This is a genomic window from Streptomyces sp. NPDC002092, from assembly GCF_053593775.1.
Window position 1 is genome coordinate 1 of the sequence record NZ_JBSFDG010000025.1, and the last position, 57,671, is coordinate 57,671.

The 57,671-nt window shown below is 68.6% G+C and carries 49 protein-coding genes and 1 pseudogene (1 of these 50 running past the window's edge); 21 read left to right on the plus strand and 29 right to left on the minus strand.

Annotated features, from left to right (window positions below; translation table 11 throughout):
• Positions 1-94: 94 nt before the first annotated feature.
• A complete protein-coding gene (locus ACWCRD_RS39455; RefSeq protein ID WP_450970504.1) occupies positions 95-478 on the minus strand; it encodes a hypothetical protein in 384 nt (127 codons plus the stop codon).
• A 120-nt stretch (positions 479-598) separates the two neighbouring features.
• On the opposite strand from ACWCRD_RS39455, the gene ACWCRD_RS39460 reads away from it, so the two are divergent.
• Complete coding sequence (locus ACWCRD_RS39460; protein ID WP_450970574.1) at positions 599-997, plus strand: PLD nuclease N-terminal domain-containing protein; 399 nt, start codon at positions 599-601, stop codon at positions 995-997.
• Complete coding sequence (locus tag ACWCRD_RS39465; RefSeq protein WP_450970505.1) at positions 997-1,890, plus strand: LysR family transcriptional regulator; 894 nt, start codon at positions 997-999, stop codon at positions 1,888-1,890. Before ACWCRD_RS39460 ends, ACWCRD_RS39465 begins: the two co-directional genes overlap by 1 nt.
• Here the strand turns inward: ACWCRD_RS39465 and ACWCRD_RS39470 are convergent.
• Positions 1,778-2,749, minus strand: coding sequence for a DMT family transporter (locus tag ACWCRD_RS39470; RefSeq protein ID WP_450970506.1), 972 nt, complete (start codon positions 2,747-2,749; stop codon positions 1,778-1,780). The two genes, ACWCRD_RS39465 and ACWCRD_RS39470, sit on opposite strands and share 113 nt — an antisense overlap.
• Before the next feature lie 169 nt (positions 2,750-2,918).
• Here ACWCRD_RS39470 and ACWCRD_RS39475 point away from each other — a divergent pair, with 169 nt between their 5' ends.
• A complete protein-coding gene (locus tag ACWCRD_RS39475) occupies positions 2,919-4,331 on the plus strand; it encodes a purine-cytosine permease family protein (protein WP_450970507.1) in 1,413 nt (470 codons plus the stop codon).
• Here ACWCRD_RS39475 and ACWCRD_RS39480 read toward each other — a convergent pair.
• Positions 4,304-4,933, minus strand: a complete 630-nt coding sequence (locus ACWCRD_RS39480; RefSeq protein WP_450970508.1) for a hypothetical protein — start codon at positions 4,931-4,933, stop codon at positions 4,304-4,306. The two genes, ACWCRD_RS39475 and ACWCRD_RS39480, sit on opposite strands and share 28 nt — an antisense overlap.
• A 60-nt stretch (positions 4,934-4,993) precedes the next feature.
• Positions 4,994-5,329 carry an ArsR/SmtB family transcription factor gene (locus ACWCRD_RS39485; RefSeq protein WP_450970509.1) on the minus strand — a complete coding sequence of 112 codons (336 nt, stop codon included), beginning with the start codon at positions 5,327-5,329 and terminating at the stop codon, positions 4,994-4,996.
• Between the two features lie 135 nt (positions 5,330-5,464).
• On the opposite strand from ACWCRD_RS39485, the gene ACWCRD_RS39490 reads away from it, so the two are divergent.
• Positions 5,465-6,439 (plus strand): quinone oxidoreductase family protein, encoded by a 975-nt coding sequence (locus ACWCRD_RS39490; protein ID WP_450970510.1) that lies wholly within the window; start codon positions 5,465-5,467, stop codon positions 6,437-6,439.
• A gap of 115 nt (positions 6,440-6,554) precedes the next feature.
• A pseudogene (locus tag ACWCRD_RS39495) lies at positions 6,555-7,453 on the plus strand (transglutaminase-like domain-containing protein).
• On the opposite strand, the gene ACWCRD_RS39500 reads toward ACWCRD_RS39495, so the two are convergent.
• Positions 7,440-8,894 carry a PucR family transcriptional regulator gene (locus ACWCRD_RS39500; RefSeq protein ID WP_450970511.1) on the minus strand — a complete coding sequence of 485 codons (1,455 nt, stop codon included), beginning with the start codon at positions 8,892-8,894 and terminating at the stop codon, positions 7,440-7,442. The pseudogene ACWCRD_RS39495 and the gene ACWCRD_RS39500 overlap by 14 nt on opposite strands.
• A 105-nt stretch (positions 8,895-8,999) precedes the next feature.
• On the opposite strand from ACWCRD_RS39500, the gene ACWCRD_RS39505 reads away from it, so the two are divergent.
• A complete protein-coding gene (locus tag ACWCRD_RS39505; protein WP_450970512.1) occupies positions 9,000-9,467 on the plus strand; it encodes a nucleoside deaminase in 468 nt (155 codons plus the stop codon).
• On the plus strand, positions 9,448-10,446 hold the full coding sequence (locus tag ACWCRD_RS39510) for an isopenicillin N synthase family dioxygenase (RefSeq protein ID WP_450970513.1): 999 nt from the start codon (positions 9,448-9,450) through the stop codon (positions 10,444-10,446). Before ACWCRD_RS39505 ends, ACWCRD_RS39510 begins: the two co-directional genes overlap by 20 nt.
• Here the strand turns inward: ACWCRD_RS39510 and ACWCRD_RS39515 are convergent.
• From ACWCRD_RS39515 to hemL, 8 genes are all read right to left on the minus strand, one after another.
• The gene (locus ACWCRD_RS39515) at positions 10,433-10,825 is read right to left on the minus strand and encodes an SRPBCC domain-containing protein (protein ID WP_450970514.1); all 393 of its coding nucleotides are present in this window, start codon (positions 10,823-10,825) and stop codon (positions 10,433-10,435) included. The two genes, ACWCRD_RS39510 and ACWCRD_RS39515, sit on opposite strands and share 14 nt — an antisense overlap.
• A gap of 25 nt (positions 10,826-10,850) precedes the next feature.
• Complete coding sequence (gene ccsB, locus ACWCRD_RS39520; protein WP_344403544.1) at positions 10,851-11,948, minus strand: c-type cytochrome biogenesis protein CcsB; 1,098 nt, start codon at positions 11,946-11,948, stop codon at positions 10,851-10,853.
• A complete protein-coding gene (gene resB, locus ACWCRD_RS39525; protein ID WP_450970515.1) occupies positions 11,945-13,711 on the minus strand; it encodes a cytochrome c biogenesis protein ResB in 1,767 nt (588 codons plus the stop codon). Before resB ends, ccsB begins: the two co-directional genes overlap by 4 nt.
• 3 nt (positions 13,712-13,714) lie before the next feature.
• Positions 13,715-14,485 (minus strand): cytochrome c biogenesis CcdA family protein, encoded by a 771-nt coding sequence (locus tag ACWCRD_RS39530; protein ID WP_450970516.1) that lies wholly within the window; start codon positions 14,483-14,485, stop codon positions 13,715-13,717.
• Position 14,486: 1 nt separating this feature from the next.
• On the minus strand, positions 14,487-15,110 hold the full coding sequence (locus ACWCRD_RS39535; protein WP_450970517.1) for a TlpA family protein disulfide reductase: 624 nt from the start codon (positions 15,108-15,110) through the stop codon (positions 14,487-14,489).
• A gap of 66 nt (positions 15,111-15,176) precedes the next feature.
• Positions 15,177-16,460 carry a hypothetical protein gene (locus ACWCRD_RS39540; RefSeq protein WP_450970518.1) on the minus strand — a complete coding sequence of 428 codons (1,284 nt, stop codon included), beginning with the start codon at positions 16,458-16,460 and terminating at the stop codon, positions 15,177-15,179.
• Between the two features lie 172 nt (positions 16,461-16,632).
• A complete protein-coding gene (locus ACWCRD_RS39545; RefSeq protein ID WP_450970575.1) occupies positions 16,633-17,280 on the minus strand; it encodes a histidine phosphatase family protein in 648 nt (215 codons plus the stop codon).
• A 38-nt stretch (positions 17,281-17,318) separates the two neighbouring features.
• Entirely contained in the window at positions 17,319-18,647 is a 1,329-nt protein-coding gene (gene hemL, locus ACWCRD_RS39550; RefSeq protein WP_450970519.1) for a glutamate-1-semialdehyde 2,1-aminomutase, read from the minus strand.
• 399 nt (positions 18,648-19,046) lie between these two features.
• Here hemL and ACWCRD_RS39555 point away from each other — a divergent pair, with 399 nt between their 5' ends.
• A complete protein-coding gene (locus ACWCRD_RS39555; RefSeq protein WP_365833696.1) occupies positions 19,047-19,685 on the plus strand; it encodes a hypothetical protein in 639 nt (212 codons plus the stop codon).
• A gap of 87 nt (positions 19,686-19,772) precedes the next feature.
• Here ACWCRD_RS39555 and ACWCRD_RS39560 read toward each other — a convergent pair whose 3' ends face one another.
• Positions 19,773-21,110, minus strand: coding sequence for a tyrosine-type recombinase/integrase (locus ACWCRD_RS39560; protein ID WP_450970576.1), 1,338 nt, complete (start codon positions 21,108-21,110; stop codon positions 19,773-19,775).
• A gap of 1 nt (position 21,111) precedes the next feature.
• The gene (locus ACWCRD_RS39565) at positions 21,112-21,429 is read right to left on the minus strand and encodes a helix-turn-helix domain-containing protein (protein WP_450970520.1); all 318 of its coding nucleotides are present in this window, start codon (positions 21,427-21,429) and stop codon (positions 21,112-21,114) included.
• Positions 21,430-21,896: 467 nt separating this feature from the next.
• Here ACWCRD_RS39565 and ACWCRD_RS39570 point away from each other — a divergent pair, with 467 nt between their 5' ends.
• The 4 genes from ACWCRD_RS39570 (at position 21,897) to ACWCRD_RS39585 (ending at position 26,456) form a co-directional block, all read left to right on the plus strand.
• Complete coding sequence (locus ACWCRD_RS39570; RefSeq protein WP_189783312.1) at positions 21,897-22,139, plus strand: helix-turn-helix transcriptional regulator; 243 nt, start codon at positions 21,897-21,899, stop codon at positions 22,137-22,139.
• Between the two features lie 679 nt (positions 22,140-22,818).
• The gene (locus ACWCRD_RS39575) at positions 22,819-23,985 is read left to right on the plus strand and encodes a DUF3631 domain-containing protein (protein ID WP_450970577.1); all 1,167 of its coding nucleotides are present in this window, start codon (positions 22,819-22,821) and stop codon (positions 23,983-23,985) included.
• A gap of 358 nt (positions 23,986-24,343) precedes the next feature.
• A complete protein-coding gene (locus ACWCRD_RS39580; RefSeq protein WP_450970521.1) occupies positions 24,344-24,775 on the plus strand; it encodes a MobC family plasmid mobilization relaxosome protein in 432 nt (143 codons plus the stop codon).
• A gap of 4 nt (positions 24,776-24,779) precedes the next feature.
• Positions 24,780-26,456 (plus strand): mobilization protein, encoded by a 1,677-nt coding sequence (locus tag ACWCRD_RS39585; RefSeq protein ID WP_450970522.1) that lies wholly within the window; start codon positions 24,780-24,782, stop codon positions 26,454-26,456.
• A 6-nt stretch (positions 26,457-26,462) separates the two neighbouring features.
• Here the strand turns inward: ACWCRD_RS39585 and ACWCRD_RS39590 are convergent, their stop codons facing one another.
• Both ACWCRD_RS39590 and ACWCRD_RS39595 read right to left on the minus strand, forming a co-directional pair.
• The gene (locus tag ACWCRD_RS39590) at positions 26,463-27,011 is read right to left on the minus strand and encodes a flavoprotein (protein WP_120051340.1); all 549 of its coding nucleotides are present in this window, start codon (positions 27,009-27,011) and stop codon (positions 26,463-26,465) included.
• Positions 27,008-28,282 carry a helix-turn-helix domain-containing protein gene (locus ACWCRD_RS39595; RefSeq protein WP_361285147.1) on the minus strand — a complete coding sequence of 425 codons (1,275 nt, stop codon included), beginning with the start codon at positions 28,280-28,282 and terminating at the stop codon, positions 27,008-27,010. The genes ACWCRD_RS39590 and ACWCRD_RS39595 overlap by 4 nt, the downstream gene beginning before the upstream one ends.
• 175 nt (positions 28,283-28,457) lie before the next feature.
• On the opposite strand from ACWCRD_RS39595, the gene ACWCRD_RS39600 reads away from it, so the two are divergent.
• The 9 genes from ACWCRD_RS39600 (at position 28,458) to ACWCRD_RS39640 (ending at position 39,279) form a co-directional block, all read left to right on the plus strand.
• Positions 28,458-28,895 (plus strand): ATP-binding protein, encoded by a 438-nt coding sequence (locus tag ACWCRD_RS39600; RefSeq protein ID WP_450970523.1) that lies wholly within the window; start codon positions 28,458-28,460, stop codon positions 28,893-28,895.
• Between the two features lie 35 nt (positions 28,896-28,930).
• The gene (locus ACWCRD_RS39605; RefSeq protein WP_450970578.1) at positions 28,931-30,214 is read left to right on the plus strand and encodes a UDP-N-acetylglucosamine 1-carboxyvinyltransferase; all 1,284 of its coding nucleotides are present in this window, start codon (positions 28,931-28,933) and stop codon (positions 30,212-30,214) included.
• Positions 30,211-31,440, plus strand: coding sequence for a metallophosphoesterase (locus ACWCRD_RS39610; RefSeq protein WP_450970524.1), 1,230 nt, complete (start codon positions 30,211-30,213; stop codon positions 31,438-31,440). The genes ACWCRD_RS39605 and ACWCRD_RS39610 overlap by 4 nt, the downstream gene beginning before the upstream one ends.
• Positions 31,437-31,976: a dCTP deaminase gene (dcd, locus tag ACWCRD_RS39615; protein ID WP_120051344.1), complete on the plus strand. Its 540-nt coding sequence runs from the start codon at positions 31,437-31,439 to the stop codon at positions 31,974-31,976. The genes ACWCRD_RS39610 and dcd overlap by 4 nt, the downstream gene beginning before the upstream one ends.
• Complete coding sequence (locus ACWCRD_RS39620) at positions 31,973-32,509, plus strand: dCTP deaminase (RefSeq protein ID WP_120051345.1); 537 nt, start codon at positions 31,973-31,975, stop codon at positions 32,507-32,509. The genes dcd and ACWCRD_RS39620 overlap by 4 nt, the downstream gene beginning before the upstream one ends.
• Positions 32,506-33,603: a glycosyltransferase family 4 protein gene (locus tag ACWCRD_RS39625; protein ID WP_450970525.1), complete on the plus strand. Its 1,098-nt coding sequence runs from the start codon at positions 32,506-32,508 to the stop codon at positions 33,601-33,603. The genes ACWCRD_RS39620 and ACWCRD_RS39625 overlap by 4 nt, the downstream gene beginning before the upstream one ends.
• Before the next feature lie 88 nt (positions 33,604-33,691).
• Positions 33,692-34,744 carry a serine hydrolase domain-containing protein gene (locus tag ACWCRD_RS39630; RefSeq protein ID WP_450970526.1) on the plus strand — a complete coding sequence of 351 codons (1,053 nt, stop codon included), beginning with the start codon at positions 33,692-33,694 and terminating at the stop codon, positions 34,742-34,744.
• A gap of 178 nt (positions 34,745-34,922) precedes the next feature.
• Positions 34,923-37,751 carry a TrlF family AAA-like ATPase gene (locus ACWCRD_RS39635; protein WP_450970527.1) on the plus strand — a complete coding sequence of 943 codons (2,829 nt, stop codon included), beginning with the start codon at positions 34,923-34,925 and terminating at the stop codon, positions 37,749-37,751.
• Between the two features lie 163 nt (positions 37,752-37,914).
• Positions 37,915-39,279 (plus strand): hypothetical protein, encoded by a 1,365-nt coding sequence (locus tag ACWCRD_RS39640; protein WP_450970528.1) that lies wholly within the window; start codon positions 37,915-37,917, stop codon positions 39,277-39,279.
• Between the two features lie 101 nt (positions 39,280-39,380).
• Here ACWCRD_RS39640 and ACWCRD_RS39645 read toward each other — a convergent pair whose 3' ends face one another.
• The 12 genes from ACWCRD_RS39645 to ACWCRD_RS39700 form a co-directional block, all read right to left on the minus strand.
• Positions 39,381-40,343: a hypothetical protein gene (locus ACWCRD_RS39645; RefSeq protein WP_120051350.1), complete on the minus strand. Its 963-nt coding sequence runs from the start codon at positions 40,341-40,343 to the stop codon at positions 39,381-39,383.
• A 1-nt stretch (position 40,344) separates the two neighbouring features.
• On the minus strand, positions 40,345-44,928 hold the full coding sequence (locus ACWCRD_RS39650; protein WP_450970529.1) for an AAA domain-containing protein: 4,584 nt from the start codon (positions 44,926-44,928) through the stop codon (positions 40,345-40,347).
• Between the two features lie 133 nt (positions 44,929-45,061).
• Positions 45,062-45,826, minus strand: coding sequence for a nuclease-related domain-containing protein (locus ACWCRD_RS39655; RefSeq protein WP_120051352.1), 765 nt, complete (start codon positions 45,824-45,826; stop codon positions 45,062-45,064).
• A gap of 474 nt (positions 45,827-46,300) precedes the next feature.
• Positions 46,301-46,684: a VOC family protein gene (locus tag ACWCRD_RS39660; protein ID WP_450970579.1), complete on the minus strand. Its 384-nt coding sequence runs from the start codon at positions 46,682-46,684 to the stop codon at positions 46,301-46,303.
• Between the two features lie 2 nt (positions 46,685-46,686).
• Positions 46,687-47,412 (minus strand): L-ribulose-5-phosphate 4-epimerase AraD, encoded by a 726-nt coding sequence (gene araD / locus ACWCRD_RS39665; RefSeq protein WP_450970530.1) that lies wholly within the window; start codon positions 47,410-47,412, stop codon positions 46,687-46,689.
• Positions 47,413-47,426: 14 nt separating this feature from the next.
• On the minus strand, positions 47,427-48,941 hold the full coding sequence (gene araA, locus ACWCRD_RS39670; RefSeq protein ID WP_450970580.1) for an L-arabinose isomerase: 1,515 nt from the start codon (positions 48,939-48,941) through the stop codon (positions 47,427-47,429).
• Between the two features lie 14 nt (positions 48,942-48,955).
• On the minus strand, positions 48,956-50,620 hold the full coding sequence (araB, locus tag ACWCRD_RS39675) for a ribulokinase (protein ID WP_450970531.1): 1,665 nt from the start codon (positions 50,618-50,620) through the stop codon (positions 48,956-48,958).
• A 93-nt stretch (positions 50,621-50,713) separates the two neighbouring features.
• On the minus strand, positions 50,714-52,753 hold the full coding sequence (locus ACWCRD_RS39680; RefSeq protein WP_450970532.1) for an RICIN domain-containing protein: 2,040 nt from the start codon (positions 52,751-52,753) through the stop codon (positions 50,714-50,716).
• Positions 52,754-52,847: 94 nt separating this feature from the next.
• Complete coding sequence (gene arfA / locus ACWCRD_RS39685; protein ID WP_450970533.1) at positions 52,848-54,368, minus strand: arabinosylfuranosidase ArfA; 1,521 nt, start codon at positions 54,366-54,368, stop codon at positions 52,848-52,850.
• A gap of 56 nt (positions 54,369-54,424) precedes the next feature.
• A complete protein-coding gene (locus ACWCRD_RS39690; RefSeq protein ID WP_450970534.1) occupies positions 54,425-55,327 on the minus strand; it encodes a carbohydrate ABC transporter permease in 903 nt (300 codons plus the stop codon).
• Positions 55,324-56,307, minus strand: a complete 984-nt coding sequence (locus tag ACWCRD_RS39695; protein ID WP_450970535.1) for a carbohydrate ABC transporter permease — start codon at positions 56,305-56,307, stop codon at positions 55,324-55,326. Before ACWCRD_RS39695 ends, ACWCRD_RS39690 begins: the two co-directional genes overlap by 4 nt.
• 97 nt (positions 56,308-56,404) lie before the next feature.
• On the minus strand, positions 56,405-57,671 hold the 3' portion of the coding sequence (locus ACWCRD_RS39700) for an ABC transporter substrate-binding protein (protein ID WP_450970536.1). The gene runs 86 nt beyond the window's last position; only the last 1,267 of its 1,353 coding nucleotides appear in the window; its start codon lies off the right edge, out of view — the gene reads right to left on this strand; the stop codon is at positions 56,405-56,407.

The following is a 57,671-nucleotide window of genomic DNA, read 5'->3' on the forward strand; positions in this document are numbered from 1 at the left end:
AGGATCAGACGAAGGCCACCCACATGTCCGGCGAATGCCCAGGTGAGTGACCTCGTTCGGGACACCGTTCGAGGCCAGAAGAAAAAGAACAAGCTCAGCCGCGGGCCCGGTCCAGGTCGGCCTCGTGCTTCCGCAGCCGGCCGCTCACCGAGCCGCTCGCGAGGAGTACCCCGCCGACGGTGGCGAGCGGGGTGGCCAGGACGAGGGCGGCCACGGGCTTTGGCCAGTCGCGGGCGGCGGCGCAGTGCCGCTCGTCCGAGTAGCCGTGGTCACCGGCGTACACGTCCTCCCGGTCGGCGAAGGCCGGGGCGGTGCAGTCCGTAGTGTCGCCGTTCGGGTAGTGCAGCTCGTACGGCGTCAGCAGCTGCCAGGCGGCGTAGCCCCACAGGAGGGCAGCCAGGGCGAACAGGCCGACGCCCCAGCCCCTGAGCCGCTCCGTGCCGGCGCGGAATCGGTCTTCGACGACTGCCGGATGCATGGCCTCTCCCCGTTTCGGCGCACTGTCGGGTGCCATTTTTCCCACCCGCTACCCTGACCCCGTCACCGGGGCGGTCGAGCGCCTCGTCACCGGAAGTTCACGATGGGGGTTCGCACCACCATGATCAGGTATCTGCCGTTCCTGCTGGTCCTGGCGCTGTGGATCTATGCCTTCATCGACTGTCTCAACACCCCTGAGGAGCAGGTGTGCGCGCTGCCCAAGGTGGTCTGGGTGATCATCATCCTGCTGTTCGGGGAGGTGCTGGTCGGGCCGATCGCCTGGCTGGTCGCGGGCAAGTACCGCGGGCCCGTCCCGGCCGGTGGGTCCACGCCCGCCGAGTGGCACCGCAACCACCGCGCCCAGTTCGTCGCGCCCGACGACAATCCCGAGTTCCTGAAGTCCCTCAAGGAGGACAACAAGAAGGACGAGGCCCTGCTCAAGGACTGGGAGGCCGATCTGCGCCGCCGCGAGGAGGAGCTGCGGCGGCGAGAGCGCGGCGAGGACCCCAAGGCGGACTGATGGAGCTGCGGCTGCTCGTCACCTTCGAGAAGGTCGCGACCGTGCTGAGCTTCACACAGGCCGCGGCCGAGCTGAAGTACGCGCAGTCCAGCGTGACCAGCCAGGTGCGGGCCCTGGAGTCCTCCCTCGGCACGGAGCTGTTCGACCGGCTCGGCAGCAGGATCCGGCTCACGGAGGCGGGTGAGCGGCTGCTCCCCTACGCCCGGCAGATCATCGAACTCACCGAGGAGGCGCGGGCCGCGGTCGCCGGTACCGAGGAGCCCGCCGGTTCGCTGGTGGTCGGGACGATGGAGTCGCTGACCTCGTACCGGCTGCCGCCGCTGCTGGAGTTCTTCCACCACCGCTACCCCCGGGTGCGGCTCTCCCTGCGCACCACCATCGGCGACGAGACCCGGCAGGCGCTGCGACACGGCACGTACGATCTCGGCTTCCTGATGGAGGAGGCGACCGAGCACCCGGGGCTGGAGAGCGTGGTGCTGTGCGAGGAGCCGCTCGCGCTGGTCGCCGCGCCCCGACACGCCCTCGCCGACCGGGAGTTCGCCGTCGCCGATCTCGTACGGCAGTCCCTCCTCGCCACAGAGCCGGGCTGCGCCTACCGGGACTTGTTCGAGCGGGAACTCAAGTCCGCAGGTGAGCCGGTCGACTTCATGGAGTTCGGGACGATCGAGGCCACCAAACGCGCGGCGGCGGCCGGCCTCGGGGTCTCGTTGCTGCCCGAGGTGACGGTCGCCGCCGAACTCGCCGAGGGGTCTCTCGTACGGCTGCCGTGGCAGCCGCCGTTCACGCTTCGGACGCAACTGGCGTGGCGGGCCGGGAAGCGGCTTCCGGCGCACGTACGGCTGTTTCTGGAGCAGGCGCGGAAGATCGTGTCCGAAGAGGCCGGGCAAGCGTGACCTTCAGGCTGGCCAGCACGATCAGCGGAACGCCCAGCGCCTGGACGAGGCCGATGTGGTGGCCGTACACCGCCCAGTCCATGACCATCGCGACCGCCGGGTAGACGAAGGCGAGGACGGCGATCTTCGAGGTCGGCAGCTTGGCGTAGGCGGCGTACATGAGGACGTACATCACGCCGGTGTGGATGAGGCCGAGGCCGACCAGCCAGCCCCAGTCCCAGCCGGTGCCGGCCATCGCGCCGAAGTCGGCGAAGGGGAGCAGCAGCGGGATCCCGACGACGACCTGGACCAGGGCGATGAGGTGCGGGCGGACGCCGGTGATGCGCTTGGTGACCAGGGTGGACAGGCCGTAGAGCAGCGCGGCGAGGAGGGCCTGGCCGACGCCCTTCAGGTAGGTGCCGCCGCTGGTGAAGTCGGACGGTGTCACACCCGAGACCAGGATCAGGCCCGCGAAGGCCAGCGCGATCCAGCCGACCTTGGCGGCCGTGAGGCGCTCGCGGAAGAGGAGGGCGCCGAGCAGGACCACGTAGAACGGCTGGGTGTGGTAGACGACCGTGGCGACCGAGATCGAGGTGTTCCGGTACGACTCGAAGAGGAACACCCAGTTGAAGACGATGAACACGCCGCCCAGGACGGCGAGTCCGAAGGTGCGCGGGGTGAAGCCGTGGTCGCGGAGCCAGCCGCGGGCGAGGACGTAGGAGCCGAGCGCGAGGGCTCCGAAGACGACCCGGAAGAAGACGACGTTGAAAGGCGAGGTGCCCGACTCGACGACGAAGACGCCGAGGGTGCCGGACAGCACCATCGCGCTCATCAGCTGGGCGATGCCCCTGCTCTCTGCGGACTTGCTCTGCGTGGTCATGTCCTGGACGCTACGAGCGGGCGGCGGTGCGGGTCCACGCGCCAGTGGGGCGTCCTGCCGATGGGGTCATCGGCGGCGCCGATGCCTACAGGTTGTACGCCGCGGGGCCCACCGAAGCGGACAGTGCGCCCCTGTGCCCGGACCGGCCGGAACCGGACACTTACCTCGCATGACGACTGCTCCCGCCGACTCCTCCAACGCCCTCGCCCCCGCATACGGTGACAAGGTCATCGCCGTCGAGACGGCGGGCTCCGAGCCCATCCCCGACGCCGAACGCCATGGCTCTCCACTGCAGTTGCTGTGGACCTGGGCGTCGCCGAACATCGAGTTCGCGACCGTCTTCATCGGTGTGATCTCGGTGCTGTTCTTCGGTCTGAGCTTCTGGCAGGCCACGGCCGCCATCGTGCTCGGCACCGCGCTCGGCGCGGTCACGCAGGGCGTGCTGTCCCTGGACGGGCCCCGGTTCGGCGTGCCGCAGATGGTGATCGGCCGCTTCTCCTTCGGCCGCCTGGGCAACATCCTGCCGGCCGCGGCCAACGGTCTGGTGGCGGGCGTGGGCTGGTTCGCGGTGAACAGCGTGAGCGCGGCCTTCGCCCTGAACACGCTGACGGGACTGCGCCCGCTGCCCTCGCTCCTGCTGGTGGTCGTGGCCGAGATCCTGATCGGGTTCATCGGCCACAACTTCGTCCACACCTTCGAGAGGTACGCCTTCCCGGCCCTCGCGGTGATCTTCCTGCTGGCGGGCGTGTGGACGTTCAAGGACGCGGACCTCGGCGGGGGCGGCACCGGCGGCGGCATCGGCGGCTTCCTCCTCGCCTTCAGCGCGGCCTGGGGCTATGCGGCCGGCTGGAACCCGTACGCCACGGACTACTCCCGCTATCTGCCGCGCACCGCGAACCGGTTCAGAACGGTCCTCTACCCTGCGGTGGGCCTGTTCGTGTCGGTCGCCCTCGTGGCGATCACCGGGGCGGCCTCGGCGACCATCGCGGCTCCCAAGGACGCCACCCCGACGGCGGCCTTCACCGGTCATCTCCCCGGCTGGCTGGGCGACCTGGTGCTCCTCGCCATCATCCTCGGCGGCATCTCCGCGAACGCCCTCAACATCTACTCGGGCGCGATCTCCATCGCCTCCTTCGGCCTGCAGCTGCCCACCTGGCTGAGCCGCAGCGTGCTGGTCGTGGTGTCGGGTGTCGCCGGTACGGCGGCCGCGTGGGCGTCACTGTCCGACGCGGGGTCGGCGTACGAGGCGTTCCTGCTGGTCATCGCGTACTGGGTGGCACCGTGGCTCGGGGTCGTCCTGGTGGAGCGGTGGCTGCAGGGCCGCACGGCCACGGACGAGGAGCTGGCCGCCCGCCTGAGCGACCGCTCCTTCACCAACCGGCCCGGCCTTGCGGCCCTGTTGATCGGTGTCGCGGTGTCGGTGCCGCTCTTCTCCAACCAGGAGGACTACGTCGGTTACGTGCCGAAGCACTGGCCGTCCTTCGGCGACATCACTCCGGTGGTCGGGTTCGTGGTCAGCGCGGGGCTGTACGCGGTGCTGCGGCGGGCGAAGGCTCAGCTGCCGTCCACCGGTTCCGCCTGATCCGCGTGCTCGACCCTGATGTACCGGCTGTTGTGCCCGCCGTAGGCCTTCTTGAGGATCGGTTCCGCCTTGTCGGGGTCGTCGACCCCGATGAGGACGAAGCCCCGTTCGTCCGCGGCGACTTCGCGCATCTCGAAGGTGCCGTCCCAGCGGTGCATGTCGTCGCAGATCCGGTCGGAGAGGGCGTGCAGCGTCCTTCCACTGACGTCGGTGTCGTGCAGCCGCACGGTCACGCCCCGCACGGCCGCCCCGCAGATCGCGTCGTCCAAGGCGGCTGAGGGCATGCGCCAGACGTCGACCGACCGGTGCTCCTCGTCGACGGAGAGGCCCGTGTAGACGTCGGGGTACCTCTTGCGGGCCAGTTCGTCGACGTGCACGACCAGACGCGTCAGCGGGGTCCCGTCGTCGCGGTCGGGAAGGCTGTCGACGGGGCGGGTGCCGGAACAAGTCCGGTCCGCGACCGCCGAATTGATCCGGTCGGGGGCGGCTCTGAGGCCTCCGTCGGTGTGTCCTGCCCCCATGGCCTGGACGTACAGGCCCGTGGCCACCACCAGCGCGACGCACGCTCCGGCCGATGCGACCCAGGTGCGGTTGCTGCCCATGTCCCCCTCCGTCCCCCTGCGTTGGCGTCAGCACTGTGACGCGGGAGGGGGCGCAGAGGTTCAGACCGTCGGTTCGTCCCGCAGGACGAGGTCCAGCAGACCCGGGAAGCGGGCCTCGAACTCCGCCCGTCGAAGGCGGTTGACCCGCCGGGGCCCCTCGTCGCGCTGCTCGACCAGGCCAGCGCCCCGCAGCACCGTGAAGTGATGGCTGAGCGCCGCCTTGCCGACCGGCACGTCGAAGCTGCCGCAGCTGCGCGACCACTCCGCCGAGCCCGCCAGCTCCCTGACGAGGCTGATGCGTACGGGATCGGCGAGCGCGGCGAGGGCGGTCTGCACGGAGACGTCGTCGGGGTGGGTGTGCTCGGGGGCGGCCCGATGACTGGTGCGCTGCGTCACGCGGGTCTCCTTCACACCTGGCCGAGGTTCACGTCTTGCCGACTGTTCGATGAAAATCATACACTCACGACTGTTCGCTTTTCATTGAACAGTCCATGGAACAGTCGTGGACCGAACAGTCATGGGTGGTGCGGCATGCGTGCGGTGGAGTTCCAGGAGTACGGCGGTCCCGAGGTCCTGAAGGTCGTGGAGGCGGAGGTCCCCGAGCCCGGTCCGGGCCAGGTGAGCCTCGACGTGGCGTACACCGGGGTGAACTTCGCCGATCTCAAGGCGCGCGGTGAGGGCTACCGGGTGCCGCAGCTGCCCTTCGTCCCCGGGCTGGAGGCGTCGGGACGCGTCCGCGCGCTCGGCGAGGGGGTCACGGGCCTGTCCGTCGGCCAGGAGGTGACGGCGCTGACGGAGGGCGGCGCCTACGCGGATGTCGTACTGGCGAACGCCACGACCGTCTTCCCGGTCCCGGCAGGCGTCGGTCTGCGCAAGGCGGCGACCCTGCCGGCCGTGCTGCCGACGGCGTACGCGCTCGTCCACGCGGTGGGCCGGCTGCAGCCGGGCGAGACGGTGCTCGTGCAGGGTGCGGCGGGCGGCGTCGGCACGGTGGTCGGGCAGCTGGCGAAGGCGGCCGGGGCGGCGGCCGTGTACGGGGTGGTGTCGGGCGCGGCAAAGGCGGCCTACGCGGGCGAACACGGCTACGACGAGGTGTTCGTCGGCGAGTTCACGGAGGCGGTGCGGGAGGCGACCGGCGGCCGGGGCGTCGACCTCGCGCTCGACCCGGTCGGCGGCGAGACGTTCCGGGGCAGCCTGGCCTCGCTCGCGGCCTTCGGGCGCCTGGTCTCCTTCGGCAACGCGAGCTCGGCGCCGGCGTGGAACGTGGGACAGCCGGAGCTCTACCCCTCCGGGGTGTCGGTGGGCGGCTTCTCGATCCTCACGCTGGCGAAGACGGCCCCCGGCGAGCTGCGCTCCCTCGCCGAGCGGGCCTTCGCGGAGGCGGTGGACGGGACGGTGTCCCTGCCGGTGACCGCCGAGTTCGGGCTGGAGGAGGCGGCGGAGGCGCACCGGCTGATGGGGACGCGGACCAGCACCGGGAAGCTGCTGCTGCGGGTGAGCGGCTGAGGGCGGCGCGCAGGCTGGACAATGCGCGGCGGATTTTGACACGGTGGGCCGCACCGACCCGTATTCGAACATGCGGTCTATGACTCGTCGACTCCGGACAACCGTGAGGCCCGCCATGTCACTTGCCTTCTACGCCACGCAGAGCACCTTCTCCGATCCCGGCGAACTGGCCGACCGGTACGCCACTTACCGCGCGACCCGGCAGGACTCGCCCGTATCTCCCGCGACTTGCTCGTCCACCGCGTGGAGGGCGACCTCTTCGGCCACACCCACCCGGACGACCGCCTGCACAACGACGCCGAGACCCGCTACATCGACGACATCCTGCGGATCCTCGTGGCCCGGAACGACGCCCCGCTGCACATGCGGCGCGAGGTCGGCGACCGTTTCGTCGGGACCTGCCGGGACTTCTCGCTGCTGCACTGCTCGTTCCTGCGGCAGGCGGGCATCCCGGCGCGTATCCGGTCCGGCTTCGCCGACTACTTCGGCTCCGACGGCTTCCACTGCGACCACGTCGTCACCGAGTACTGGGACGAGGAGCGGGGCTGGCTGCTCGCGGACCCCCAGCTCGCCGACCCCGGCATCACCGCCAACTGGAACGTGGACTTCGACCCGATGGACGTCCCGCGCGACCGCTTCCTGGTCGCAGGCAAGGCGTGGCGGGCCGTCCGCGAGGGCGGAGCGGACCCGAGGACGTTCGGCCTGCATCCGTCGGATCAAGGGCCGTTCTGGGGCGAGCGATTCGTGGCCGGCAACATCCGCCTCGACCTCGCCATGCTCAACAAGGCCGAGATGCTGTTGTGGGACGAGTGGGGAACAGACGAAGGCAAACCGGGCACGCCCCTGTCTGAACCAGCCCGCGAGCTCTACGACCGGGCCGCTCTGGTCGCGGGCGACGATGTGCCCTTCGACGCGGCTCAGAAGTTGTTCACGGAGGACGACAACTTGCGGACCCCGAAAACGGTGCTCTGCTCAGCCCCCTACAACGGACCCAGCCAGATCACCCTGCGTTAGGAACGCGCCCCGACAGGGGCGCGGGGAACGGCGCGACCAGCCCCGACGGCGCTGCAGCCGAACGACGACCTACGAGGGCACCCCGCGCGGAGCGCCCCCGCACGACCCGATACGCACACACCGCCGCCAGCAACTCCCCCAACAGATCCGGATCGTCGATCTCAAGCCCCAGCAGGGACTCGATCCGTTCCAGCCGCTGGTAGAGCGACTGGCGGCCGATGTGCAACAGGGCCGCGGTCCGGGTCGGGGAGCAGCCGTGCCGCAGATGGACCTCCAGGGTGCGGACCAGGTCGCTGGGGTGGGCCGCCTCCCAGGCCAGCAGCGGGCCCAGGGCGTGCTGGACCAGCCGGTCGAGGCGGTCGCGGTTGGTGTCGATGCCGCCTCGGGTCAGCTCCCGTTCCAGGGCGAGCGCGCGGGCGGAGGTGACCAACGGGCCCTCGGGGGCGGGCGGTTCGGCCGCCGGCACGGTCAGGGCCAGCTCCAGCGTCGTACGGGCCGCCCGCAGCGTGTCGCTCCAGCGCAGCCAGCCGCTGCCGGCGTCGACGGCGTGCCCGACGGCGACGGTGAGGCCCGCGTCGGCCGCCGTGCGGAAGGCCTCCTGGACGGCACGGACCGGGTCACCGGAGCCGAGGACTTCGCCGGCTCGCAGGCCGGCACCGGAACGGGAGGCGGGTGCGGAGCGGGCCACGGCCCCCTGGCGAGAAGCGGATCTGGAGCGGACCGCCGGGCGTACGCCGATGCGTGGGGCAGCGGCGCCCCCACCGGGCAAGGCGATCAGTGCCAGCACATCCCCGGGGAACGCGGCCCGCAGCACCCCCGCCCCGCCCAGCAGCCGTACCGCCCGGTCCACGGCACCCACCTCGCGCGTGCCGTGCACCGACACCCCGATGAGCCGGGCGCCCGGCCCCGGGTGGAACCCGGCGAGCGCGGACCGTGCCTCGACCTCCGGCTGGTTGAGGGCCGCGCGGTCGGCCAGGTCGGCGAGCAGGGCGGCCGTGTGGTCGCCACCCCAGGGGCGCACCACCGACCGCCCGGACAGCCCCCGGGCCACGATCGCGCGGTTCGCCGCCTCCGTGATGCGCACGAAGGGCACGACCCGGTGCAGGGCCAGCAGGGGCAGGCCCAGGCGGCGGGCCTCGTCGACGACCTCGGGGGGCATCTGCGGCAGTGAGCGGCCCACCTCCACGGCCAGCCCGGCGGCACCCCGCGCGGCCAGCTCGCGGACGTACCGGCGGCGCACCTCCTCGTCGGCGTCCGTCAGGCCGAAACCGTTCGTGAGCAGCAGCTCTCCGCCGTCGAGGAAGTTGGCGCCCTCGTACACCTCGCTGGAGTGCACCCAGCGGACCGGACGGTCCAGGGCGCCCTCGCCGGCGAGGAGGGCGGGCTCGGAGGCGCGGACGGGATCGAGGTCCAGGACTTCGCGGAGGGTGAGTGCGGCCACGGGCACCTCCAGGGACGGCGCCTGGACAGTTCGTCCGGCGGCGGGATGCCGGGAGAGTACTTTCCGCACGTTGCCCTCGTGTTTCGGCCACAGCAGAGTGAGGACATGGACCTTGAGGACCCCATGGACCAGGCGACGGCACGGGCCTGGCTCGCCACCGCGGTCGCGGAGGCGCGCGCCGGGCTCGCGGAGGGCGGCATCCCGATCGGCGCCGCGCTCTACGGCGCCGACGGCACCCTGCTCGGCCGCGGCCACAACCGGCGCGTCCAGGACGACGACCCCTCGATGCACGCGGAGACGGCCGCTTTCCGCAATGCGGGACGGCAGCGCTCGTATCGCGGTACGACGATGGTCACGACCCTCTCGCCGTGCTGGTACTGCTCCGGCCTGGTCCGCCAGTTCGGCATCTCCCGGGTGGTGGTCGGCGAGGCGGCCACCTTCCACGGCGGGCACGACTGGCTGGCGGAGCACGGCGTGCGGATCGTGCTGCTCGACGACGCCGAGTGCATCGGGATGATGCGCGACTTCATCAAGAACCATCCGGCACTGTGGAATGAGGACATCGGTGAGTAACGCCCCTGCCCCGCGTATTCCGACCATCGATCTGCGGCCGTGGCTCGACGGCGACGAGGACGCCCGTGCCGGCATCGCCCGCACCGTCGACGAGGCCCTGCAGACAGCCGGGTTCCTGCTGGTCACCGGGCACGGTGTGGATCCGGCGCTGCGGTCCGCGATCCGGGAGGCGGCTCGGGCGTTCTTCCGGCTGCCCGCCGGCGTCAAGCAGCCGTATGCGGCGAAGGTCGGGGGGCGCGGCTGGCTCGGGCCCGGCGCCGAGGCCAACGGCTATGCGGAGGGTACCGAGACCCCGCCGGACCTGAAGGAGTCGCTGACGTTCGCGACGCACGAGCCCTTCGAGGACCCGGTCGTCAACGCGGAGTGGTACGCGCCCAACGTGTGGCCGCAGGAGGTGCCGGAGCTGCGGGCGCTGTGCGAGGAGTACCTGGAGCGGATGGGCGAGCTGGAGAAGCAGCTGCTGTCCCTGCTCGGCGAGGCGCTGGGCCTCGAACCGGACTTCTTCACCCGGCACATGGACCATCCGACGTACGGCTTCAACATCAACTGGTATCCGGGCACGGAGGTCGTCGGGGAGCCGCAGCCGGGTCAGTTCCGCATCGGGCCGCACACCGACTTCGGGACGGTCACGATCCTCGACCGGCAGGCGGGCAAGGGCGGGCTGCAGGTGTACACAGACCCCGCGGGAGGAGGCGTCGGCTGGGAGGACGCGCCGTTCGACCCGGAGGCCTTCACCATCAACATCGGGGACCTGATGGCCCGTTGGACCGGTGACAGGTGGCGGTCGGGGCGGCACCGGGTGCTGCCGCCGCCCGCGGACGCGCCCGCGGAGGAGCTGATGTCGCTCGTGTACTTCGGCGAGTGCACACCGGGGACACTGGTGGAGTCCGTACCGGCGCCGGTGGGGCGGGTGGCGTACGAGCCGGTCGACTCGCACCGCTATCTGCGGGAGAAGCTGGACTCGATCACGGTCGGCTGACCAGCTTCTCGAAGCGGGCCCGCCAGGCGGGCTCCGCCGCCTCGGCTCCCCGGTACTCGTGGGTGAAGCGGAGGGCCGTGCCCTGCTCGCCGTCCCGCTCCAGGTGGAATCGGATCCGGTCGCCGTCGTCCAGCGTGTACTCGGCGACCCGGTCCACGTCCCAGGCGGTGACCCGGCCGCTGCCCAGGTCACGCAGGGTGACCGCGCCGCCGAGCCTGGGTTCGAGGACGTCTGCGGGGGTGAACCACCGGGCGAGGCCCTCGGGGGTGGCCACCGCCGGCCAGACGTCCTCCATGCGCCGTGGGACCCGCACCAGGAAGTGCAGCATGTGCGTGTTCCCATGGCTCTGACTGGTGCCCTGTGCGATGGAACCGCTCATGACACCAGTGTCGGCCCTGCGCGGCTCAGACGCCCGCGTACGAGTGCTTGCCGCTGACGAAGATGTTGACGCCGTAGTAGTTGAACAGCCAGCAGCCGAAGGCGATCAGTGCCAGGTAGGCGGCCTTGCGGCCCTTCCAGCCGGCGGTGGCACGGGCGTGCAGGTAGCAGGCGTAGGCGACCCAGGTGATGAACGCCCAGGTCTCCTTGGGGTCCCAGCCCCAGTAGCGGCCCCAGGCCGACTCGGCCCAGATCGCGCCCGCGATGATCGTGAACGTCCACAGCGGGAAGACGGCCGCGTTGATGCGGTACGAGAACTTGTCCAGCGAGGACGAGGAGGGCAGGCGCTCCAGGAACGAGGTGGCGAAGCGGCCGGGTGTGCCGCCGTTCTCCAGCTTCGTCTCGTACGAGTCCTTGAACAGGTACAGCAGCGTGCCGACGGCGCCCACGTAGAAGACCGCGCCGCACAGGATGGCGGTGGAGACGTGGATGTACAGCCAGTACGAGTGGAGGGCCGGAACCAACTGGTCACTGGCGGTGTACAAGACAGTGACGGCGATGCCGAGGTCGAGGAGGACCGTGGTGATCAGGAACAGGCCGAGCCAGCGGACGTTCTTCTTCAGCGCGAGCAGCGCGAGGTACACGGTGACGGCCACCGCGGAGAACGTGATGTTGAACTCGTACATGTTGCCCCACGGCGCCCGCTCCACCGAGGCCGCGCGGGCGATCACGCCGGCGAGGTGGACGAGGTACGCGAGCACGGTGAGCGAGATGGCGATACGCCCGTAGAGATCGCCCTGCTCGTCCCCGCCGTGCGCCCCGGGCCCGTCCGGCACGTCACGTGCGCCGGCCGAGGCCCGTACGACGACCTTGGGCCGCTCCAGTACGGCGGTGCCGCCCGCCTTGTTCACGGTGACGGCGGGGGCCTTGCTCCCCTTCGCCTCCGTGGTGAGCGCGGCGGCCGTGCGGGCGACCTTGCTGCGGCTGCCGAAGAGCCATTCGGCGATGTACGCGAAGAAGGCCAGGGTGTAGACGGCCATCGCGGAGTAGATCAGGGTGTTGCTGATGTTCGCGAGGTGTTCGTTGGTGGCCGTGGCCAACTCGGTTCCGGCGGCGAGAGTCACTGGGTCTCAGCCCCTTCGGCAGGTACGACGTCGGTGTCGGGGGTGGTGGTGTCGTCTTGGTCCGGTGAGCCGGCGTCGGGTTCGGCGTCGGAGTCGTCGGAGTGCTCGTCGGGCTCGGGCGCACCCGGCGCCCGGTCGTACAGGATCCCGGCGAGGTCGCCGAGTTCCTCGGGGACCTTGGCGGACTCGCTGCGGCCGAGGCCGGCCATCTCGACGACGGTCGTACCGTCGGCGCCCTTGACGGCCCGGACCCAGACGCGGCGGCGCTGGATGAACAGGGAGGCGGCGAGGCCGAAGATCGCGGTGAGGGAACCGCCGAGCGCCCAGGAGGTGCCGGGCTGCTGGACGACCTGGAAGTTGGCCCACTCCTTGGTGGACTCGTAGGTGATCGAGCCTGCGCCGTTCGGGAGCTGCATGGTCTGGCCGGGCTTCAGGTTGTCCCTGAGCTGGGCGCCCTTGGAGTCCTTGAACTCCTTCACATGCGCCTTGTCGAGCTGGTAGACGCTCTGCGGGATACCGGAGTCGACGCCGAGGTCGCCGTGGTACGGCGTCAGGTTCAGCACCGGGTTGCGCAGCGCGGGGAAGGTGGAGGCCGTCTCGCTGCCGGGGGTGTAGGTCGGCAGCAGGAAGGCCGAGATGCCCAGCTGTTCGCTGACGCCCTTGGCGTTCTTGTAGCCGTCGAGGACCTTGACCACACCGGTGGAGGTGACGTTGGAGTCGAGCGGGAGGAGCGGTACGGCGTCGCGGTAGACGATGTTGCCCTTGCCGTCGCGGACGGTGATGACGGGGGCGTAGCCGTGGGCGGTGAGGTAGACCTTGGCGTCGCCGATCTCCAGCGGCTCGTTGACCTTGACGAGGTCCTTCTTGTCCTTGCCGTAGGCGCCCTGGCTGTAGGTGAGGGCGGCCTGGTAGGTGCGCGGGGTGCCCTTGTTGGGGCCGCTGGCCTCGTAGGTGCCGGTGAACTTGTCCAGGCGGAAGCTGAACGGCACCAGGTCGTCGGTGGTGAAGAGGTTGCCGGACTTGAAGTCGTCGTACTGGGTGGTGGTGTTGGAGAAGCCGTCACCCTCGACGATCAGCTTGTTGCCCTCGGACTTGAAGAGCTGGCCCCAGGCGAAGGCGATCAGCATCACGATCAGCGCGATGTGGAAGGCGAGGTTGCCGACCTCCCGCAGATAGCCCTTCTCTGCGGCTACGGCGTCACCGGCGAGGTGGGCGCGGAAGCGGCGCTTCTTGAGGAGGGCGAGGGCTGCTTCGCGTACCTGCTCGGGTTCGGTCTCGGTGCGCCAGGTGGTGTAGGCGGGCAGCCGGGTCAGGCGCTTGGGGGCACCTGGCGGGCGGCCGCGGAGCTGGCCGATGAACTGCCAGGTGCGCGGGATGATGCAGCCGATGAGGGAGACGAACAGCAGGATGTAGATCGCGGAGAACCACACCGAGCTGTAGACGTGGAAGAGGCCGAGCTTGTCGTAGACCGGCGCCAGGAAGGTGTGGGATTTGCGGAAGTCGGCGACCTTGGTCTCGTCGATGCCGGACTGCGGGATCAGCGAGCCGGGGATCGCGCCGAGGGAGAGGAGCAGGAGGAGCAGCAGCGCGACCCGCATGGAGGTGAGCTGCCGCCAGAACCAGCGGGCCCAGCCGATGACGCCCAGGCCGGGCAGGTTCGCCAGTTCCTCCCTGGGGGCGGTGGAGAGCTGGGAGCCGGCGGCGCCGAGGTCCGGGTCCTCGGCCCGCTCGAGGGGCGTACCGGTGGCGGTGGTCTTGCTCATCGATCAGATCCCCACATTGAAGCCGGCGGACCAGGACTGCATGTCCTGCACGATGCGGTCCCAGGCGCCGGTGAGCAGCAGCAGACCGGTCACGATCATCATCGTGCCGCCGATCCGCATCACCCAGACATAGTGGCGCTTGACCCAGCCGAAGACGCCGAGGGCCTTGCGGAAGGCGACAGCGGCGAGCACGAACGGTACGCCGAGACCGAGGCAGTAGGCGACCGTCAGTATGGCGCCCCGGCCCGCGCTGGACTGCTGGGCGGACAGGGTCAGCACGGAGCCGAGGGTGGGCCCGATGCAGGGGGTCCAGCCGATGCCGAACAGAGCGCCGAGCAGCGGGGCGCCGACGAGCCCTGCCACCGGCCTCTTGTGGAACCGGAACTCCCGCTGGGTCATCCAGGGCATCAGGCCCATGAAGAAGACGCCCATGAGGATCATGAGCACGCCCAGCACCTTCGTGAGGACGCCCTTGTGCTCCTGGAGGGTGTACCCGAAGGAACCGAACAGGGCCCCGCCGGAGACGAACACGGCGGTGAAGCCGAGTACGAAGAGGGAGGCCCCGGCGACCATCCGCCCGCGCCGGGCCTCGGCCAGGTCGGTGCCGGCGACCCCGGTGACGTACGACAGATAGCCGGGGACGAGCGGCAGGACGCACGGGGAGAAGAAGGAGACGAGTCCGCCGAGGATCGCGATGGGCAGGGCGAGCAGCAGGGCGCCGTTGAGCACCGTGTCGTTGACGTCCGCCGCAGCGAGCGTAGTGACTGAGGTCACGTCACTTCTCCGCGAGGACCGGGGCGATCATCTTGCGCAGTTTGTCCTCGCTGAGCGCGGCGAGCGAGCGGGCGGCGATTTTGCCCTCCCGGTCGAGGACGAGCGTGGAGGGGACCGCCTGCGGGTTGAGCGTGCCCCTCTTGAAGCGGAGCATCAGCTTGCCCGTGGGGTCGTAGAGGCTCTGGTAGGTGATGCCCTGCTGCTTCTCGAAGGCGACCGCGTTCTGGGTGCTGGTGTCGCGGGTGTTGATCCCGACGAACTGGACGCCCTTGGTCTTGAGGTCCTGGTAGACCTTCTCGAAGTTGGGCGCCTCGGCACGGCAGGGGGCACACCAGGAACCCCACACGTTCAGGACGACGACCTTGCCCTTGAAGGAGGCGACGTCGAGCTGTCCCCCGTTGACGGTCTTGCCGGAGAGGTCGGGCGCCGCGGCCCGCTCCCCCTTCTTCGCGGTGGAGATGCCGTCCTTGCCCATGACGAAGTTGGTGTCACCGCCCCCGCCGGAGGTGCCTCCGGAGGAGCAGGCGGACATCAGCAGCGCGGCGACCGCGGCACCGGCGGTGGTCAGGACGGCTCGGCGACGTGCGCGGTTCGGGCGCACGTGGGCGCGGCTGGCGGCACTCATGTGAAAAGTTTCGCATGCCCGTTCCCGGGCTCGTGCGCACCCCCCTTGCGGGGGGAAACCCGCATTTCAGGCAGCCTGTCCCTTGGGGGAGGACGAGGAGGAGGGGGTTTCCTTGAGGAACGTCTTCCAGCCGCCCACCGGCTGCTGACCGACGCCGAGGGTGCGGAGCTTGGCGAGGACCTCCGGCTTCTGTACGTCGATCCAGTCGGTGAACTGCCGGAAGGAGACGAGGCGGACGTCGGCGCCCTTCTCCTTCGCCAGCGCGATGTGCTTGAACGCCTGCTCGACGGCGTCCATGTATATGCCGCCGTTCCAGTGCTCGAAGTGGTTGCCTATGAAGAAGGGGGCGCGGTTGGAGAAGTACGCCCGCCTGAAGCCGGCGATGTAGGCCCCGGCCGCCTGCTCGCGCCAGGCCGGGTAGTTGTAGGCCGGCGCCTTGGTCGAGTTCTGCGACTGGTTGAACATCATGTTGTAGTCCATCGACAGGACCTGGAACTTCCTGCCGGGGAACGGGATCGACTGCAGCGGGAAGTCCCACAGCCCGTGCTTCTTCGACGGCCACACCTGCAGGCCGCCGGGCGAGGAGGCGTCGTAGCGCCAGCCCAGCTCGCGGGCGGTGGGCAGCAGGTTCTCCTGGTTGAGCAGACAGGGCGTCCGGCCGCCGACGAGCTCCTTGTCGTAGTCGAAGGGCAGGGCCGGCAGGTCGGTGAGGCCGGTGTTGGTCTTCCAGTTCTTCACGAAGGACTTGGCCTGGTCGATCTCGCTGCGCCACTGCTGGGGCGTCCACCACTTGACGGACGTGTGGGCCTCGCCACAGAAGTGACCGTTGAAGTGCGTGCCTATCTCGTGGCCTTCGAGCCAGGCGCGGCGGACGTTGGTCAGCGTCGCCTTGACGTGCTCGTCGTTGAGGTAGCCGATGTCGGAGGCGCCGACCCTGTTGTTCGGCGGGTTGTACAGCCGCTTCTTCGACTCGGGCAGCAGATACAGCCCGGAGAGGAAGAAGGTCATGGACGCCTGGTGCTGCTTGGCGAGGTCGAGGAAGCGCGGGAAGAGCCCGTTGCCGACCTCGCCGGCGCCGTCCCAGGAGAAGACCACGAACTGCGGCGGGGCCTGCCCCGGCTGCAACGGCTCGGGCTTGGCCGGCTGGTAGGGCTGCTTGCCCGTGTAGGAGGTCGAGCCGTCTCCGATGGGGCGGGCGGAGGGCGAAGGCTTGCCGGATCCGCCGCCGTTGGAACCCGAACCGTGGGTCGGCCCATCTGACTGCGTGAGGGTGCCGCAGCCGGAGAGTCCGACGGCGGCCGCGGCGCCCGCGCCGAGCCCGAGCATTCCCCTTCGAGTGAGAGCACTCATTCCAACCCCGATCGTCATGTCCTGTGGTGGTCACCCATTCAGAGGACATGACGAAGGGAGTGGTTCCTGACGATCACGTTGATCTGGCCACAATTGTCACGAACGTGTCATGGGATCCCAAAGGGGATTTCTCATCTCCCAATGGGGGCCCATGACTTGCCCAAAGGGAGCCTCAGGCGCCGAAGGCCTTGCTCTTCCCCTTCACCGGCTTGGCGCCCGCGAGGAGATGGGCCGGGACGAGTTCGCGGGCCGGCTCGCTGTAGCCGACGGACACGAGCTTGTCGCCCTGGTAGGTGAAGGACGTCAGCGAGGCGAGCGTGCACTGCCGCTTGCGCGGGTCGTGCCACAGCCGCCGCTTCTCGACGTACGACCGCACGATCCAGATCGGCAGCTGGTGACTGACGAGGACGGCCTCGTGCCCCCGCGCCCGGTCCTTGGCGGAGTCCAGCGTTTGCATCATCCGGACGACGATGTCGACGTAGGGCTCGCCCCAGGACGGCTTGAACGGGTTGACGAGGTGCTTCCAGTTGCCCGGCTTGCGCAGCGCGCCGTCCCCGACCCCGAAGGTCTTGCCCTGGAAGACGTTGTCGGCCTCGATGAGCCGCTCGTCCGTGGCCAGGTCGAGCCCGTGCGACTTGGCGATCGGGGTGGCCGTCTCCTGGGCCCGCTCCAGCGGGGAGGCACAGACGTAGGTGATGTCGCGGGGCGCGAGGTGCTCGGCGACCCGCTCGGCCATCTGCCGGCCCAGCTCGGAGAGGCGGTAGCCGGGCAGCCGCCCGTACAGGACCCCGTCCGGGTTGGCGACCTCGCCGTGCCGCATGACGTGGACGACGGTGATGTCGCCGTTGGTGTTCTCACTCACGCGGTTGCCTCCGCCGCCGCTCGGGCCGCCGCCGGGAGGGCGTCGGCGATGCGCTGTACGGCCTGTTCGTCGTGGGCCGTGGACACGAACCAGGACTCGAAGGACGAGGGCGGGAGGTAGACGCCCTGCGCCAGCATCGAGTGGAAGAAGGCGGTGAAGCGGAAGGACTCCTGCTTCTTGGCGTCCTCGTAGTCGCGGACCTCCCGGTCCGTGAAGAAGACGGAGAACATGTTGGAGGCGCTCTGCAGCCGGTGCGCGACGCCTTCCTTGCTCAGGGCCTCGGTCACGAGCCCCTGAATGGTCTGCGACACGGAGTCGACCTTGTCGTAGGCGGCGTCGTCGAGCAGGCGCAGCTGGGCGAGGCCGGCCGCGGTGGCGACCGGGTTCCCGGAGAGGGTGCCGGCCTGGTAGACGGGCCCGGCGGGCGCGAGATGCGCCATCACGTCGGCCCGCCCGCCGAAGGCGGCGGCGGGGAACCCGCCGCCCATGACCTTCCCGAAGGTCATGAGGTCGGGCACGACCCCGTCGATCCCGAACCACCCGGCGCGACTGGTCCGAAAACCTGTCATGACCTCATCCGAGATAAAGAGGGCGCCGTTCTTGGAGCAGGCGTCCTTCAATCCCTGGTTGAAGCCGGGCCGCGGCGGCACGACACCCATGTTCCCGGGCGAGGCCTCGGTGATCACGCAGGCGATCTCACCGGGGTGCCGGTGGAAGGCCTCGTGCACGGCCTCGAGGTCGTTGTACGGCAGCACGATGGTGTCGCCGGCCTGGGCGCCCGTGACGCCGGGCGTGTCGGGGAGGGCGAAGGTGGCGACCCCCGACCCGGCGGCGGCGAGCAGCGAGTCGACGTGACCGTGGTAACACCCGGCGAACTTGATCACCTTGGTGCGCCGGGTGAACCCGCGGGCGAGCCGGATGGCGCTCATGGTGGCCTCGGTCCCGCTGGACACCAGCCGCACCTGGTCCACGGGCTCGACCCGCGCGACGATCTCCTCCGCGAGCGCGACCTCGCCCTCACCGGGCGTACCGAAAGACGTACCGCGCGAGACGGCGTCCTGAACGGCGGCGATGACCTCCGGGTGGGAGTGCCCGAGGATCATGGGCCCCCAGGAACACACCAGGTCGACGTAGTCCCGCCCGTCCGCATCCGTCAGATACGGACCGGTGCCGGACACCATGAACCGGGGCGTACCGCCCACGGCACGAAATGCACGCACCGGGGAGTTCACCCCACCGGGAGTGACGGCCGCGGCCCGGTCGAACAGTGCCTGCGAGGCAGGCGCTTCATATGAATAAGGCAGTGAATCAGGCAGTTCGCTCATGACCTGCGACTTCTCCGACCTTCTCCGACTTCTCGGGCTCCGGTTGCAAGGGACCTCCTCAGGGTAGGCCAGGGTGCACGGAGGGCAGCGGGCGCTGCTGCTGACCGGAGGGACAGCCGCCGCCCTGGACGATCTGCGAAACTGGGACCTGGAAACTGGGACCTGGAACACACAGCTCATACGGCCTGGCGTACGTATAGGTGTACGGAGGGATGTACGACCGGGTGCGCGGCCAGGTGTACGACGAGGTGTACGGAGGCTTGTTCAGAGGCTGCGAAGATCCTGCGGACAGGTGTTTCAACGCACGTTTCGGCGGGCGGCCGCGGGGGAGGTCACTGACACGATGATCGGGTTGCGCGGCGGGGGCCACGCGTCCTAGAAAAGCAGTCGGGTGGAGATATGCATCGCGGTGGCGGACTGGGCGAGGGGACTGATGACCTGGGTCCTCGACGTGCCCATCGAGGAAGGCACCGACGCGAGGCGGAGGAAGCGACCGAGACACGTCGGGGACAGGGTGCACCGAGCGAGCCCGAGCAGATCGACCGGCGGATCGACCGCCGGGGCGACGCGCTCCGGGCGGGGAGCAGGAATGGTGGTCGGGTGGGGGTGACGTACAAGTACTTCGGCGCGCCGGACGGCGCGACCGCGGCCCGTGTCCCGATCTCGATGCGCCCCGAGGAACTCGGCGGCGACGAGCTCGGCATGAACGGCATGTTCACCAAGATCAAGCCGGAGACGATGGCGGCGATGGTGCTGACGGGCATCGAAGGCGTCCCCCTCCACAAGGTCCCGCCCCTGGAACTGGTCGTCCTGCACCCCGACTACGCGGTGGTCAAGCTCCCGATGACGGTCGTCGACCCGCTGCGGGGCATAGGCGAGGAAGCGGTGGGCGCGGCGGCCTTCATCTGGTCGACGGTGCCGGACCGCGGGGGCCCGCGGGATGCGTTCAACGTGTACCAACTGCTGCACGAGTGGCAGGACTTCAGCCATCGGTTGCATGAGGCGGGGCATCAGCCGTACTGCCTGGTGTGGCCCTGATCGGCTCTGAGCTGGGGCTTCTTGCGGTTTCTTGCGGGTTGGGCGGGGTCTTCGGGCCTCGCCCTTTTTGGTTCCCGGGAGGGGCCGTCAGGCGGCCAGGGCACATTGAGGGCACATTGGTTTTACTGGGGGTGCTGATGTGCCCTGGGCGGCAGGCGGGTCGCCGCCGTCTTCCGCCTCGGCTTCCGTTTCCGTGAAGGCGTCGTCTATCGCCTTGCGGGTGCGGGTCTCGCTGGACGGCAGCAGGTGCGTGTACGTCCGCAGCGTGAAACCGGGGTCCGAGTGGCCGAGGTACTCCGAGAGCGCCTTGATGCTCTCCCCCGCGTCCAGGAGCACGGAGGCGTACACGTGCCGGAGGGCGTGCATGCCGTCTTCCGGAGCCGCTTGGAGGTAGCGCGCTCCGCGCTCGCGGGGAGGGATCACGCCGGCGGCGGCCAGGGCGCGCTTCCAGTCGCCCATGTTGAAGACGCTGCGGTTGTAGGCCCGCCCCTTCTTGTCGACGAAGAGGAGGCGGAAGGTCTTCGGCTCGCCGTCCGGCTTGGTCCACGGCAGGGTGACCTCGACCGGCGGGAACTCCTTCATGTGGGCCTTGAGGGCGGCGGCGAGCTGAGCCGACAGCGGCACTGACCGGATCCTGTTGCCCTTGGGCAGGGCGAAGACGGGCTTCGTACCGACCAGCCGCACCTGGCGGTTGACGTGGATCCAGCCGCCCTTGAAGTCGATGTCCTCGACGGCGAAGCCGAACAACTCGCCCTGCCGCAGACCGCAGCCGAAGGCGAGCTTGCCGCCGGCCTGGAAGCGCTTCGGCAGTCCGGTGATGACCCCGCGGACGCGCTCCAGTGGCCAAGGGATGATCTTCTTCTTGGTCGCGGTCGGGAGCTTGACCGACTTCGCCTTGCACGGGTTCTTCGGCAGCAGCCCGTCCTCCACGGCAGCGCCGAGGATGCTGGAGAGGATGTCGAAGATGCCCTCGATCGTCGACACCTCCAGGCCGCCGTCCTGGAGTGTGCGGATCCAACCCTGGATGACCGAGGGCTGGTTGAGGGATCGCAGCTCGCGTCGGCCGAGGTGCTCGGTGATGTGGTTGCGGACCGTCGCCTCATAGCGGAGCGCAGTCGTCGGGCCGACGGAGTTCGCGTCGAGCCACTTCTGCGCGTAGGCGACGAGCGTCTGCTTCGTCTCAGCGGGGACGACGTAGGAGCCCTGCCGGATCTCGACGTCGACCTCGGCGGCGCGGTTGTCCGCCTCGGCCTTCGTGTGGAAGTTCTCCTTGCGCTGGCGGTCGTCCAGGTCGCGGTAACGGACCTGCCAACGCTTACCGATGCCGTGGTCGGCAGTCGGGACCATCCGCTTCGTACGGCTCTTGTGCTCGCCGCACTCGACCTCGGTGGGCTTGGGGTGGGACTTGTGCCAGCGGTCGTACACGTCAGCCAAGAAGGGCCTCCTGGGTGGGGATGAGGAAGTGGGAGGTGGCGTGCGGCACCGGGGAGTGCGTCGGCCACGGGAGCAGCAAGGCTGCGGGAGGGGCGCCGAGCGCGGTGGCGATCGTGACGAGGTCGTCTACGTCGCAGCGGCGGCGGGCGCGTTCGGTGCGGCTGAGGGCGGTGTTGGCCATCGGACGGCCCAGCTGGGTGCAGCGGGCGGCGAGCTGGTGCTGGGTCAGGCCGCGCACGAGACGTAGGTGCTCGATGGCGCGGGCGGCGTGGAGGCCGGCGGGGCCTATTTCGACAGGTCGGTTGGGCATGACAGATAGCTGTAACTTGCAGCCGGCCGCCATGGCAAGAGTTAGCTCTTAAACTCTCCAATAGTCGCTCGGGGGCGAAGTGGCGTTCGTCTCGTCGAATTCCGGTACCTCGCGAGGCGTTTCGGCCGAGGCATCGTGTTACCTTCCCTCGCCGTTTTCGATATGGGTGATTTGAGCATATATCAGCCATGATGCCCGGCGGGTCAGTCACGTCATCCCTGACCGCCATGTGTCACCTCTGAGCTGCAGAGGTACCGGATTCCGGCACCTCGGCGGGTTGCTTCGCCGCTAGAAAATTTCGGGCCCGGCGGGAGCGATTTCGGCAACCGGGGATCCACCCTTACTGTTTCCCTCTCCCCGGCCACACCGAAAGAAGTAGTGAGGAGTTTCAGAACCAACTCTGGACTTTTCTCCGGGTGGTGTGGCTGTGTTGTCCAGCCCATTGTTCAAGACCGAAAAGGAGCCCTGTGCCGAAGACCCCTCCCCGCAGCACCAACGCCCCTGCCACCGCTGCGGCTGCCCAGCGTGGCCCGCTTGCCACCCCTGCGGAGGTCGCCGCCTATCTCGGAGTGCCGGTGAAGACGCTCTACCAGTGGAAGTACCGGGGCATCGGCCCCAGCGTCCACAAGGTCGGCCGTCACCTGCGCTACCGCTGGCCGGAGGTGGACGCGTGGCTGGACGCCCAGACGTCGTACGACCTCACGGCCTGATCCCGCATCTGACGCGGACAACGAAGCGGCCCCCGGCGCGCCAACGCCGAGGGCCGAAGACTCCCCTGCCGATCGCCCATCCCTGAACGAACGAGCTGGTGAGGGGCGGGACCTTGCCCGTCCTGCCCCTCACCGGAGAGGAACGCCTATGGAGGACTCTACGTCCCCCAGCACCACGAACACCTCCCCCACCGTCTGGCCGACTCCCGCGGTCCCCGGCGAGGGCATCCCCTGGCGCCGCAGCGATCAGCAGGACACGCAGTCCCCCGCGTCGGGGACCGCCGAACACCCAGCAGAAGCGGAAGCAGACGGGGACCGTCCCCAGACGTCTGCCGATGCTGCAGTTGGGGACCGTCCCCGCGACGTGCCCGGCACTCGGTCCCCGCACGTCCCGGTCCCCGAATCGACATCCGGTGCAAACCCGCAGGCCAGCGGCGGGAAATCGGGGACCGGTCCCCAAGAGGCGGTAGTTGCACCAGGGGACCGCAGTGGGGACGGTGAGCACGGTCCCCGCCAGTCGGTGGGGACCGACACCCTCGTGGCGGGAACCGCCCAGCAGGAGGGGACCGGTCCCGTCGACGCACGGGGACCGGATCAGGAGGCCGGTCCCCGACCTCCTCGGGGACCGGCAGCCCCCTCGGAACAGGGTTCCGGTGAGGGTGCGGAACTGCTGGATGAGCTGCGGGCGGCGATCGGCAAGTACGTCGTGCTGCCCAGTGACGAGGCGCTGACCGCGGTCACCCTGTGGGTGGCGGCCACGCACATCCAGAGCGTTCTGCAGCACGCGCCGCGCCTGGCGGTCGTCGGCCCGACGAAGGGCTGCGGCAAGTCCCGGGTGCTGGACGTGCTCCACGAGACCGTGCACCAGCCGATCATGACGGTGAACATGTCCACGGCCGTGCTCTTCCGTGTCATCGGCAAGAACCCGCGCACGATCCTGGTGGACGAGGCCGACACCATCTTCAGCAAGGCGGGCGAGAACGAGGAACTGCGCGGCCTGCTGAACGCCGGACACCAGCGCAACCGGCCCGCCTGGCGCATCTCCGGTCCGGAGCACAAGCCGACCCCGTATCCGACCTTCGCCATGGCCGCACTGGCCTCGATCGGCGACCTGCCCGACACGATCACGGACCGGGCGGTCGTGCTCCGCATGCAAAAGCGCAAGCCCGGCGAGAAGGTGACCCCGTTCCGCTCGCGCTACGCCACACCGGAACTGAACGCGCTGCGGGACAAGCTGGCCGCCTGGCTGGGACCGCTGCGCGGCACGGCTGGCCGCATGGCGCCGACCATGCCGGTGGAGGACCGGGCGGCGGACACCTGGGAACCGCTGGTCATCATCGCCGACCTGGCCGGCGGCCACTGGCCCGCCCGTGCCCGTGCGGCCTGTGTCGCGATGACCCGCTACGAGGCCGTCCAGGACGAGCAGACCAACCTGAAGACAAGGCTGCTGCGCGACATCCACCGCATCTTCCAGGCACACGGCAACCCCGAAGCCATGTCCTCCCTGGATCTGGTCACCACCCTGCTCCAGGACGCCGACGCCCCCTGGGCGGAACACGGCACCAAGGGACTCAACGCCCACCACCTGGGCAACATGCTGAGGGACTTCGGCATCAGCCCGGCCAACTACCGCTTCGACAAGGGCAGGCAGGCCAAGGGGTACGCCCGGAACCGGTTCCTCGACAGCTGGGCCCGGCACTGCCCCGACCTCACCGAGACGGCGCCCACCCCCGCGCACGACGCCACACCTGCGCACCGGGCCCAGGGCAAGCCGCCCGCCGCCCCGGCGGGCCAGCTGCCCGTCGGCCCGCCCGGCGGCCCCACCGGCCCCACGCCCGCCCGCTGACCCGCCTCCCTCAGGGTCCGTATCAATGCGTCGCATCCGTCCCCGCGCAGGTCAGCGCGGGGACGGATGTCCTCGCCGGGACGGACTTCTCCGTACCTGCCCGAGTGTCCGTACCTGTGCTGACCAGGCATGGGACGGATGCGACGCACGTGACACACCTGCCGCCCCGTAACAACGGAGTACTCCGATGCGCGACCTGCACCCCGAACACCGCATGCCCCAGGAACAGATGGCCACTACCCCCGTCACACGCGCAGCAAGTTGTCGGGTAAGGAGTCCTTACCCGGCTCCCGCCCTGGAGGGGGCGGAGGCATCCGGCGCAGGGGCACCGGAGTCGGTCGGCCCGGGGGAGCCGACCGTGAGTGGGGGCAGCGAGTCGTCGTCGAATGTGCCACAGCAGTTTGCGCCGCGTCGCCGTCTGCGTGACAAACAGCTGCGCGAGCACCGCGTCCACCCCCGTTACAACGACGACGAGTTCGCCCTCGTCCAGAAGGCCGCCGCCCTGAGCCGCATGCAGCCCGGCGGCTACGTCGCCGAGTGCGCGCTCGCCGCCGCCCGCGCCGACGACCCCACCGCCACCGTCGCCGACTACCGCGCCATGGTGCAGACGCTGATGGCCGCCAACCGGCAGCTCGGCGGCATCGGCAACAACCTCAACCAGCTCACCTGGCACCTCAACAAGGACGGCGCCTGGCCCCACCCCGACACCGTCCAACGGCTCCTGGAGCGTGTCGAGGCGTCCATCGCCGAGGTGGACACCGCGGTCGCCCAGATCACCGAGGGGCGGTGAGCCCTTGATCCCGAAGATCATCCTCGGCAAGGGGCCAGAGGCCACGCGCCGCACGATCGGCTACCTCTTCGGCAAGGGCCGGGCCAACGAGCACATCGACCCGCACCTGGTGGCCTCCTGGAACAACTTCGCCCCCGACCCCGGCCGCAGCCCCCACCGCGACCCCAAGGAAGTAGAGGCCCAGCTCGCCGCGCAGCTCGACCAGCCCGTGAAGATGCTCGGCGACAAGGCACCCAAGTACACCGTGTGGCACTGCCCCGTCCGTGCCGCACCCGAAGACCCGATCCTCACCGACGCCCAGTGGGCCGACATCGCCCGCCGGATCGTGGCCGCCGCCGGCATCGCCCCCGCAGGCGACGACGAAGCCTGCCGCTGGGTGGCCGTCCGCCACGCCTACGACCACATCCACATCGCCGCCACCCTCGTACGGCAAGACGGCAGGCGCCCCCAGCGCGATTACGACCAGCGCGCCGTCCAACGCGAAGCCCGAAAGATCGAAATCGACTACGGGCTGAGGCGGTTGAAGCCGGGCGACGGCACCGCCGCCAAACGCCCCACCAGCAAGGAACACTTCAAGGCCAAGCGCCTGGGCCAGGACGCCACCTCCCGCGACGTCCTGCGCCTGCGGGTCCGCCGAGCCGTCGCCGCCGCAGCGGACGAGGCCGAGTTCTTCGCCCTGCTGGAGGCCACCGGCGTGAACGTGCGCCTCAAGCACGGCCCGTCCGGCGACGCACTCGGCTGCAACTTCGCCCTGCCCGGCGACACCAACGACAAGGGCCAGCCGGTCTTCTACTCCGGCTCCACCCTCGCCCCCGACCTCTCCCTCCCCCAGATCCGCCGGCGTCTCGCCACCACCAGCCCCGAACGGGCCACCGTCCGGCCGGGCAACCCGTGGCACCAGGCGACCAACGCCACCGAACGCATCCCCCACCACCTCACCCACGGCGACGACCCGACGGGGCAGGGACAGCTGGTCGCGCTCGGGGCGGCACTGGACCTCCTGCCGGTCACCGCACCGTCGACGCTGAAGGCCGAACTCGAACAGGCCGCGGCCGTCTTCGAGCGCGCCACCCGCTCCCGCATCGCCGCCGACCTCGACAGCACCCGCGCTCTGCGTCGCAGCGTCCAGGCGATCTGGAAGGACCCCACACAGCACGGGGACGGTGCCGGGCTGGCGATGCTGCTGGACGTCGCGCTCACCGCGGTCGCCTACGCGATCCACTGGCACCGCACCCGCCAGCACGCCCAACAGGAGGCAGCAGCGGAACAAGCCCTCGTCCATCTGCAGGTCGCGTACGCGCAGGTCGCCGGCCCGGTCCTAACGGACCTCGCACGCCGCTCCCCTAGCCTGCAGACCAAGCGCCGCTACGCCCACCACCTCCAGGAGGCAGTACCGCAACACGCCGAGCGCATCCTGGCCGATCCCGCCTGGGGTGCACTCGCCACCGTGCTCGCCGAGGCAGAAGCAGCAGGACACAACGCAGCCACCGTCCTCGACCAGGCCCTCGGCCAGCGCACCCTGGACGACGCCCACAGTCCCGCCCGCGCCCTGACCTGGCGCATCCGCCGCCTCGGCGAACGCCACGCACCCAGTCCACAAGCCCAAGCAGCGAAGCTCAGCGGCACGCAGCGCCCAACCCCACCCGTCCAATCTCCGCCGCATTCGACACGACAGCGCTGATCAGGCTTAGGCGGACAGCTTGGGGGTGAGCAATTCCACCGCTTCCTCCCAGCGGAAGCGGTCCGCCCCGCCCCCGGCCTTCGGACGATGCGGCTCGTACGAACCGATCAGCACACCCATCTCCCGCAGCCAGTCCAGACTGCGGCGATAGGCGGGGTGGGCGGCCTGCGCCGAGTTCAGATACGGCAGGACGGCGGTCGGGATGCCCATGCCGTACGCCTCGCACAGGATGCCCAGTGCCAGGGTGTCGGAGATCCCTGCCGCCCACTTGTTGACCGTGTTGAAGGTGGCCGGCGCGACCGCGATGGCATCGGCGGGCGGCAGTGGGCGGGCCTCGCCGGGCGTTCGCCAGGCGGAGCGGATGGGGTAGCCGGTCTGCGCCTCGATCGCCTCGGTGTCGAGAAAGCCCAGTGCCTGCGGCGTGGCGACGACGCCGACGTCCCAGTGCTGCCCCTGCGCAGCGGTGATCAGTTTGCCGACGTCGTCGGCGATGCCGCAGGCGCAGACGACGACGTACAGGAAGGGCTTCTTCTCCGGGTCGGTCGGCTCACTCACGCAGGGACTCCCAGTTGGCGGCTGAAGTGGTGCAGTTCCGGCAGAGTACGGCGGCGGTCGCGGGCGGCCATGTCGGCGACCAGGTCGCGGACGGCGGGTCGGCGGACGTCCTGGGCGGCGCAGGTCTCGGCGATGCGCAGGGCTTGGTAGCCGTCGGAGAGGCGGCCCTGCTGGCTGTAGGCGCGGGCTGTCTCCACCCACAGGGCCGCCCGCCGCTCGGGGACCGGGATGTGCCGACGCATGAGCGGGCGGGCGGCCTGGAGTGCGAGGCCGGAGTCGCCGAAGGCCACCAGGGCGCTGAGCTCGTGCAGGGCGACGTTGGTCGGGCTGAAGTTGGCCCAGGCATCGGGCTGGTCGAGGGATACGTACCGGGCCACCTCTTTGGCCTCGGCGAGGAATTCCTCAGTGGCCGCGCGATCGCCACCGCCGCTGGCTGCGGTCACACCGCGGAGCAGCAACAGCCCAACGGCTGCGAGATGCTTCGGAGAGCGGCGGTCGTACGAGCCGGTGAGCTGATCGGCCGTGTGGCGAACGAGGGTGACGGCCTGGGCGGTGTGCTTCTCGCGGGCCAGGACGTGGGCCTGTACGCGGACGCTGGAGGCCAACACTATGGGGTCGCCTGAGCGTTCGGCCTCGGCCATCGCACGGCCGACCGCGAGCCAGGCGTTGCCCTGGTCGTGCTGCTTGAGTAGCAGGCTGGTGGAAGTCTGGTACGTCGTGGCCAGCAGCGCGGACAGCACATCGCTGTCCGTCGTGCTGCTGGATGCCAGTCTGAGGTCGGCGATCAGGCCGGGCAGGGTGCGCTCCAGCTCTGCGTAGTCGCAGGTGTAGAAGAGCTTGCGGGCAGTCCCGACCCGCTCTCGGAGCGCGATCGTGTCCAAGGGGGCGTCGGTACCTGCCGCGCTCAGTCCCGGGAGGAGGGCCTGGACGAGATCGTCGTGGGCGGCGGCCGAGGCGGCAGGGGGCGCGAGCGCGGCGATGCTCGCGGCGAGGAAGGTACGGCGGTGCATGTCGTCTGCTTCGGGATCGGTGGCGGAGGCGTCGGGAACAGCAGTGGCAAGACCCAACTGTTGGGCAGGGATCTTGAGTTCCTGCGCGACGGCACGCAGGACACGGATGTCCTCCGTGCCACGGCCGCCCTCCAGACGACTCACCTTGGACTGGTGGTAGCCGAGCGCGGCGGCGACGTCCTTCTGCGAGCGCCGCTGTAACACTCGTGCCTGACGGATCACTTCGCCGATCCGTCTCGCTTCCCTGTGTGCTTCGGCCATCTGCCACGGCCCCTTCTGCCGTCGCCGATCCTGCCTGCTCAACCGAGCGTAGGTCAGCCGTACTTCGCCGTGATGCAGCTCCTGCATAACCGATGCACCGCCGGCACCTGGCCTAACCACCCACTGCTACGAGCTGGTTGCGTGAAGTGGCCGCACCAACGTCGGGAGGCCGCTCATGGCAGCGCACCAGCTCACCCTGTCCGTACCTGCTAACCCCACCGCGGTCGCCTCCGTCCGGCACCAGGCCGTGGAGGCGATACAGGGCTGGGAGGTGGATCTGGACGACGAGGTGGTGCACACGGCCGAGCTGGTGATCAGCGAGCTGGTCACCAACGCCGTCCGGTACGCCGGCAGAGGTCAGGTCTCGCTGGAAGTGCAGCTGCTCGCAGCCGTCCTGCGCGTTGAGGTGCGCGACTCCAGTCCGGTGCTGCCTCGGCCCGGCCTCCCGGACGAGCACGGCGAGAACGGTCGCGGCCTGTTCCTCGTCGCCGCTCTTGCCGACCGGTACGCCGCCGAACTGACGCCGACGGGCAAGCGGTGCTGGGCTGAGATCGCCCTGCCCGTCCGCCCGGCGACGAAGACGACCGTTTCCCTTCCCCTACAAAGGAGTTGACCGTGCCCACCAGCACCTCTACTCGGGCCGCCGAGGTGATCGCCGTACGCCCCGGCCCGCCACTCACCGGCACCGTCACCGTGGATGGCTCGAAGAACGCCGCTCTGCCGCTGCTGGCCGCGGCAGGGGCTCTTGGCCGCCCTGTACGGCTGGGCAACATCCCTGCGAACACGGACGTCAAGATCTTGCTGGCCCTGTTGGAGCAGGCGGGCTGGCACGTTGCCCGTCCCGTCGGCGAGCAGACAACCGCAGTACTCATGCCGACCGAGAGCCGACACACGCATCCCGAGCTGCCGCAGGCCGCCCACATCCGCGCCTCGTACTACCTGGTCCCCGCCCTGCTCGCCCGGCACGGCGAGGCCCGACTTCCCTGGCCGGGTGGCTGCCGGATCGGCGCTCGCGGCATGGATCTGCACTTCAAGGTGTACGAGGCGTTCGGCGACCGGAGCGCACAGGACGACTCCGGCTACCGCATCGAGGCCGTCACACCCCGCACCGGCACCGTGTCCCTGGTGCTGCCGTTCCGCTCCCGTGGGGCGACCGTGGCCGCAGTGCTGCGCGCCGTGACAACCGGTCGCCCCCTGCAGCTGGGCGAACCCAACCTCTCACCAGAAGTCCTGTCCGTGCTCGACGCCCTCCGCTCGGTGGGCTGGGAGACCCAGATCAGCGCGCACCTCCTCACGCTCTCCCCGCCCTCTGTCGGCCAGAAGGACGCCGTCGTCTGGCAGGTGCCCGGCGACAAGATCGAGGCCGGCACACTGGCCTGCGCAATCGCCGCGACCAGAGGTACCGCTCGTGTCAACGGCGTGCACGGCAAGGACGTAACCCCACTCGTAACTGCCCTCCGCCGCCTCGGAATCCCGGCCAGCGCAGAGGACAACGCCCTCCGCGTCCACGCCCAGGACACACGGCCGATGAGCCGCCCCCTGCGAGCTATCGCCACCCTCAGCCCCGGCGGACTGGACGCTGACTTCGAACCGCCCCTGATGGCACTCGCCCTCGGCCTGCCCGGCACGCATCTGTTCGCCGACGCGATCAATCCCGGCCGCCACGGCAACCTGCTGCCCCAACTGGCCCGCCTGGGGGCCGAGATCGAGGAGATCGCCCCCACTGAGTGCCGCCTGACCGGGCCTCAGCAACTGACCGGAGCGGGCGTGGAGGCAACCGACATCCGCACCGGCTCCGCCCTCATGGTCGCCGGCCTCACCGCGCGAGGCGTCACCACCGTCGGCGGCCTCGACCAACTCCGCCGCGGCCACGCCGATCTGCCCGGCAAGCTTCGCGCTCTTGGCGCCGACGTCTGCGAGGTCACCCCATGACCGCCGCCCGCGCCTTGCGACAGATCGTGGCCACCACCGACGTCCACTCCGCCCTCGACAACGCCGCCCCGTTCCTGGCCCACCTCCACGCTCTCCGTCCGACCTCGCTCATCGTGGACTGCGGCGACTTTTTCGAAGGCTCCGGCTACTACCGCCTCGCCCACGGCGCCATCGAGCGCAAGATCCTGCTCAAGTTGTACGACATCCTGGCGCCCGGCAACCACGGCTGGCCGCACCATTTCGAACCGGATCTCCACCGGCTCACCGTCTGCGCCAACGCCGTTCACGCCGACACCGGCGACGCGCTCTTCCGCCGCATGCGGATCGTCGAGATCGACGGCCGACGCGTGGGCATCACGGCGGTGATCGGTCAGCAGGCTTTCCACTCGATTCCCGTCGGCGAGCGCGCCGAACACCGCGTCATCAATCCAGTCCAGGCGCTGCGCGAGCTGTTGCTCGCCCACCACCACGAGGTGGATAGCTGGATCCTGCTCAGCCACTCCGGATTCGACGAAGACCTCAAACTGGCAGCTGATTGCCCCTTCCTTGATGTGATCTTCGCCGGGCACTGCCACACCGAGCAGTACGGCCCGGCGCGCGTGGGCGACACGCTCATCGTCAAAGGACAGGAACTCGCCGACGGGTACGCGGTCGCCACACCGGTCGGGCCGGGCTGGGGTGCCGGCTCCACGAGCTTCCCGGACCGGACGCCAGCTGCTCTCGCCGCCGAGCTGTCGGAGGCGATCGAGGAGATCGGCCGGGCCAGGAAGGAGTTGGCGGTGGCTATCGGGCCGATCGCCCGGACGTATCAACACCAGACACTCGATCGCCGCGGCCTGCTCGTCGACCTGGCCGCCCGCCTGAGGAGCGGGCTCGGTGCCGACGCGATCATCCTCAACGACACCGCGCTGCGGACCGTCCCACTCGGCGACATCCTCACGCTGGGCGATCTGCTGGCCATCGAGCCCTTCGACAACCAGCTCGTCCACGCCCGCGTCCCAGTGGACTTCTGGCAGGACCTGCCCGGCCTGTTGGCCTTCCTCACAGAACAGGCTGGTCCTCTCGTCGTGTTGCCGGACCCCTTGCCGGACGGCGTCACCACGGTGCTGACCACCGACTACCTCGCGGACAACTACCTCGCGGGCCGCTCCCACGCCGCAGGACTACTCCTCAGCCAGGCCCTCAAACACGTCCTCACCACGCCCGCTCAAGGAGGCACACGGTGATCCTCACCGGCCCCGAGATCACCGCCGCCGCCCAGGACGGCCGCCTACGGATCACGCCCTTCGCCCCCGACCAGGTCAACCCCAACAGCTACAACGTCAGGCTCGGCCCCACCCTGCTCGCCTACGCCGAAGGCGTCCTAGACGCCCACCAACCAAACCCGACCACCGAGTTCGCGATCGGACCGGACGGATACGTGCTCCAACCCGGCGAGCTCTACCTGGGCCACACCCTCGAAGAGGTCGGCTCCGACGTGTTCGTCCCGCTGCTGTTCGGCCGGTCCTCCGTCGGCCGGCTCGGGCTGTTCGTCGAGATCACCGCCCCGATCGGGGACATCGGCTTCCACGGCCAGTGGACCCTGATGCTCACGCCGATCCGCCCCCTGCGCGTCTACGCGGGCATGCGGATCGGACAGATCATGTTCTTCGCCTCCGCCGGCCCCATCTCGCCATACGAAGGCAAGTACCAGGCAGCGACCGGCCCGCAGCCCTCCGCCTACTGGCGCGACGTGACCAAGCTCCGGGCGGTGGCCTCGTGATCCTCACCGGACCCGCGATCGCCGCCGCCCAAACCGCAGGCGAGATCGTGATCGACCCGTACGATCCGGCCCGCCTCTCCCCCAACGCCTACGACTGGCGCCTCGGCGACACCCTGCGCATCTGCGACACCGATCTGGACGCGGCCTCTCCAACGCCGTACGCCGAGACCGCCATCCCGGACTCCGGATATGTCCTGCACCCCGGCGTGCTCTACCTCGGCATCACCCACGAGAGGACCGGATCGGAGGCGTACGCCCAGTTCCTCAACGGCAATCGCACCACCGGCGCGCTCGGCATCTGGGTCCACGTCTCCGCGCCCCTCGGCCACCAAGGCCACGCCATCCACTGGACCCTGGAGATCCGCGCCGCCAGACCCGTCCGCGTCTATCCCCGGATGACCTTCGGCAAGCTCGTCTTCCTCCGCTGCCTCGGAACCCCCGCCAGCTACCAACAGCACGGCCTCAAGTACGCGGCGACCGCAGGCATCGACATCTCGCGGCTCTATGAAGAGCTCGCCGGAGGTGCCACATGAGTCCTCGGGTAGCGACCCTCCTCGACCTGCCCTTCGGCAGCGCCGGCGGCAGCGTCGAGCTCTTTCTCGACCTCTACACCGGCGAGGACCCGCTGGTGCCGGCCCGCGCCTTCATGCTCGCCCCGCAGGCGCCTCCACCCCACGTACCTTCGGGGCTGGAGTTGCTGACCGTGCCCGGCAAATGCCTCGCTGGGCCGCCTTTCACGGCGTACGTCAACGCGTTGCGTCGGGCCCTGACGCAGGGCATCAACCCGGCCAGCATCGATGTCCTTCACCTCCAGCATCTCGCCTTCGGCGGTACCCCCGCCCTGATCCGCGCCCTACCCGCACGCCCCCGGATCGCGCTCGTCCACGGCACCGACCTGCTGTTCGCCGAGGCCCATCGCGACCAGATGCGTGTCCTGCGGGAAACTGCGCGTCTCGCGGACGCCATCGTCGTCCCGACGGGCGCCATGGCGGATCGGCTCCTTCAGCTCGCGCCCACAATGGAGCGTAGGAAGATCGAGAAGATTCCCTGGGGTGTGCCCGATCACCTGCTCACCACCCCACCGCCGCGCCCTGCCCGCCGACCGACCGGACACCTCCGTCTGCTCTACGCAGGACGCCTCACCGCCGAGAAGGGCATCGAGGCGCTCCTGCGCGCGATGCCCGTAGCCCAGGCCGTCGAACTGAGCATCGCGGCGCCGCGTCACCAGTTCCATGGGTTGACCCCGCTCCTACGCCTGCTCAAGGTCCACGTCCGCTACCTCGGCTGGCTCAGCCGTCCACAGTTGTGGAAAGCCTTCGCCGACCACGACGCCCTCGTCATGCCCTCGACCACCCTCGAAGCCATGGGCCTGGTCGCTCTCGAAGCCCAAGCCTGCGGACTACCAGTCGTCTACCAGCCCGTTCCAGGGCTGAGCGACACCCTCGCCGCAACGGGTCTTGCCACCGACTTCACCAACCCGGCCGCCCTCGCCCAGGACCTCAAACGACTCCGCTCCACCCCCGGCCTGCTCCCGGCTCTCCAAGTCGCTGGCCGCGCCAACGCCACTCGCTATCCCCTCACAGCCACCGCCGCTGCCCTGGCCGACCTCGGCAAACAGCTCATCTGACCTGCCCGCGCCGCAACCAGTTTCGTACCAGCCCCCTCACTACGCTGACCATCGGGACATCTCACGGCCCACGATCGATCGGGAGACCATGGCGCTCGACCTCGACACCGACCGCATCCACCAACTCCTCCACGACGGTGCACGCGACAAGATCTACCCCGGCGCAGTCTGGGCCGTCGGTGACAGCCGAGGAACCCAGGCCAGCGGCAGCACAGGCGTCCTAGATCCCGAACGGCCCGACGAGCCGATGCAGTGCGACACCGTCTTCGACGTCGCCAGCCTCACCAAGATCCTTGCGGTGTGGTCGACCATCGGCAGCCTCGTCGAGGACGGGAAACTCCAACTCGACGCACCACTAGGCGACTTGTGGTGCGAAGTGAGCGAACACCCACTGGCGCAGGTAACCGCACGCCGCCTGCTCACCCACACCGCCGGCGTCCCGCTCCGGGCCAACCTCAAGAACCTGTACGGCACGGACCCGCAGGACGTCCGCGACGGCGTCCTGCGAGAAGCCCTGCACCGGCCGCCCGGTGAGGCCGTGGAATACACCGACCGCGCCGCCCTCATCCTCGGCTACCTCGCCGAACACCTCTCCGGCCAGCGGCTCGATGCGCTCGCGGCCGACCGCGTCTGGGGACCGCTGGGCATGACACAGACCTGCTTCGGGCCGTTGAGTCCCGAAGCGGCGGCCCGCTGCGCACCGACCGAACTCGACGACAGCACGGGAACCCATCTCAAGGGACTCGCCCACGACTTCTCCGCCCGCCTGCTCGGCGGCGTGTGCGGCATCGCGGGCGCCTTCTCCGTCCTCGACGACGTCGCCACGTTCCTGCGCTATGTCCTCGATCCGAACCAGCTGAGCGCATCACCCGGATTCGGCACTAACTGGATCAAGGAATCTCTCCAGATCCACACCGGGGATCTGACGCCGCCCCGGGGCCTGTTCTGGCACCCAGCACCTGGCACGACGCCGGAAGCCGACGACGTCTGGGTGCACTACGGCTTCACAGGCACCGGCATGTGGCTCGCCCCCAGGAAGGACCGCTGGGCAACTCTGCTCACCAACAAGCTCTACTACAGCCGCGAGCGGGAACCGCTCACCCGCGTCCGCGACGAGTTCCGCTCTCAAGTCTTCGCCTGAACAGTGCAGGTTTCGGGCACCTACCAGGCGTACCGTCGCACTTCAGTCCAAGGCGGAGTCCGCGAGGCAACTCCGAAGGATCACGCAAAAGTAGCAGCGCTCCGGCCTCTGCTGCCTCACAATGGGCTCCTGTCCCACCCGGCGCACAGAATGTCCATGTGCCCCGTCGAGAGCGGTGATGAAGGCGTCCCGTTGGTACAAGTGTGACCTCCAAGTGGCCACACCAGCATGGAAGTTCAACCTGCCACCAGGTAGCTCATACGACTTCTCCCTGGAGGCGGACAGGGCCCGCTTCGCGGACGCTTACATGGAGAGGCTCCGCGAATCCGGCATCGAGGTGATCGCGCTGGCGGACCACAACACCGGTGCGTGGCTGCCTGTCATGCAGGCCGCGGGACGGAGGCACGACATCGTCGTCTTCCCCGGCGTCGAGGTGACGACGGCCTCTGGGTCGGACGGGGCTCACCTGGTACTGATCGGCGACCTGGACCGTACGGAGCAGGACATCAATGTGCTGCTTGCTCGCACTTGCGGCTTCGACGACGATCACCCGAGGTTGAACCCGAGGACAAATGACCCCGCACCAGCTCCCCGGACGGTCAATCAGATCTTGGATGATCTTCCTGAGCAGTGGCTGGCGATTGCTCCGCACGTGCTCACCGACAATGGTCTTGCCTCGGGGAACACCGTGCGCGGGGATCTGCGTTGGAAGGCGCTCCATCACGACCGGCTCAGCGCGGTGGACCCCGGAGAGGTAACAGAGGAACGGCGCGCCGGGAAGAGTTTCGTGGCCCGGTTCCTCAACCGGGCTCTTGGCGAATTCCCATGTCTTGCGCGCATGCCGTTTCTCGCGACGTCAGACGCCTACAGCCTGGAGGGTTTAGGGTCGCGTTACACATGGATCCGAATGGATACGCCATCGAAGGAGTCACTGCGGCAGGCATTTCTTGACCACGACGCCCGCATCATGCCGAGCTGGGACCCACGGCTGATCGCGAACCCAGACCCCAATGTCGTCGACCACGCCTGGGTAAGGAATATCGAACTCGGCGGCACGTTGGGCAACTCAACAGAGCCGCTACGGGTCTCCTTCGACCCACGGCTGAACGTGATTATCGGAGGCCGCGGCGCCGGCAAATCAACCGTGGTCTCCGCATTGCGGCAACTATACGGCAGCACCCAGAGTCTGCCGGACTCCATCGAGCACGAGGCGACCGCATTCGTCGATGGCGTCTTCAGCGAAGCACGATTGACCGCACAGCACAGACTCGCCATCTCCCGGGAGCAGCAGACTGCTCTGTGGAGCTCCGCGCTGGGCTCACGCACAGAGCGCAACGGCGTGCAGTTGCCAACACACTTCCCGATGCGTGTCTTCAGCCAGAAGGAGCTGTTCGAACGGACCGCACATGACCGTTCGGACCGTTTTGCCGCATCCAAGCACCTGTTGAGCCTCGTTGACGCGGCCCTTGAGGCTGATGCAGCCGCTCCGGGCGGATTCGCGATCGAGTTGGATGCAGCACGGACCCAGTGCCTGACGAGAGTCGCCAAGCGGATCAGCGTCGAAGCGCGGCTCGCTCAGCGCCCCTCGCAGATGGCCCGGCACGGCGAACTTCTCCATCAGATCGAAGCATTCGGGGATGCTGAGAGCCAGAGCTCCCGTTTGGAGAGCGAGCGGATTAGACGCGACCACGCCAGACTCGGCGCCGACGCCGCGCGGTTCGAGGCCGCAGTGGACGAACTTGGCGCGGCAACGATCAAGCGTCTGCAAGCAGCACTGCCAAAGGCTCCAGCAGGGCTGGACGAGGAGCCTCAGCAGTTGTATGCGGAACTTGCCCAGATCCGTGACGAGCTCAACCGGACTGTCCGAGCCAGTGTCATAGCGGCGAAGGAAGCACTTGAGCAGAACCGCCAGCGGCAGCAGACGGGGGTCTGGGCCGATCGGGTGCAGCGTGCGGACAGGGAGATCATCGAGTTCCAGCAACGGTTGAGCTTGCTCGGAGTGGAGCCCACGGCCTACCTCGCGCTTACCGAGGCACTGAACTCCGTGCAGGGAGTCCTGCGGGAACTTGAGGATGACGAAGCCGCTGCCCCTGGGCTACGCAGCGCGGAGGAAGCGGCATGGTCCGACCTGAAGCGCACCTACGAACGCCGGCGTCGACGTCGCGAGACGCTGTTTGCAGAAGTAGCCAAGCGCAGCGGATCACTGCGTTTCGAGGTGGTCCCGCACGGTAACTGCACCAGCTGGGTACAGGACGTGCGTGGTCAACTCGGAGTCCGATCCGGCGGGTTCGTCGACGACATCCCCGCCCTAGCTGAGTGGCTTTGGAGCGCGCCACTCAATGACGGACAGCGCCGTCAGGAACTCTGGCGCCGGTCCCTGCTGACGTGCGACTTCACGCAACTACGTCAAGAGGCCGGCGGTAAAGCCACCTGGTGGAGCAAGCTGGCGAAGCTGGAGTCGACACAACGCATCCGTCTCGCAATGAATTTCCCGGACGACGCCGTGGTGATGTTCTTCCTGCGGGACGGCGGCAAGGCCGAGAACGACGCCGACTGGCAGTCGGTCACCACCGGTTCGCCAGGCCAGCGCAGCGCGGCAATGCTCAGCTTCGTCCTACACCATGGGACGGAACCGCTCGTGCTGGACCAGCCCGAGGACGACCTGGATACTGCGTGGATCTCTCAGCTCATTGTGCCGGAGATCAGGAAGAGCCGGTGGCACCGGCAGGTCATCGTGATCACGCACAATGCCAACATTCCTGTGAATGCTGACGCGGAGCGGGTAATCGTCCTCGAGAACGACGGCTCTCGGATCCGAATCAAGACCAGCGCTGCGGTGGCAGGTGCTGAGGGGTACCACGATCAGGAGCACGTGGGCCCCATCGAAGTGACGAAGGTCCGTCATGACATCCAGGACATCCTGGAGGGTGGAACCGCAGCGTTCATGTCTCGGGAGCGCCGCTACAACAACGAACTCAGCACCTACCGAGCCGCTCTACACGGCTGACAGTTCGGCTGGCAGTGCGATGTTCACGGCACCGAGTTCCGCGTGCCCCCATCACGTAGACATGCGCACTTGCGTGCGCCCCGTACGGGGCACATAGCTTCCGTCTTGACGTGTACAGATCGCATGGATACTGGGGGCGTGCAGGTTGAAGGCGAAACCAAGGGTGACGAAAGGCGTGTTACGGGACCTCGCGCGTCCGTCGAACGTAGCCGTTCAGTCGGATTCGGCGCTGGTCGGCAGCGTCGAGGTGGCCGTGGCCAAGGATGACAAGAAGCGTGCGGAGAAAGGTACTTCGCTCCGACGGAAGAGCGGCCTGGAGGCTCTCCCGAGGGCGGAACTCGGACAGTCGGTAGAGCTGGCTCCGTGGCATGTACTGCACGACCTCGCGCAGGCTCTTTCCCTCTCTCGACAAGGCGCTGGGCGTGGTCTCGCCGAGCATTGGGGAAGCCTCAAGTACAGCCAGGCGCTCGATGCGGTAGCGGACAGCTACATACAGTTGTCCGCCGAAGCCAAAGGGATAGCCCGGGACTACAAGCGTCTGCAGTCGCGGGAGTTGGGGCAGGGTTTCGCCCTTGCCCTGGCACGGCAGGCCCTCCTACGTCGATATCCAGACCGCTTCGTATCCTTCGTCAGCGCCGATGTAGTCATACGGGCTGGATGGTCCAAGGGATCGGTCGGTTACGCCTACCGGCCCGACTTTTTCGCCGAAGTCTGGAAGCCGGGCGAGCCGTCACGTGTCTTCCCGATTGCGACCACGGGGAACCATGGAGGCCCCAAACCCTCCTATTCCCAACTCGCCGCATGCTCAGCCCATGTCGAGGCCATGCACATCGGCGCGTGGAACGAAACACCATGCCTTGTCTTCAGTACGGAGTTCCCTTCGGAGGGACCCGTTACAGTCCATGTCCTGCACGCACGAGGAGAGGACGGCTGGTTATACGGCTCGCCCGAGCATCCGCTGCGAAGCGTGAACAGTCCCGCCGAAAAAGGGAACATCGTGCCGGGCATCCAGCCTCCCACGCGCGGTGACCGGGTTCCCCAGTCCGAGCCCGGTTTCCATGTCCAGTCCGAGGACTCAGCATGGTTCCAGCACGTCGTGGCACGAACAGCGACAGCCGGAACAACTGCCTTCGCAGGCGATGGCGCCACAACCGCTCGCTACCTCACCACCGACCAGGGGAGTCGACGCTACGACGCCGGTGTCGCGCATGCGGCATCAGGAAGCGTCCAAGACGCGACGTACAGGCTTCTCGGCATCCCCTTCGTCGGCACGGATCACGTCTTCCGGCTGAACAACAAGCGTGTAGAGGCGTTCTCCGGCGTCGCAGCCGATCTCTTCGCCCTCCTCTCAGCTGGGAAGGCCGAGGAGTACCGCAGTGAAATTTACGCAAGACGCGGCACCTGGCCAGGACAGACGTGGGATCCGAACTGGGGAGGCCCTGTCTCGATCCAAGAAGACGGAACAGTCCTGGCCATGCGCCTACTGCGTTTAAGGAAGAGCACGAGCACTGAGGACGCCTCGACGTAACCCCCCTTCAGTCTCAGTGTTCTATGTTCTGCGCAGGCGGAGGAGACGCCATCAGAAACTCCGCGCTTTCTCCGCCCACGTTGGATCGAGTGCACCCCGGTTCATGTACCCGCCGTTGTTCCACCGCCCGGACGGCGGCGAGCAACAGAGGCCGGCGTTGGGCGTTGTGCGGAGGCATTGGGATTACGACCACGACCTCGTTCTGTGGGCGCACGCGGAGTGGGCGGTACAGGAGGCGCTGCCGCCGTCGCCGCGAGATCGTTCAGCGTGGCATTCACCACCGGCCAGCACATGTCGAGGGTGTCGCGGTTCGGGCTGTGTCCCTTCTGTTTCTCTGCCAGGGGATGGACGAGATTCCTGTACTGCCGGATAAGCTCCGAGGTCAGCTTGGCGTCGTACTCGATCCATTTGTTCTCGTACGCGAAGTTCAAGAAGTCATTCAGCCCCATGTTCCGCAACGGCTTCGGCATGGGTACGCCTGCGGCACGGACCTGCGCAGCATGCGCGAGCACACCCTCTAGGAGGCTGCCCAGCATGATGACCGCCGACGTGTAGGCGCCGTGCTCGTAGCAGGTGCGTGCCTCGTCCAGCCGGAGTTGCACGGTGGCGGCGAGTTCCGGGTCGCTCACCACCTCCGTCACAGAGACCTTCAGCTCGACACGCGGCAGCTGCCGTACTTCGTCCTCGAATCCGGCCTCACAGCGGACGAGGGCCAGTTGGCCTCCGTCCTCGCCGATGCGGCGTCCGCCGAGCACGAGTATCTCGTTGAGCTGCTTTAGTGTGGCGCGGTACTCGTGCTGCTGGTTGTAGTACTCAAGGCGGTTCGCCAGGCGCAGTATTGCGCGCTCGGCGTCATCCGTGCCGTCCTCCTGCCGTTCCTTGAGGAGTTCCCGGGCCCACTTGTGCCTGGGTGTGCTGCCGTCGTACTCCGGAACGTCGTCCCAACCCGCCCGTTGGAAGAACGCGGCGATCTCGTACCCCTTGCGGTAGAGCAGCGGCGGCTCGTCCCCGCAGATCAGGTGGGCGATCTCCGTCAGCGTGCTGTCGTCGAAGACTTCGCTCATGTCAGGCTCCTTCGGGAGAGACGGACGCATCCTCATCGAGCATTGCGTCGAGTTCGTCGGCGGTGAGGTCGGTGTCATCGGCGTCGTCGATGTCGACCGGAGTCCATGTGCTCCCCGCGTCACCATGCGCCTCCTCGGTGACTCCGGGGCTGATGCCCAGAGCGTCCAGCCGCTGCCACAACGGGGCCAGCGAATCCTCCGGGGACAAGGCGAACTCGCTGCTGCGCACGCGCCAGAACTGCCAGCCCGCTCGGCGCAGTTCGCGCTCCCGCTCGTAGTCCTCACGGATGTCGTCAAGATTGGAGTGATATGGGCTGCCGTCGCACTCCACGGCGAGACGGCCCGCCTCTCCGACGACGACGAGGTCGATGCGTTTGCCGCTGACCTTCCACTGCGGAACGACGTGGTAGCCGCGTTCCTTGATCCTTCGGAAGACCTGCTGCTCGAAGAGGGACTCGAACGGCTTGCACGGCTCGTCGGGCGAGACGGCGGACAGGCTGGGAGAGGCGCCCTGGAGTTCCGGCGGCGCCTGCATATAGGTGAGCAGGGAGTGGCGCAGGTCCCTGCTGCGCAGCTGGTCCGGTGTGACGGAGGTGAACAGCCACATCTGGTCGCGCGCCCGGCTGGCGGCCACGTTGAACCGCCTTCCGTCCCCCTGGCCGGTCAGGGCCCGGATGTGGCCGGCGTCGATGACCAGCGAGAGCAGGATGACGTCCCGTTCGTCCCCCTGGAACTGTTCGGCCGTGCCGACACGTATGTTGTGTCGCTCGCGGATCGCGGGGTCGATCCGCGTATCGATGAGATTTTCCAACAGCCTTGTCTGGTGTCCGGAACGAAGCACGATGACTCCGAAACTCCGTTTCGCGTACGCGTCGTCCTCCGCGAGTTTCTGCAACGTGGCGACGATGCGTTCTGCCTCGGGCCTGTTGACCAGGGTGTCTCCCCGTCCCTCGCAGTGGCCCTCATGGACATGGACGACTTCGAGGGGCCGCAGCCGATCCGCTCCGTACTGTCGCAACGGTACGAGTTCGTTGTCGGGATAGAACTGGGTGGAGGACCATTTGATGATCTCCGGCATGCACCGGAAGTGCTCGGTAAGCCGGATCGTCTCGGGAAAACGGGCGGACAACAGGGCATACAGGTTGGACTTTGGACTGAGCCCGTCCCGCTGCCAGTCGATGAGATGGGGCAGGAGTGAGTCGAGGAGTTCGTCGAACCGCTCGTGCTTACCACCCGTGTAGAACGGGACACACTGCTTGTCGTCACCCACGACGATGACTCTCGGAGCGAGCCACAGCAGCATCAGCCCGTCCAGACCGACCTGGCTCGCCTCGTCCACGATGACGACGTCGAAGGCATCCGGCTCGGGATCAATCATTTCGGCGACCTGCTTGATCGGCATGACCCAGGCCGGAACCGCGGCACGCGCCTCACGCATCGCGGAACGGGCGTTCTTCAGATGCCGCTTGCCGAGTTTCGTCATTCCCTTGCCTGCGTTCGCCATGGCCGACGCATAGGCGCTCAGTGCCTGTTTCTGGCCGACCGTCATCCGGTCCAGGCAGTGATACAGCGCTCTGCTAGCGGCCAGTTGAGTCACCGTGTTCCTCAACTGCGTCTCGACCGCGTCCAGTTCACCTTCCAGTCGAGCTTCCCTCCCAGGCGTCAGCATCGTGTCCTGGAAGGTGCGTGCTCGCCGCCATGCCCAGGCTCCGTCCAGGTTCGCGAGGCGGGCCTCCCAGGCCGCCTCGGTTGGGGACTCGGCGAAGCGCCGCGCCAGTTCGGGGTGGTCCTCGGACAGTCGATCCAGGAGTTTGCGGGCCTCCCGACGATCGGCCTCACGGTGGAACGCCTCGGTCAGCGAGTCGATCGCGGACGTGTACGCCCGCGGATTACGGGCGGTGACAGCCCGGTGGACCTCTGCCAGTTCGGTCACTCCGCGGGCATCGGGTCGCGGCAGCTGCTCGGAGATGGATCGCAGCCTCTCCTCCGCTTCACGGGCACGGAGCAGCCGTTCCGCGGCGTTCGCCGATGTACGGACGTCATCCCACTGCTGTGCCGTCCGCACCGTGGCCTTGATCCGGGCCTTGAGCAGGACATCGTGCAGCGTACGTACGGAGTGGGTGAATCCGTCCACCGCGCGGAGCGTCGGCACCCGGTCCAGCAGCTCCGACAGAGCCACCTGTGTGGAGCCCTCGGCCTCGGGCGCGTCGACGCTCTTCCAGCGCTCGTTCAGCTGCCGAACGCACTGGCGTGCCGCCAGATGAGCCACCAAGGCGGAGATCTCGTCCGGTGTGCTGGGCAGCCGCCCATCCACCCGGCAGTCTCGCAGAAGGACTTGGGCCTCCTTCTGGACCGACCTCGGGGCGAACTTGCGCAGCTTGCCACCTGCACGCAAGTACTGTTCGAGGTCCTTCCCGGCGGCGATGAGACGTGATTCCTCAGCAAGCGCCACGTCGGGTACGTCGAGCACGGCGAAGGGCGTGTGCTGAAGGACGCTCTGAACGTCTTCGGCACGGGCGGACGCCTGCCGCACTCCCTCCCACAGCTGCTGCCGTCGGCCCGCCATTCCGTCCTGCAAGGCACGCGTGGTCCACTCCTCGGGCGGCCAGGCAGCAGGATCGCCCGGCAGTCCCTCGCTCTGCAGCGCGTGTTCCGCCGCGTCCAGCAGACCGACCAGTGTCGCGATCAACTCATTTCCGCAATCTGCGAGTTCGAGGGCGAGTGTGTCAGACGCCGGCGCAGCACAGGCACGTACAGCGGCGTCTAGGGCATTGACCGCCTCTTCGAACAGCACGGGTGGGACGAAGTCTGCGGGGTCCGGGCAGCGGGCGGCATGCTCGTCCAGCACTCCGGCCCCGTGCCGGGATACCAGACCCAGCAGGCGCTGGGCCTCGTCCTGGCTCAGCGAAGGTTGTCGCGGTGCCAAGGCGGGCAGGTCGGGCATCCAGTCGTACTTCGATGCACCGGCTGCGACGGTCTCCACGATCTCCACGAGCCGCCCCTTGTATCCGGGTGCCACGTCGAGGTGTTCGTACCACTCCGCCTCACGTATGGCGCGCAGATCGTCACGGAGCCGCGCGCGGGTGTCCGACAGTTCAGAGCGCAGCGCCTCATAGCCCTTGATCCTTACGTTGAGGCGCTCCGTCGACTGGGTGGCACTGAGCTGGGAGAGCGCGCGCACGGACTGTTCCAGGTCGTCGCTGCCGTCCTGGCGTCGGTCGCCCTGGAGGACGCACAGGCTGCGCAGCTCAGGAGGCAGTTGCTGCCGCAGGACCTTCAGCGCCTGGCCCTTCTCACTCGTCACGAGCACTCGCTTGCCGTCCGCCAGCAAGGCACACACGAGGTTGGCGATGGTGTGCGTCTTTCCCGTGCCAGGCGGTCCCTGAACGACAACGCCGGTATCGGTCTGTAGGCGCCTCAGTACCTCCCGCTGGGCTTCGTTCGACAGCAGCGGAAACAGCGGGTCGGGGCCGAGGGCGGGCGGCACGTCACGGCCCCCCGCCGCCGTACCCCACACCCTGCGGTCTTCCGCTTCGAGCCGGTACAGCAACTGAGCCAGGCCCAGTGGCGCGATTGCACCGGGCTGGGCGAGGCGGTTCGCGATGCCGTCATAGAAGTTCACGAGGGCGCCCTGGCCTCGCTGACGGAGAATGATCGCCGGCGCGAATCCGAGCGTGGGCACCGGCAGCGCCGGGTCGGCGGGCGGGCGGCCCCAGCCGCGGTGGAACGCCACCGCGCGATCGGTGCCGAACGCCCTCTCCGACCAGTCACCGAGCATGTCCTGGGAGTCCGGGGACAGCGGATGGAATCCTTCCGCATCGACACGTTCCCGCAGCGGGCCCAGCAGACGGGTGCTGTAGCCCTCGTCCGCGTCGAGGAACTCTCTGTCCTCCAGTCGCGCCGGGTCGCCGGGTGCGAGGGCCACGGTGATGGACATGTTCGTGGAATTCACGGTGAGTATCAGCGGCGCCGTCAGAATGTGCCGGGCGATGCGCGCCGACGGACGTGCGGCTCCGACGGTCAGCAATCCGGTGCCTAGTACCGCCTCATATTCCTCGCCGTCCTGCTGAATCCTGGTCGCCATTCGATACAGCTGCTGATAGAGCTCCCGGTGAGGCCGGTCGACGCGCTCTTTCTCCGACCACTTGCGCCACGCGTCGAGCCATCGCGTGTAGGCGCGCAGCACGTCGTGCGCTTCCTCCCGGCGGATTTCGGAAACCTCGAACAGGTTTCCGTTCTCATCCTCCTGCCAGCCCTGACCCGGCCCCGACTCGGCCAGCGGCGGCGCTTCGGGCCTCGCGGTGGCGGCGGCCTCAGGGTCGATCCAGCCCGCCAGCACCTCGGGTATGACAGGAGCCGGGCGAGGCGGGCGGTGTGCCACCTTGAGAAGCGTCCGGTCGCCGTCCGGGTTCCGCCGGAGCCTGTCGTCCGGCAGGCCGGAGAGCCAGAGGACCTCCGGATATTTCTGCCAGTCCCGCACCGGCTTGTACGACCCGCGAACGAATTCGCGGATATATTCGATTAGTTGGCGCGTACGGTGGACCGCCTCCGGATTGTTCGCACGGAGTGCAGAGTGAAGAGACACTTATCCCCCAGGTCATGGCTCGATGGAAAGCCTTCCAGGATGTGGGAGAGAAGGGCCGCCATCAACAGAGACCGGCGAGTAATGACGTGAACAAGCCACATTTCGCGAAAGTTGGCTGTAACCCAGCCAACCGTTAGGAGCGAACCCACGTGCGGCGATCACGTGCCGCCGTGTACACCAACTCGACCTTGTCCGGTCGCAAGCCAGACTTGAGGTGCTTGAACGCCGAGATGTCGTGCTCCTGAAGGACTCGCACGTCCCGGAGTGACGGCACGACCTGCAGCTCTGCCACCGCAACGAAGGCGAGCACCGGCTGAACCTCGACGGGAAAGCCGCATGCACTCGTCAGCGCAGCTGAGGCCCGCCGCGCCTCTGCTCGGCTCTTTCGCACGTAGGGGTACGACTGGCCGCCTATGCGAACAGAGTCATCACCCACCCAAACGCGCGCTCCGCGGTGGCGCTTCGTGTTGAAGCAGAAGGCGCCGCCCGGACCAATCAGGACGTGGTCGATGTCAACTTCACCGGGCAGGGGTATGGAGTGCAGAACTCGCCAGCCTCGCCGCGCCAGCCTCTCCAGCTCCGCTCCCACCCGGCGCTCGCCGGCCAGTCCTGCGCGCCAACTGTCCGCCTCCAGACGCCGACCGGACAGCCTGGCCAACGCCCACTGCCAGAAGCCGGGCGTCAGCTCGTCCACCTTCATCTGCAGCGCGTCTCCCGGACGGTTCCCGGCAAGATCGTCCTCAGAATGCAGTGCCTTGTGCGCTACGGGCGAAGATGAAGCAGTGAGATAGGGCGCAAGGACATCAAGTACCGCGTCCCGCTGTTCCTCAACAAGGAGCTCCAGATACCCCGTGCGGCGGTCGAACCATGCGACCTTCTTGCCGTCCGACTGATTCACGTAGAGACGGTCATGTCCGTAACGCTTCCATACGGAGACCTGTAAGCCGCTCACGCGCCCCCCGTTTCGCATCCCATCAAAGGCCAATGACCATGTGACCAGGATCAGAAACAGCGAGCAAGACAGCCTCACGTCTGCGCCGAAGCAGGCTGGTGGCCGAGATCGGGCGCTTCATAGCCGGTTCTGCAGACAGGGCGAGGGCACATCCAGGGCACATGAGCCTGGGAAACGGCGTTGACCCGTGAGAACTACCGAGAGGAGTTTTCCCAGGTCAACGCACATTCCCTTGCGAAACCCCAGGTCAGCGCCCTCCCGTCACCAATCGCTGCACGAGTGGCAGGACTTCAGCCATCGGTTGCATGAGGCGGGGCATCAGCCGTACTGCCTTGTCTGGCCCTGACCTGGGGCTTCGTTTGGTGCGGGCAGGGCTTTCGGGGGCCGCCCTTGGCATGTGCCGGGCCGGTCACCATGGAGTCATGGCCAAGCGTTGGCCTGCGCTCGGAAGGTGTCGGTATCGCTCTCCACAGGTAGTACGCACAGCAGATGACCGCCAGGGACTTGTAGCACGCGGCACTCCTCCCATCGCGAAACCTGCTCGGCGCCCAGGGCGATCAAGCGCTCGGTTTCCGATTCGACGTCGTCGGTCTCGATGTCTAGGTGGATACGAGGTGCGTCGTCGACCGCCTGGACCGCGGTGATCAGTCCCGGCAGTGCCTGGTGGAGGGCGGTGAAGTGCGGTGCCGGTGGAAACGGTTGGGCGGTCGCGCCGAGAGCGGCCGACCAGAAGTCCACTGCTCGGGCAGCCTCGGCTCGGGGTGTGTCGATCAGTACGGCGTATACGCGGCTTCTGTGCATCATCGTCACCGCGTCACCGGAGCGGCCGGATTGCCGTAGTAGGCGTCGGGGCCGTGCTTGCGGGTGTAGTGGCGGTTCAGGAGGTGGGGAGGGGGCGGACTCGTCGGTGAGAGGGACATGGTGTGCAGGGCGATGTCGGCGACGGCTTCGCAGATGATCGCGTGTTCCAGGGACCTGCGGGCAGTGGCGCCCCAGGTGAAGGGGCCGTGTCCGGCGACGAGGGCGGCGGGGACCTCGACGGCCCGCTGGTCGTCGCCGTCGAGGAGGTCCACGATGACGTGGCCGGTGTTGTACTCGTAGTCCTGCGCGCACTCCTCCTTCGTGAGGTCGCGGGTGACGGGCACGGGGCCGTTGAAGGTGTCGGCGTGGGTGGTGCCGAGGACGGGGATGTCCCGGCGGGCCTGGGCGAAGGCGACCGCGTGGGTGGAGTGGGTGTGGGTCACGCCGCCGACGGACGGGAAGGCCAGGTACAGGCAGCGGTGGGTCTCGGTGTCGGTGGAGGGACGCAGGTCGCCCTCGACCACCGCGCCGTCGGACAGGCGGACCGTCACCAGGTCGTCCAGGGTCAGGGCCTCGTAGGGGACCCCGGAGGGCTTGATGACGAACACCCCCGCCTCGCGGTCGACCCCGCTGACGTTTCCCCAGGTCAGGGTCGCCAGGCCGACCTGGGGGATGGCGAGGTTCGCCTCCAGTACCTCCTGGCGCAGGCCCTCCCGGACAACTGTGGTCATCGTGGTCTCCTTCGTCACAGGGCCTGGGCGAGGCGGTGGTAGGCGGCGTTCCAGCGGATTTCCTTGGCGAACTGATCGGTGCTGGTGCTCTCGTCGATGGTGAGCAGCTCGACACCGGTCATGGCGGCGTAGTCGGTCAGGGTCTCGACGTCGACCGCCGAGCTGAGCACGGTGTGGTGCGGGGCGCCGGCCAGCAGCCAGCTCTCCGCCGATTCCGCCAGGGACGGACGTGGCTTCCATACGGCCCGGGCGACCGGCAGGCGGCGCAGGGGTTCGCTGGGGGCGACGACGTCGACGGCGTTGGCGGTGAGGCGGAAGCGGTCGCCGAGGTCGGAGAGGCCGACGACGACGGCGGGGCCTTCGGCGGCGTTGAAGACCAGACGGACCGGGTCCTCGCGGCCGCCGATGGACAGGGGGTGGATCTCGCAGCTGGGGCGGCCGGTGGCCACCGAGGGGCAGACCTCCAGCATGTGGGCGCCGAGGACACGGGGGGTGCCGGGGCCGAGGTGGTAGGTGTAGTCCTCCATGAACGTGGTGCCGCCGGGCAGCCCCGCACCCATGACCTTCATCGTGCGCAGCAGGGCGGAGGTCTTCCAGTCGCCCTCGCCGCCGAAGCCGTAGCCGTCGGCCATGAGGCGCTGCACCGCGATGCCGGGCAGCTGGCGCAGCCCGCCGAGGTCCTCGAAGTTGGTGGTGAAGGCGGTGAAGCCGCCTTCGGTGAGGAAGGCGCGAAGGCCGAGTTCGAGACGGGCGGCGTACAGCAGGGAGTCATGGCGGATGCCGCCGGGGCGCAGGGCCGGGACGACGTCGTACGACTCCACGTACTCGGCGGCGAGCTCGGCGGCCGCCTTGTCCTCGATGTCGTCGACCACGGCGACCAGGTCGTTGACGGCATAGGTGTTGACGGAGAAGCCGAAGCGCAGCTGGGCCTCCACCTTGTCGCCCTCGGTGACGGCGACGTCGCGCATGTTGTCGCCGAAGCGGGCGAGCCGCAGGGTGCGCGAGGCGTGGCGGCCGACGGCGGCGCGGGCCCAGGCGGCGACGCGCCGGATCACCCTCGGGTCGGTGGCGTGACCGGCGACGATCTTGCGGTCGACGCCGACGCGGGACTCGATGTGGCCGAACTCGCGGTCGCCGTGGGCGGCCTGGTTGAGGTTCATGAAGTCCATGTCGATGCTGGGCCAGGGCAGCGACAGGTTGTACTGGGTGTGCAGGTGCAGCAAGGGCCGGTCCAGGGCGCTGAGACCGGCGATCCACATCTTCGCGGGCGAGAAGGTGTGCATCCACACGATCACGCCCACGCAGGTGTCGGAGGCGCTCGCCTCCTGGCACATCCGCCGGATCGAGTCGGCGTCGGTGAGGACCGGCTTCCACACGATCCGGACCGGGACCTTGTCGGGCCGGCCGAGGGTCTCGGCGATGCTGCGGGACTGGTCGGCGACCTGGCGCAGCACGTCGTCGCCGTACAGGCCCTGGCTGCCGGTGAGGAACCAGATCTCCTGGCTGCCGTAAGGCCTTTCGGAAGTGATCATGAGGGGTCCTTTCACAAGGGAAGCAGTGAGGCTTCGGCGCGGATGTGGCGCAGGCGGTGCATGACGTCGTTGGTGCCGCGGCCGAAGTAGTCGTGCAGCACGCGGTACTCGGCGTACAGGCGCTCGTAGGCTGCCGCGCGCTGCGGGTCCGGCAGGTAGACCCGGCGGTGCACCTTGCCCATGGCGTGGGCGGCGGCGCGGATGTCGGGGTACGCCCCGGCGGCGACGGCGGCGTGCATGGCGGCGCCGAGGGCCGGTCCCTGGGCCGAGCCGATGATGCTCAGCGGGCGGCGGGTGACGTCGGCGTAGATCTGCATGAGCAGGGCGTTCTTCGTCAGGCCGCCCGCGATGATCAGTTCCGTCACCGGTACGGCGGCGGACTCGAAGGCGTCGATGATGGTGCGGGTGCCGAAGGCGGTGGCCTCCAGCAGGGCGCGGTAGATGTCCTCGGGGCGGGTGGAGAGCGTCTGGCCGATCAGCAGGCCGCTGAGGTCGTGGTCGACCAGGACGGACCGGTTGCCGCTGTGCCAGTCGAGGGCGAGGAGGCCGTGTTCGCCCACCTTCTGTCCGGCAGCGAGGGCGGTCAGGTACTCGTGCGGGGTCTGGCCGGCCGCGGCGGCGCGCTCCGCGTACTCGGCGGGCAGGCCCGTGCGGACGAACCAGCCGAAGATGTCGCCGACGCCGCTCTGCCCGGCCTCGTAGCCCCAGAGCCCGGGGAGGATGCCGCCTTCCACGACCCCGCACATGCCGGGCACAACACCCTGCTGGTCGGAGCTCATCACATGGCAGGTGGAGGTGCCCATGATGGCGACCATCTGGCCCGGTTCCACGGCGACCGCCGCCGGGGCGGTGACATGGGCGTCGACGTTGCCGACGCAGACCGTGATGCCCTCCGGCAACCCGGTCCACGCGGCCGCCTCGGCGGTCAACACCCCGGCGGAATCGCCGAGTCGGCCGATCGGATGGTCCAGCTTGTCGGTCACGAAGCCGGCGAAGTCCGGGTGCAGCGCCGACAGATACTCGGGCGACGGATAACGCCCTTCCTGGTACTGGCCCTTGTAGCCTGCCGTGCAGGCGTTGCGGACGTACGTCCCGCACAGCCGCCACACGATCCAGTCCGCCGCCTCCAGCCAGCGCTCGGTGCGCCGGTAGATCTCCGGGTCCTCCTCCAGGACCTGCAGCGCCTTGGCGAACTCCCACTCCGAGGAGATCTTCCCGCCGTACCGCTCCAGCCACGGCTCGTTCATCTCGGCGGCCAGCGCGTTGATCCGGTCGGCCTGGCCCTGGGCCGCGTGGTGGCGCCACAGCTTGACGTAGGCGTGCGGGCGGTTCTCCAGGCCGGGGAGTTCGCACAGCGGCGTGCCGTCGGCGAGGACCGGCAGGACAGTGCAGGCGGTGAAGTCGGTGCCGATGCCGATCACCTGTTCCGGCCGCACTCCGGCACGGGCGAGAGCCTCGGGTACGGCGCCTCGCAGCACATCGATGTAGTCCGAGGGGACCTGGAGGGCCCAGTCGGGGGGCAGCCGGGTGCCGTCGGGCAGGGTCCGGTCGAGGACGGCGTGGGCGTAGACGTGCTCCGCCGACGCCAGTTCCGCGCCGTCGCCGACCCGCACCACCACGGCACGGCCGGACAGGGTGCCGAAGTCGACGCCCACGACACAGGGTTCTTCAGACACGGGCGACCCACCTCTCTTGTTCGCTATGTCAGTCAGTGTTCGGAATGCCGGACAGAAGTGCGGGGCCCGGCCGCGACCGGGCCCCCTGGCGGATCAGTTGACCCGCACGACCTGCCACAGTTCGTCAGCGGCGCCGTTGTCCGCCGACTGGACGATCAGCGCGCCGTTGGCGGTGGAGGCGACGTCCGCCACCAGGCCGCTCGCGGAGTTGACTAGCTTGAAGTAGCCGCCTCCCGCGTCCGTGAGCGTCCACTTCTGGGAGCTCGCGCCCGACGACGAGTTCTGGACGACGGCCGCCCCCGACGAAGTCGAGCCGTTGTTGTCGAGGAACAGACCGCTGTTGACGTTCTTCACGGTCCACGCCCCGCCGCTGACCGACTGGAACGTCCACAGCTGGCAGTTGTTGGCGGTGTTCACCCACTGGCCGGCCTGCTTGCCCGTGGCGGTGGATGCGCCGGGGATCTCCAGGAACTTGCCGCTGTTCTTGTTGACCAGCCGGTACTGGCCGGTGGACAGGGTGGGCAGCGCGGTCTGGGTGAGATTCCAGCGCTGGCAGGCGCAGCCGGTGTCGGACCACTGCCCGGCGGCGGTGCCGACCGTGGTGGAGGCGCTGGGGATCTCCAGGAACTTGCCACTGTTCCGGTTGGTGGCGGTGAAGCCGCCCGCCGGGTTCGGGGCGACGGCCCACTCGTGGTCGAGGGTGCCGTTGTCGTCCCACTGCAGGACCTTTGCGCCGTTGGCGGTGGAGGCGTTCTGCACGCCCAGGAGCTTGCCGCTGGCCACATTGAAGATCTTGAAGTAGCCCGACGGCTGCTGGACGAACTTCCACTGCTGGTCGGTGACGTTGTCGGCGTTCTGCTGGGTGGCGAAAGTGCCGTTGGTGGTGGTGCCGCCGACGATGGTCAGCATCAGGTGGCTGTTGGCGTTGGACATGGTGTAGGTCGCGCCGTCGGAGATGCCGCCGCCCAGGTCGATCGTGCCGTAGGTGACCGGGTTCTCGACGGTGCTGCTGACCACGCCCGCACTGAAGATCTCCAGGCTGTGGCCGTCAGCGAGGGGTACCATGCCGCGGCTGTAGCCGCGGGGGACGGTGGAGGCGATGCGCGTCCAGGCGCCCGCCGCGCCGTTCTGCGTGTTCAGGAAGAGGTCGGTGGTGCTCTGGGCGCTGACCGCCAGGGTGCCGTTGGGACCGCCGGTGGGAAGCCAGGTGATGTACGGGGCGCTGGTGGGCACGTACCCGTCGGTGGACCTCAGGACGGTGCCGGTGACGGAGCCGAACGCCTCGGGGTCGGAGGAGACCTTGTAGTAGACCGCGAAGTTGGCTTCGGGTGCGCCCCCGTACTCGTACGTCATCACGTAGTTGCCGTTGGGCAGTTGCGCGACGACCGGCATGCCGGGGCGGTCGGTGTAGGTCGGCATGGCCACGTCGTCCACGACCGAGGACCAGGTGATGCCGTCGGTGGTGGTCTGGTGGACGATCTTCTGGGCGTGGTTGGGGTCACGCTGGTCGGAGTAGTACACGATCAGCTTGGAGCCGGAGGCCATCAGGAACGGCTCCCATACCGGGGTCTGGCCGTTGGTGACGTCGGCCTTGCCGCCCTGGGCGATGCTGCTGACGAACGACCAGGTCATGCCGTGGTCGGTGCTGGCGTACAGGTCCAGCTCGGTCGAGGACAGGTCGTTCGGGATGGAGTTGCCGGCGGCGAGGATCGTGCCGGCCGGGAAGTTGCCGATCTGCGTGGGCAGTTCGTACAGGAACGGCTGGTAGCGCATGCCGAAGCCGTTGTGGGTGTCGCTGATGCTGGAGATCTGGGTCCAGCTGTTGCCGTTGTCGGTGCTTCGGTAGACCGGGAAGACGGGCGTGCCCGAGCTGTACTGCTCGAACGTGGCAAGCATGGTGCCGTTGGACGCACCGCTGTACTGCAGGCGCACGGCGCGCGGGTAGAGCGCGCCGGGCGACGGGGCGGTCGACGGTGAGGTGTACATCGTCTGGGAGGCGCGCGTGATCGCGTGCGCCTGGCCGGCGGCGGGGAGGACGAGGGCGACGGCGGCTGCGAGCAGGGCCAGCAGCAGGGTGATCGCCTGTGTGCGGGGTACGGCGCGGAGTATGGCGCCTTCCCTGGTGGTGGACATGGGCGGCTCCCGATGAATGTCCGGAACTGGGGGTGGTGCGGGGTCCGACGCTCCCCGGGGGGAGGGGGCGGGAGCGGCGGGGCTTCGGGGGGTGTCAGCCGGCGCGGCGCAACCGGATGACGTTCCAGGAGACCGGCGGCAGGCTCGCGGTGAGACGGCCGTCGGCGACGGGACCGGTGTCGGCGGCGTACGGGCGTACCCGGTCGGGGTCGTCCTGGGTGTTGGCGGCGCGTATGTCGGGGTCGCTCAGCACCGAGTGCTCGACCGGCGTGTAGCCGGGGAACGCCCGCAGGTCGAGGGCGAGTTCGACGTTCTCGCTCTGGTGCCGGTTGACGGCGAAGACGGTGAGCTCGTCGGCGCCGTCCGCCTCCGCGAGGTGCGTGGCCACGGCGTCGAGGACGGAGACTTCGCCGAAACGTTTCGTCTCATACGTCGGCGCCACCGGCTCCACTCGCAGGACCGTGCCTCGGGCGTGCCGGGCGGCCTGGGCGAAGGGGTGGAAGGTGGTCTGCCGCCAGCTGGGACCGCCGGCCTCGCTGCGGATGGGGGCGATGACGTTGACGAGCTGGGCGAGGCAGGCGGCGGTGACGCGGTCGCTGTGCCGCAGCAGGCTGATCAGCAGCCCGCCGACCACGACGGCGTCCGCGACGTTGTACTCGTCCTCGATGACCCGTGGGGCGACGGCCCACTCGGTGGGCTTCTCCTGCGCCTCGAAACGGGTGTTGTACCAGACATTCCACTCGTCGAAGGAGAGGTTGATCCGCTTCTTGCGGCGCAGCTTGGCCCGGATGTGGTCGGCGGTGGCGACCACCGAGTCGACGAAGTGGTCCATGTCGACTCCGGAGGCCAGGAAGCTGCCGAGGTCGCCGTCGAGTTCCTCGTAGTAGGCGTGGCAGGAGATGTAGTCGACCTGGTCGTACGCCTCCTCCAGGACCGTGGCCTCCCAGGCGCCGAAGGTCGGCATGGAGGAGCTGGAGCTGCCGCACGCGACCAGTTCGAGCTTCGGGTCGATCATGCGCATGGCACGGGCGGCCTCGGCGGCGATGCGGCCGTACTCCTGGGCGGTCTTGTGACCGGTCTGCCAGGGGCCGTCCATCTCGTTGCCCAGGCACCACATGCGGATGCCGAAGGGGTCGGGGGCGCCGTTCTTGATCCGCTGGTCGGACCAGGCGGTGCCGCCCGGGTGGTTGCAGTACTCCAGCAGGTCCAGGGCCTCGGCGACGCCCCGGGTGCCGAGGTTGAGGGCCATCATCGGCTCGACGCCGGCCTTCTCGGCCCAGCGGTGGAACTCGTGCAGGCCAAACGCGTTGGTCTCGGTGCTGTGCCAGGCGAGGTCGAGACGGGTGGGCCGTTCGGCCACCGGGCCGACGCTGTCCTCCCAGCGGAAGCCGGAGACGAAGTTGCCGCCGGGATAGCGCACGGCGGTCACGCCCAGCTCGCGCACCAGGTCCAGGACGTCACGGCGCAGGCCGTCCTCGTCTGCCAGGGGATGGCCGGGCTCGTAGATGCCGGTGTAGACGCAGCGGCCCATGTGTTCGACGAACGAGCCGAAGGTTCGGGGACTCACGTCGGCGACGCGGAAGGCGGGGTCGAGGGCCAGGGAGGCGTGCAGCATGAAGGTCGCTCCGGGAGGTGCGCGAGGAAGAGGGGAGAACGGGCGGGCCCGTCAGGTCACTTGAGGCTTCCGACGGTCAGACCGCCGCGCCAGTACCGCTGGAGGAGCAGGAAGGTGACGATCAGCGGCAGGATCGCCACCAGGGAACCCGCGATGACCAGGGTGAACAGCGCGTTCGCGCCGGACTGGATCATCGCCCCCTCGTACCAGGACTGCAGGCCTACGGTGAGCGGGAACAGCCTGTCGTTGTTGAGCATCACGAGCGGCAGGAAGAAGTTGTTCCAGGTGCCGACCATGGAGAACAGCAGCACCGTGACGAGCGCCGGCTTCAGGGTCGGCAGTGCCACCGACCACAGCACCCGCAGCTCGCCGGCCCCGTCCATGCGGGCCGCCTCCAGCAGCTCGTCCGGCAGGGACTCCTGGACGTAGACCCGTACGAGGTAGACGCCGAAGGGGTTGAGCAGTTGGGGCAGGATGACCGCCCACATGGTGTTGGTCAGCGCCACCTTGCTCAGCAGCAGATAGGTGGGGATGGCCAGCGCGGTGGCGGGCACCATGATGGCGCCGAGGAGACTGGAGAAGAGCAGGTTGCGACCGGGGAAGCGGTACTTGGCGAAGGCGTAGCCCGCGAGGGTCGCCACGGCGGTGGCACCGGCGCCGCTGACACCGGCGTAGATCGCGGTGTTGCCCATCCAGCGCAGGTACTCGCCGTCGTTGTACGTGAACAGCTGCTGGAGGTTGGTGAAGAAGGAGCCCGGCGAGTGGAACCAGAGGGCGGCGGTGGAGAAGAGCGCGTCGTTGCCCTTGGTGGCGGCGACGACCAGCCACCAGAACGGCAGCAGGAAGTACAGGATCATCGCCACCATCACCACGTTGACGGTGACGCGTCCAGGTGCGGCTGACGGACGACGGCCGGTGGCCGGGGCGGCGGTTACGGCGGGTGCGGCGACGGTGGTCACTTCAGTCCGCTCCTCTTGCGCGTGGCGAACAGGAAGATGTAGGAGCCGATGAAGACCACCGCTCCGAGGGAGAAGGAGATGGCGGCGGAGTAGTTGAACTCCGAGTACTGGAACGCCAGGTTGTAGGCGTACAGGTTCGGCGTGTAGTCCGGCGTGATCACCGAAGAGGCGGTCTTCTCCAGGACCCGCGGCTCGGTGAAGAACTGCAGGGTGCCGATGAGGGTGAACATCAGGGTGAGCACCAGCGCCGATGAGATCATCGGGACCTTGATGCGCAGGGCCGTCTGGAGCTGGCCGGCGCCGTCGAGCTTCGCCGCCTCGTAGACCTCGCGGGGCAGGCCCTGCAGGGCGGCGTACAGGACGATCATGTTGTAGCCGGTCCACTGCCAGGTCACGATGTTGCCGAGCGAGGTCAGCATCAGACCGTGCGACAGCAGGTCGACCTTGCCGAGGCCGAGCGAGTTGCTGATCGAGTTCACCGGGCCGAAGGTCGGGCTGTAGAGGAAGCCCCACATCAGGGCGCCGATCACCGCGGGCACGGCGTACGGCATGAACAGGGTCATCCGGAAGACCTTGGCGAGCCTGCTGGTGACCTCGTCGATGATCAGCGCGCCCAGCAGGGCGAGGCCGAGCATCAGCGGGATCTGGACCACACCGAAGACGACGACTCTGCGCACGCCGGACAGGAACTGCGGGTCGGTGAAGGTCTGTTTGTAGTTGGCGAACCAGCTGAAGTGGTCCCCGCCGACCAGGGTGGAGGTCCTCAGGCTCAGCCAGAAGGCGTAGCACAGGGGGGCCACCAGGAAGGCCAGGAAGAGCAGGAGGAACGGGCTGACCAGCAGCAGGCCCATGCCCTTGTGCCGGGTGCGGGCGGACAGCCCGCCGGGGCGCCGGCCCGCCACGGGAGTGCGAAGTCCCCTCGCGGGGACGGCACTTGGCGGTGCCGTCGCGGTGGATCCCTGCTGTCGGAGCAGGCTCATCACTTCTCCTTGCGCGTGGTGCGGGCCCCCGCCGGCGGCGGAGCTCTCGGGCGCGGGCGCGCCGGCGGGGGCGGTGGGGAGTCGGGACTCGGGCCGGTTACCTGCTGACCTTGAATCCCTGCTTGCCCGCGTAGGAGGTCACCTGCTGCTGGACGTTGTCGTTGACGGACGACCAGGCGGTCTGGCCCTGGAGGGCCTTGCCCACCTCGCTGGTGTCGGTGTTGTAGGCGTAGTCCTGGAACGGGCTCCAGTCGAAGGTCGAGATGCCGTTCGCGGCGGGCACGAACACCGAGTTGATCTGCTGGCCGCCGAAGAACTCGTACTTCTTGGACTTGAAGTACGCCCCGTTGAGGATCGGGTTGGACAGCGGGAAGAGGTAGGCCTGGTCGATGCCGATCTTCCAGGCCGCCTGGGAGGTGCCGAACAGCTCCCGGGCGACCTCCGTGGCCTCCTTGGGGTGCTTGGTCTGCGAGGTCACCGAGAAGCTCGAACCGCCCCAGTCGCCCTGGGCGTCCGCACCCGACGTCCACTGCGGCAGTGGGGCGACGCGCCACTTGCCGGAGGTCTTCGCGGCGACGCTGGAGAGGTAGCCGGGGCCCCAGCCGGCCGCGATGTAGGTGGCGTACTTGCCGGTGCTCAGGCCGTTGTAGAAGTCCGTGGTGGCGTACGACTGGGTGTCGACCAGCTTGTTCTTGACCAGGTCGCCCCAGTACTCGTACACCTTCTTGGCGTTGTCGTCGTTGAGCTTGACCCCGATGTCCGGCAGCTTGCTGGCCGAGTACGTGTAGGGGCGGGAGCCCGCCTGCCACATCAGGCCCTGGCGCCAGCCGGCGGCCGTCTCGTCGCTGCCGAAGTCGGTCATGTAGGCGCTGGGGTCGGCCTTGTGCAGCTTGGCCGCCTCCTCCTTGTACTCCGCCCAGGTGGTCGGCACCTTGAGGCTGTACTTCTTGAAGAGGTCGGCCCGGTACATCATGGCCATCGGGCCGCCGTCGACCGGGATGGCGTAGACATGGTCGCCGTCGGAGGCCTGGTTCCAGGCCCAGGACACGTAGTTGCCCTTGTCGGCGTTCGCGCCGTACTTGCCCATGTCTAGCAGGCCCTTGGTGAGCTGGATGGTCGGCAGCTCCTGGAACTCCAGCATGACGACGTCCGGGGCGCCCTGGCCGGCCTTCAGCGCGGTCTTCAGCTTGGTGTACTCGTCCTGGCCGACGCCCGCCTGCACCCAGTCGACCTGGACGTCCTTGTGGGTCTTGTTGAACTGGGCCACGACCTGCTTGAACTGCGGGTACCAGGCCCACACCTTGATGTGCACGGGACCGCTCTGCGCGCCGCTGGAGCTACCGCCCCCGCCGCCGCAGGCCGCG

Bases quoted from the DNA above. Each gene is read 5' to 3' on its own strand.
- ACWCRD_RS39455 (WP_450970504.1), bottom strand. From the start codon at position 478: ATGCATCCGGCAGTCGTCGAAGACCGATTCCGCGCCGGCACGGAGCGG.
- ACWCRD_RS39460 (WP_450970574.1), top strand. From the start codon at position 599: ATGATCAGGTATCTGCCGTTCCTGCTGGTCCTGGCGCTGTGGATCTAT.
- ACWCRD_RS39465 (WP_450970505.1), top strand. From the start codon at position 997: ATGGAGCTGCGGCTGCTCGTCACCTTCGAGAAGGTCGCGACCGTGCTG.
- ACWCRD_RS39470 (WP_450970506.1), bottom strand. From the start codon at position 2,749: ATGACCACGCAGAGCAAGTCCGCAGAGAGCAGGGGCATCGCCCAGCTG.
- ACWCRD_RS39475 (WP_450970507.1), top strand. From the start codon at position 2,919: ATGACGACTGCTCCCGCCGACTCCTCCAACGCCCTCGCCCCCGCATAC.
- ACWCRD_RS39480 (WP_450970508.1), bottom strand. From the start codon at position 4,933: ATGGGCAGCAACCGCACCTGGGTCGCATCGGCCGGAGCGTGCGTCGCG.
- ACWCRD_RS39490 (WP_450970510.1), top strand. From the start codon at position 5,465: ATGCGTGCGGTGGAGTTCCAGGAGTACGGCGGTCCCGAGGTCCTGAAG.
- ACWCRD_RS39505 (WP_450970512.1), top strand. From the start codon at position 9,000: ATGGACCTTGAGGACCCCATGGACCAGGCGACGGCACGGGCCTGGCTC.
- ACWCRD_RS39510 (WP_450970513.1), top strand. From the start codon at position 9,448: ATGAGGACATCGGTGAGTAACGCCCCTGCCCCGCGTATTCCGACCATC.
- ACWCRD_RS39515 (WP_450970514.1), bottom strand. From the start codon at position 10,825: ATGAGCGGTTCCATCGCACAGGGCACCAGTCAGAGCCATGGGAACACG.
- resB (WP_450970515.1), bottom strand. From the start codon at position 13,711: ATGAGCAAGACCACCGCCACCGGTACGCCCCTCGAGCGGGCCGAGGAC.
- ACWCRD_RS39535 (WP_450970517.1), bottom strand. From the start codon at position 15,110: ATGAGTGCCGCCAGCCGCGCCCACGTGCGCCCGAACCGCGCACGTCGC.
- ACWCRD_RS39540 (WP_450970518.1), bottom strand. From the start codon at position 16,460: ATGAGTGCTCTCACTCGAAGGGGAATGCTCGGGCTCGGCGCGGGCGCC.
- ACWCRD_RS39545 (WP_450970575.1), bottom strand. From the start codon at position 17,280: ATGCGGCACGGCGAGGTCGCCAACCCGGACGGGGTCCTGTACGGGCGG.
- hemL (WP_450970519.1), bottom strand. From the start codon at position 18,647: ATGAGCGAACTGCCTGATTCACTGCCTTATTCATATGAAGCGCCTGCC.
- ACWCRD_RS39555 (WP_365833696.1), top strand. From the start codon at position 19,047: ATGCATCGCGGTGGCGGACTGGGCGAGGGGACTGATGACCTGGGTCCT.
- ACWCRD_RS39565 (WP_450970520.1), bottom strand. From the start codon at position 21,429: ATGCCCAACCGACCTGTCGAAATAGGCCCCGCCGGCCTCCACGCCGCC.
- ACWCRD_RS39595 (WP_361285147.1), bottom strand. From the start codon at position 28,282: ATGGCCGAAGCACACAGGGAAGCGAGACGGATCGGCGAAGTGATCCGT.
- ACWCRD_RS39600 (WP_450970523.1), top strand. From the start codon at position 28,458: ATGGCAGCGCACCAGCTCACCCTGTCCGTACCTGCTAACCCCACCGCG.
- ACWCRD_RS39610 (WP_450970524.1), top strand. From the start codon at position 30,211: ATGACCGCCGCCCGCGCCTTGCGACAGATCGTGGCCACCACCGACGTC.
- ACWCRD_RS39625 (WP_450970525.1), top strand. From the start codon at position 32,506: ATGAGTCCTCGGGTAGCGACCCTCCTCGACCTGCCCTTCGGCAGCGCC.
- ACWCRD_RS39630 (WP_450970526.1), top strand. From the start codon at position 33,692: ATGGCGCTCGACCTCGACACCGACCGCATCCACCAACTCCTCCACGAC.
- ACWCRD_RS39635 (WP_450970527.1), top strand. From the start codon at position 34,923: ATGAAGGCGTCCCGTTGGTACAAGTGTGACCTCCAAGTGGCCACACCA.
- ACWCRD_RS39645 (WP_120051350.1), bottom strand. From the start codon at position 40,343: ATGAGCGAAGTCTTCGACGACAGCACGCTGACGGAGATCGCCCACCTG.
- ACWCRD_RS39660 (WP_450970579.1), bottom strand. From the start codon at position 46,684: ATGATGCACAGAAGCCGCGTATACGCCGTACTGATCGACACACCCCGA.
- araD (WP_450970530.1), bottom strand. From the start codon at position 47,412: ATGACCACAGTTGTCCGGGAGGGCCTGCGCCAGGAGGTACTGGAGGCG.
- ACWCRD_RS39680 (WP_450970532.1), bottom strand. From the start codon at position 52,753: ATGTCCACCACCAGGGAAGGCGCCATACTCCGCGCCGTACCCCGCACA.
- arfA (WP_450970533.1), bottom strand. From the start codon at position 54,368: ATGCTGCACGCCTCCCTGGCCCTCGACCCCGCCTTCCGCGTCGCCGAC.
- ACWCRD_RS39695 (WP_450970535.1), bottom strand. From the start codon at position 56,307: ATGAGCCTGCTCCGACAGCAGGGATCCACCGCGACGGCACCGCCAAGT.